At 70.9% G+C, this 56,879-nt stretch carries 47 protein-coding genes, 1 tRNA gene and 2 pseudogenes (2 of these 50 cut by a window edge); 29 read left to right on the top strand and 21 right to left on the bottom strand.

The genetic code is table 11. The features are described from left to right. From HW837_RS03455 to HW837_RS03435, 5 genes are all read right to left on the bottom strand, one after another. Positions 1-699, bottom strand: the 5' end (the start) of a protein-coding gene (locus HW837_RS03455; RefSeq protein ID WP_193379364.1) for a peptidoglycan D,D-transpeptidase FtsI family protein. 768 nt of this gene lie to the left of the window's left edge; the window shows 699 of its 1,467 coding nt (coding positions 1-699); the start codon lies at positions 697-699; the stop codon falls past the left edge of the window. Beyond that, positions 696-2,135 (bottom strand): FtsW/RodA/SpoVE family cell cycle protein, encoded by a 1,440-nt coding sequence (locus HW837_RS03450; protein ID WP_045558535.1) that lies wholly within the window; start codon positions 2,133-2,135, stop codon positions 696-698. The genes HW837_RS03455 and HW837_RS03450 overlap by 4 nt, the downstream gene beginning before the upstream one ends. A 27-nt stretch (positions 2,136-2,162) precedes the next feature. After that, positions 2,163-3,692 (bottom strand): Stp1/IreP family PP2C-type Ser/Thr phosphatase, encoded by a 1,530-nt coding sequence (locus HW837_RS03445; protein WP_225615366.1) that lies wholly within the window; start codon positions 3,690-3,692, stop codon positions 2,163-2,165. Positions 3,693-3,820: 128 nt separating this feature from the next. Continuing rightward, positions 3,821-4,351, bottom strand: coding sequence for an FHA domain-containing protein FhaB/FipA (locus HW837_RS03440; RefSeq protein ID WP_045558537.1), 531 nt, complete (start codon positions 4,349-4,351; stop codon positions 3,821-3,823). Positions 4,352-4,361: 10 nt separating this feature from the next. Then, positions 4,362-5,198, bottom strand: a complete 837-nt coding sequence (locus tag HW837_RS03435) for an FhaA domain-containing protein (RefSeq protein WP_045558538.1) — start codon at positions 5,196-5,198, stop codon at positions 4,362-4,364. Between the two features lie 485 nt (positions 5,199-5,683). Between HW837_RS03435 and HW837_RS03430 the strand changes: the two genes are divergently transcribed. Further along, positions 5,684-5,767 (top strand) — tRNA-Leu (locus tag HW837_RS03430). A 447-nt stretch (positions 5,768-6,214) separates the two neighbouring features. Then, positions 6,215-9,025, top strand: coding sequence for a beta-L-arabinofuranosidase domain-containing protein (locus tag HW837_RS03425; protein ID WP_193379365.1), 2,811 nt, complete (start codon positions 6,215-6,217; stop codon positions 9,023-9,025). Positions 9,026-9,104: 79 nt separating this feature from the next. On the opposite strand, the pseudogene HW837_RS03420 reads toward HW837_RS03425, so the two are convergent. Then, positions 9,105-9,416, bottom strand: a pseudogene (locus HW837_RS03420) (FMN-dependent NADH-azoreductase); the annotation flags it as partial. Position 9,417: 1 nt separating this feature from the next. Between HW837_RS03420 and HW837_RS03415 the strand changes: the two are divergent. The 4 genes and pseudogenes from HW837_RS03415 to HW837_RS03400 all read left to right on the top strand — a co-directional run. After that, positions 9,418-9,573 (top strand): annotated as a pseudogene (locus tag HW837_RS03415) (winged helix-turn-helix transcriptional regulator); the annotation flags it as partial. 147 nt (positions 9,574-9,720) lie between these two features. Continuing rightward, a complete protein-coding gene (locus HW837_RS03410; RefSeq protein WP_060883990.1) occupies positions 9,721-11,202 on the top strand; it encodes a DUF2252 domain-containing protein in 1,482 nt (493 codons plus the stop codon). A gap of 244 nt (positions 11,203-11,446) precedes the next feature. After that, complete coding sequence (locus tag HW837_RS03405) at positions 11,447-12,541, top strand: J domain-containing protein (protein WP_045558541.1); 1,095 nt, start codon at positions 11,447-11,449, stop codon at positions 12,539-12,541. A gap of 125 nt (positions 12,542-12,666) precedes the next feature. Further along, the gene (locus HW837_RS03400) at positions 12,667-12,996 is read left to right on the top strand and encodes a rhodanese-like domain-containing protein (protein WP_045558542.1); all 330 of its coding nucleotides are present in this window, start codon (positions 12,667-12,669) and stop codon (positions 12,994-12,996) included. Positions 12,997-13,008: 12 nt separating this feature from the next. Here HW837_RS03400 and HW837_RS03395 read toward each other — a convergent pair whose 3' ends face one another. Further along, a complete protein-coding gene (locus tag HW837_RS03395; protein WP_045558543.1) occupies positions 13,009-14,208 on the bottom strand; it encodes an acyl-CoA dehydrogenase family protein in 1,200 nt (399 codons plus the stop codon). A gap of 274 nt (positions 14,209-14,482) precedes the next feature. Between HW837_RS03395 and HW837_RS03390 the strand changes: the two genes are divergently transcribed. The 3 genes from HW837_RS03390 to HW837_RS03380 are packed head-to-tail and all read left to right on the top strand — an operon-like array spanning position 14,483 to position 17,633. Further along, the gene (locus HW837_RS03390) at positions 14,483-15,466 is read left to right on the top strand and encodes a DUF5819 family protein (protein WP_093790300.1); all 984 of its coding nucleotides are present in this window, start codon (positions 14,483-14,485) and stop codon (positions 15,464-15,466) included. Then, complete coding sequence (locus HW837_RS03385; RefSeq protein ID WP_193379368.1) at positions 15,463-16,776, top strand: HTTM domain-containing protein; 1,314 nt, start codon at positions 15,463-15,465, stop codon at positions 16,774-16,776. Before HW837_RS03390 ends, HW837_RS03385 begins: the two co-directional genes overlap by 4 nt. Continuing rightward, entirely contained in the window at positions 16,773-17,633 is an 861-nt protein-coding gene (locus tag HW837_RS03380) for a TrmH family RNA methyltransferase (protein WP_078853527.1), read from the top strand. Before HW837_RS03385 ends, HW837_RS03380 begins: the two co-directional genes overlap by 4 nt. A gap of 45 nt (positions 17,634-17,678) precedes the next feature. On the opposite strand, the gene paaN is transcribed toward HW837_RS03380, so the two are convergent. Continuing rightward, positions 17,679-19,385 carry a phenylacetic acid degradation protein PaaN gene (gene paaN / locus HW837_RS03375; protein WP_193379369.1) on the bottom strand — a complete coding sequence of 569 codons (1,707 nt, stop codon included), beginning with the start codon at positions 19,383-19,385 and terminating at the stop codon, positions 17,679-17,681. A 147-nt stretch (positions 19,386-19,532) separates the two neighbouring features. Between paaN and HW837_RS03370 the strand changes: the two genes are divergently transcribed. Together HW837_RS03370 and HW837_RS03365 are read left to right on the top strand one after the other, a co-directional pair. Further along, positions 19,533-21,050 carry a 3-hydroxyacyl-CoA dehydrogenase gene (locus HW837_RS03370; protein WP_045558547.1) on the top strand — a complete coding sequence of 506 codons (1,518 nt, stop codon included), beginning with the start codon at positions 19,533-19,535 and terminating at the stop codon, positions 21,048-21,050. Beyond that, entirely contained in the window at positions 21,047-21,637 is a 591-nt protein-coding gene (locus HW837_RS03365) for a TetR/AcrR family transcriptional regulator (RefSeq protein ID WP_045558548.1), read from the top strand. Before HW837_RS03370 ends, HW837_RS03365 begins: the two co-directional genes overlap by 4 nt. 84 nt (positions 21,638-21,721) lie before the next feature. Here the strand turns inward: HW837_RS03365 and HW837_RS03360 are convergent, their stop codons facing one another. Next, positions 21,722-22,207, bottom strand: coding sequence for an Lrp/AsnC family transcriptional regulator (locus HW837_RS03360; RefSeq protein ID WP_045558549.1), 486 nt, complete (start codon positions 22,205-22,207; stop codon positions 21,722-21,724). A 190-nt stretch (positions 22,208-22,397) separates the two neighbouring features. Here HW837_RS03360 and pdhA (HW837_RS03355) point away from each other — a divergent pair, with 190 nt between their 5' ends. The 6 genes from pdhA (HW837_RS03355) to HW837_RS03330 all read left to right on the top strand — a co-directional run bounded on the left by pdhA (HW837_RS03355) (position 22,398) and on the right by HW837_RS03330 (position 29,620). Continuing rightward, on the top strand, positions 22,398-23,534 hold the full coding sequence (gene pdhA, locus HW837_RS03355) for a pyruvate dehydrogenase (acetyl-transferring) E1 component subunit alpha (RefSeq protein ID WP_045558550.1): 1,137 nt from the start codon (positions 22,398-22,400) through the stop codon (positions 23,532-23,534). Next, positions 23,531-24,535, top strand: coding sequence for an alpha-ketoacid dehydrogenase subunit beta (locus tag HW837_RS03350; RefSeq protein ID WP_045558551.1), 1,005 nt, complete (start codon positions 23,531-23,533; stop codon positions 24,533-24,535). Before pdhA (HW837_RS03355) ends, HW837_RS03350 begins: the two co-directional genes overlap by 4 nt. Further along, positions 24,535-25,968, top strand: coding sequence for a dihydrolipoamide acetyltransferase family protein (locus tag HW837_RS03345; RefSeq protein ID WP_045558552.1), 1,434 nt, complete (start codon positions 24,535-24,537; stop codon positions 25,966-25,968). The genes HW837_RS03350 and HW837_RS03345 overlap by 1 nt, the downstream gene beginning before the upstream one ends. 115 nt (positions 25,969-26,083) lie before the next feature. Beyond that, entirely contained in the window at positions 26,084-27,061 is a 978-nt protein-coding gene (locus HW837_RS03340; protein ID WP_045558553.1) for an NTP transferase domain-containing protein, read from the top strand. Continuing rightward, positions 27,058-28,416 carry a molybdopterin molybdotransferase MoeA gene (locus HW837_RS03335; RefSeq protein WP_045558554.1) on the top strand — a complete coding sequence of 453 codons (1,359 nt, stop codon included), beginning with the start codon at positions 27,058-27,060 and terminating at the stop codon, positions 28,414-28,416. The genes HW837_RS03340 and HW837_RS03335 overlap by 4 nt, the downstream gene beginning before the upstream one ends. Before the next feature lie 112 nt (positions 28,417-28,528). Continuing rightward, a complete protein-coding gene (locus tag HW837_RS03330; protein WP_045558555.1) occupies positions 28,529-29,620 on the top strand; it encodes a potassium channel family protein in 1,092 nt (363 codons plus the stop codon). Positions 29,621-29,675: 55 nt separating this feature from the next. Here the strand turns inward: HW837_RS03330 and HW837_RS03325 are convergent, their stop codons facing one another. Continuing rightward, positions 29,676-30,524, bottom strand: coding sequence for an ABC transporter permease (locus tag HW837_RS03325; protein ID WP_045558556.1), 849 nt, complete (start codon positions 30,522-30,524; stop codon positions 29,676-29,678). Next, on the bottom strand, positions 30,521-31,552 hold the full coding sequence (locus HW837_RS03320; protein WP_045558557.1) for an ATP-binding cassette domain-containing protein: 1,032 nt from the start codon (positions 31,550-31,552) through the stop codon (positions 30,521-30,523). Before HW837_RS03320 ends, HW837_RS03325 begins: the two co-directional genes overlap by 4 nt. Before the next feature lie 431 nt (positions 31,553-31,983). Between HW837_RS03320 and HW837_RS03315 the strand changes: the two genes are divergently transcribed. Beyond that, a complete protein-coding gene (locus HW837_RS03315; RefSeq protein WP_045558558.1) occupies positions 31,984-32,964 on the top strand; it encodes an NAD(P)H-quinone oxidoreductase in 981 nt (326 codons plus the stop codon). Positions 32,965-33,068: 104 nt separating this feature from the next. Here HW837_RS03315 and HW837_RS03310 read toward each other — a convergent pair whose 3' ends face one another. Next, a complete protein-coding gene (locus tag HW837_RS03310) occupies positions 33,069-33,467 on the bottom strand; it encodes a hypothetical protein (RefSeq protein WP_193379370.1) in 399 nt (132 codons plus the stop codon). 167 nt (positions 33,468-33,634) lie between these two features. Here HW837_RS03310 and HW837_RS03305 point away from each other — a divergent pair, with 167 nt between their 5' ends. Further along, positions 33,635-34,180 (top strand): bacterial proteasome activator family protein, encoded by a 546-nt coding sequence (locus HW837_RS03305; RefSeq protein WP_045558560.1) that lies wholly within the window; start codon positions 33,635-33,637, stop codon positions 34,178-34,180. An 86-nt stretch (positions 34,181-34,266) separates the two neighbouring features. Here the strand turns inward: HW837_RS03305 and HW837_RS03300 are convergent, their stop codons facing one another. Continuing rightward, positions 34,267-35,910, bottom strand: coding sequence for a protein kinase domain-containing protein (locus tag HW837_RS03300; protein ID WP_093790295.1), 1,644 nt, complete (start codon positions 35,908-35,910; stop codon positions 34,267-34,269). A gap of 391 nt (positions 35,911-36,301) precedes the next feature. Here HW837_RS03300 and HW837_RS03295 point away from each other — a divergent pair, with 391 nt between their 5' ends. Then, complete coding sequence (locus HW837_RS03295) at positions 36,302-37,879, top strand: protein kinase domain-containing protein (RefSeq protein ID WP_045558562.1); 1,578 nt, start codon at positions 36,302-36,304, stop codon at positions 37,877-37,879. Between the two features lie 75 nt (positions 37,880-37,954). Here HW837_RS03295 and HW837_RS03290 read toward each other — a convergent pair whose 3' ends face one another. Beyond that, on the bottom strand, positions 37,955-39,085 hold the full coding sequence (locus HW837_RS03290) for a phosphotransferase (RefSeq protein WP_045558563.1): 1,131 nt from the start codon (positions 39,083-39,085) through the stop codon (positions 37,955-37,957). A 549-nt stretch (positions 39,086-39,634) separates the two neighbouring features. On the opposite strand from HW837_RS03290, the gene pdhA (HW837_RS03285) reads away from it, so the two are divergent. Genes pdhA (HW837_RS03285) through HW837_RS03275 form a run of 3 tightly spaced genes read left to right on the top strand, consistent with a single transcriptional unit; the run spans position 39,635 to position 43,391 of the window. Next, complete coding sequence (pdhA, locus tag HW837_RS03285; protein ID WP_045558564.1) at positions 39,635-40,852, top strand: pyruvate dehydrogenase (acetyl-transferring) E1 component subunit alpha; 1,218 nt, start codon at positions 39,635-39,637, stop codon at positions 40,850-40,852. A gap of 2 nt (positions 40,853-40,854) precedes the next feature. Next, the gene (locus tag HW837_RS03280) at positions 40,855-41,883 is read left to right on the top strand and encodes an alpha-ketoacid dehydrogenase subunit beta (protein ID WP_045558565.1); all 1,029 of its coding nucleotides are present in this window, start codon (positions 40,855-40,857) and stop codon (positions 41,881-41,883) included. Positions 41,884-41,894: 11 nt separating this feature from the next. Then, positions 41,895-43,391: a dihydrolipoamide acetyltransferase family protein gene (locus HW837_RS03275; RefSeq protein WP_193379371.1), complete on the top strand. Its 1,497-nt coding sequence runs from the start codon at positions 41,895-41,897 to the stop codon at positions 43,389-43,391. 87 nt (positions 43,392-43,478) lie between these two features. Here HW837_RS03275 and HW837_RS03270 read toward each other — a convergent pair whose 3' ends face one another. Together HW837_RS03270 and HW837_RS03265 are read right to left on the bottom strand one after the other, a co-directional pair. After that, complete coding sequence (locus HW837_RS03270) at positions 43,479-44,483, bottom strand: BRO-N domain-containing protein (RefSeq protein ID WP_093790294.1); 1,005 nt, start codon at positions 44,481-44,483, stop codon at positions 43,479-43,481. Between the two features lie 173 nt (positions 44,484-44,656). After that, entirely contained in the window at positions 44,657-45,490 is an 834-nt protein-coding gene (locus HW837_RS03265; protein ID WP_237280681.1) for a D-alanyl-D-alanine carboxypeptidase family protein, read from the bottom strand. Between the two features lie 336 nt (positions 45,491-45,826). On the opposite strand from HW837_RS03265, the gene HW837_RS03260 reads away from it, so the two are divergent. Both HW837_RS03260 and HW837_RS03255 read left to right on the top strand, forming a co-directional pair. Continuing rightward, positions 45,827-46,510, top strand: coding sequence for a GntR family transcriptional regulator (locus HW837_RS03260; protein ID WP_045558569.1), 684 nt, complete (start codon positions 45,827-45,829; stop codon positions 46,508-46,510). Next, entirely contained in the window at positions 46,507-47,823 is a 1,317-nt protein-coding gene (locus HW837_RS03255; RefSeq protein ID WP_093790292.1) for an MFS transporter, read from the top strand. The genes HW837_RS03260 and HW837_RS03255 overlap by 4 nt, the downstream gene beginning before the upstream one ends. 53 nt (positions 47,824-47,876) lie before the next feature. Here HW837_RS03255 and HW837_RS03250 read toward each other — a convergent pair whose 3' ends face one another. Further along, positions 47,877-48,701 carry a maleylpyruvate isomerase family mycothiol-dependent enzyme gene (locus HW837_RS03250; RefSeq protein WP_045558571.1) on the bottom strand — a complete coding sequence of 275 codons (825 nt, stop codon included), beginning with the start codon at positions 48,699-48,701 and terminating at the stop codon, positions 47,877-47,879. Between the two features lie 233 nt (positions 48,702-48,934). On the opposite strand from HW837_RS03250, the gene HW837_RS03245 reads away from it, so the two are divergent. Next, positions 48,935-49,729 carry a carbon-nitrogen family hydrolase gene (locus tag HW837_RS03245; protein WP_045558572.1) on the top strand — a complete coding sequence of 265 codons (795 nt, stop codon included), beginning with the start codon at positions 48,935-48,937 and terminating at the stop codon, positions 49,727-49,729. A 32-nt stretch (positions 49,730-49,761) separates the two neighbouring features. On the opposite strand, the gene HW837_RS03240 is transcribed toward HW837_RS03245, so the two are convergent. From HW837_RS03240 to HW837_RS03225, 4 genes are all read right to left on the bottom strand, one after another. Then, a complete protein-coding gene (locus tag HW837_RS03240) occupies positions 49,762-50,253 on the bottom strand; it encodes an LURP-one-related/scramblase family protein (protein WP_093790291.1) in 492 nt (163 codons plus the stop codon). A gap of 168 nt (positions 50,254-50,421) precedes the next feature. After that, positions 50,422-50,655, bottom strand: coding sequence for a DUF6458 family protein (locus tag HW837_RS03235; RefSeq protein WP_045558574.1), 234 nt, complete (start codon positions 50,653-50,655; stop codon positions 50,422-50,424). 131 nt (positions 50,656-50,786) lie between these two features. Further along, positions 50,787-52,085 (bottom strand): M18 family aminopeptidase, encoded by a 1,299-nt coding sequence (locus HW837_RS03230; RefSeq protein ID WP_093790290.1) that lies wholly within the window; start codon positions 52,083-52,085, stop codon positions 50,787-50,789. Between the two features lie 141 nt (positions 52,086-52,226). Further along, entirely contained in the window at positions 52,227-54,053 is a 1,827-nt protein-coding gene (locus HW837_RS03225) for an acyl-CoA dehydrogenase (protein WP_045558576.1), read from the bottom strand. Between the two features lie 149 nt (positions 54,054-54,202). On the opposite strand from HW837_RS03225, the gene HW837_RS03220 reads away from it, so the two are divergent. The 3 genes from HW837_RS03220 to HW837_RS03210 form a co-directional block, all read left to right on the top strand. After that, positions 54,203-54,697 carry an SseB family protein gene (locus tag HW837_RS03220; protein WP_045558577.1) on the top strand — a complete coding sequence of 165 codons (495 nt, stop codon included), beginning with the start codon at positions 54,203-54,205 and terminating at the stop codon, positions 54,695-54,697. A gap of 337 nt (positions 54,698-55,034) precedes the next feature. Continuing rightward, positions 55,035-56,012 (top strand): pirin family protein, encoded by a 978-nt coding sequence (locus tag HW837_RS03215; RefSeq protein ID WP_045558578.1) that lies wholly within the window; start codon positions 55,035-55,037, stop codon positions 56,010-56,012. Between the two features lie 424 nt (positions 56,013-56,436). Then, a protein-coding gene (locus HW837_RS03210; RefSeq protein WP_237314191.1) for a glycosyltransferase family 39 protein crosses the window boundary here: on the top strand, positions 56,437-56,879 show its 5' portion. Its footprint extends 994 nt past the window's final position; only the first 443 of its 1,437 coding nucleotides appear in the window; the start codon lies at positions 56,437-56,439; the stop codon falls past the right edge of the window.

Raw genomic sequence — 56,879 nt, 5'->3', positions numbered from 1 at the left:
GACGATGCCGTTCTCCAGCGCCGCGGCGGCCGTGACCACCTTGAACGTGGAGCCCGGCGGGTAGGTCTCGCGCAGCGCGCGGTTCAGCATCGGCTTGTCGGAGTCCTTCTCCAGCTTCGAGAAGGTCTTGCTGTCCTTGGTGCTGATCCCGGCGAACGTGGACGGGTCGTAGGACGGCGTGGAGGCCAGGGCGAGGATCGCGCCGGTCTTGGGGTCGAGCGCGGCGACGGCGCCCTTCTTGTCGCCGAGGCCCTTGAAGGCCGCCTTCTGCGCGGCGGCGTTGAGGGTGGTGACGACGCTGCCGCCCTCCTTCTTCTTGCCGGTGAGCATGTCCAGCGTGTTCCGGAAGAAGAGCCGGTCGTCGTTCCCGGTGAGGATGCCGTCCTCGAGGCTCTCCAGCTGGGTGGCGCCGATGATCTGGGAGGAGTAGCCGGTGACCGGCGCCCACATCTCGCCGTCCCTCCACGTGCGCTTGTACTTGTAGTCGAGCCCCTCGGAAGCGACGGACCCCGTGATGGCCTTGCCGTCGACGATGATGTCCCCACGAGGCGTGGCGTAACGCTCGATGGCCACGCGACGGTTGTTCTTGTCGGTGGCGAGAGTGTCCGCCTGGACGTACTGGAGCCAGTTGTTGCGGATGAGCAGGGCGAGAACCAGGAGCCCGCAGAAGATCGCGATGCGGCGCAGGGGCTTGTTCATGACGGGCGGACCACCTGGGTCATCTCGGCGTCGGGGTTCGGTGCGGGCGCGGGCGCGGGGCGGCGCGCGGTGTCGCTGATTCTGATCAGGATGCCGATGAGCGCCCAGTTGGCGATGACCGAGGAACCGCCGTAGGCCAGGAACGGCATCGTCATACCGGTCAGGGGGATGAGGCCCATCACACCGCCGGCGACGACGAAGACCTGGAGGGCGAAGGCACCGGACAGCCCGACGGCGAGCAGCTTGCCGAACGGGTCGCGGGCGGCGAGGGCGGTGCGGATGCCGCGCTCCACGATCAGACCGTAGATCAGCAGGATCGCCATCACGCCGGTCAGTCCCAGTTCCTCACCGAAGGTGGCGAGGATGAAGTCGGAGTTCGCGGCGAAGCGGATGAGCTCGGAGTGGCCCTGGCCCCAGCCGGTGCCGAGGGTGCCGCCGGAGCCGAAGGCCCACAGGGCCTCCATGGACTGCGCGGAGTGGCCGACCACGGTCTTGGAGAGCTCCCACTCGCCCATGGGGTCCAGCCAGGCCTGCACACGCTGCTGCACGTGGATCTCGAACGAGGCCACGCCGACCGCGCCGGCCGCGGACATCAGCAGACCGAAGACGATCCAGCTGGTCCGCTCGGTCGCGACGTACAGCATGATCACGAACATGCCGAAGAACAGCAGCGAGGTACCGAGGTCGGTCTCGAAGACCAGGATGAGGATCGAGATCGCCCAGACGACGATGATCGGGCCGAGGTCGCGGCCGCGCGGCAGGTACAGGCCCATGAAGCGGCGGCTGGCCAGTGCGAGCGCGTCGCGCTTCACCATCAGGTAGCCAGCGAAGAAGATCGCCAGCACGATCTTGGCGAACTCGCCGGGCTGGATGGTGAAGCTGCCGACCTGGATCCAGATCTTGGCGCCGTAGGTGAGTTCCGCGCCGAGGCCCGGCACCAGGGGGAGCAGCAGCAGGACCAGCGCGCCGGCCATGGAGATGTAGGTGTAGCGCTGGAGGGTGCGGTGGTCCTTGAGGAAGATCAGTACGGCGATGAGGAGCGCGATGCCCATCGCCGTGTAGACCAGCTGATTGGTCGCCTTGCCGCCGGCCTGTCCGATCTGCTGGAGCAGTTTCGACTGGTCCAGCCGCCAGATCGCCACCAGCCCCAGCCCGTTCAGCAGCGTGGCCAGCGGCAGCATCAGCGGGTCGGCGTAGGGCGCGAACTTGCGGATGACGAGGTGGCCGATGCCGGCCAGTACCCCGAGGCCGATGCCGTAGGCGGCCAGCCCGGCCGGTACCTCGTCGTTCAGTGCCAGACCCACGTTGACGTAGGCGAACACCGGGATGACGACCGCGAACGCCAGCAGCGCCAGCTCGGTGTTGCGTCGGCTCGGTGTGCCGATCGCGCCGATCGTGGACGTGTGCTGCGTCGACGTGTTGGTAGTACTGCTCATGGTGTGCGTGGGCCCCTCGCGGCTTGCCTACTGCTCACCGCACCGTGAGACCAGCTCCTGCTCCTCCTCCGAGAGGGTGGGGCCGGCCGACGGTGCGGGTGCGGTCTGGGTCGGGGTGGGGGACGTCGACGGCTTCGACGTCGGGGACGGTGTGGCCTTGGACGTGAGGGAGGTCTTCGTGGTTCCCGTGACTCCGCCGGCCTCGCCCTCGCCCGTCTTGGCGTTGCTGTCCGCCGCCTCGCGGCGCTCGGCGTTCTTCTTGCACGCCGACGCCTGGGTGGACAGCTCCTCGATCTTCTTCCGGGCGTCGCTCAGACCGCCCTCGGCGATCGTGGCCTCGACCAGCTTCTGCTGGTAGGGCGGCAGGTACTTGAGTTCGATCTCGGGATGGTCCTTCGCGACCTTCGAGAGTGAGATCCAGGCCAGGTCCTGGCTGATGCCGCGGTACAACGCCACGTGGTCGTCCTTGGAGCCGACGTAGTACTGCGTCTGCGTCCACCGGTAACCGCCGTAGAGACCCCCGCCGACGACGGCGAGGGTGAGGATGCCGAAGAAGGATCTCTTCAGCCACCTGCGCTTCTTGCGCGGCTTGACGAAGTCGTCGTCGGAGTAGTCCCCGAAGCTGCCCGCCGCGGGCATGTAGCCGGTGGTGTCGCCCGAGCCGGGCGGGCCGAACTCGCCGCCGCCCTGTCCGTGCCCCTGTCGGCCGAGACCGGAGGCCCGGCCGGCGGGGGTCTGCATGATGCCGTTGTCCTGGAGGTGCAGCTGGTTCTCGGCGACCGCGCCGACCACGACCGGGGTGTCGGAGAGCTGCCCGGCGAGGGTGTCTCCGGTGTCGAGGTCGAGCACGTCGGCCACGATGACCGTGATGTTGTCCGGGCCGCCGCCGCGCAGCGCGAGCTGGATCAGCTCCTGCACGGTCTCCTGCGGGCCCTGGTAGCTGGCGAGGGTGTCCTCCATCGTCTGGTGGGACACCACGCCGGACAGACCGTCGGAGCAGATCAGGTACCGGTCGCCGGCGCGGACCTCGCGGATGGAGAGGTCGGGCTCCACGTGGTCGCCGCTGCCCAGCGCGCGCATCAGCAGGGAGCGCTGCGGGTGGGTGGTGGCCTCCTCCTCGGTGATGCGGCCCTCGTCGACCAGACGCTGCACCCAGGTGTGGTCCTGGGTGATCTGGGTGAGGACGCCGTCCCTGAGGAGGTAGGCGCGGGAGTCGCCGACGTGGACGAGGCCGAGGCGCTGACCGGTCCACAGCAGGGCGGTGAGCGTGGTGCCCATGCCCTCCAGCTGCGGGTCCTCCTCGACCATCGAGCGCAGTTGGTCGTTGGCGCGCTGCACGGCGGTGCCGAGGGAGGTGAGGATGTCGGAGCCGGGGATGTCGTCGTCGAGCGTGACGAGGGTGGAGATCACCTCGGAGGAGGCGACCTCACCGGCCGCCTGGCCGCCCATGCCGTCGGCGATCGCGAGCAGCCGCGGACCGGCGTAGCCCGAGTCCTCGTTGCCCTCGCGGATCATGCCTTTGTGCGATCCGGCGGCGAAGCGCAGTGACAGACTCATGCGCACCTCGCCCGTCGGCTCCGGGTACATCCGCACGGTGCCCACCCTCCGGTCGGGAGCGCGCCGGGAGCCCTGGTGGGGGCCGCCCCTGCGTGCTCGCTCCGCTCGCGCCTATTCATGATGTAGCACTACTTCCGCAGCTCGATGACGGTCTTGCCGATGCGGATCGGCGCGCCCAGCGGAATCGGCGTGGGAGTCGTCAGTCGGTTCCGGTCGAGATATGTGCCGTTGGTGGACCCCAGGTCCTCGACGATCCACTGGCCGTCGCGGTCCGGGTAGATCCGGGCATGCCGGCTGGAGGCGTAGTCGTCGTCCAGCACGATCGTGGAGTCGTGCGCGCGGCCCAGGGTGATGGTCTGGCCCTGGAGAGCCACCGTCGTCCCCGTCAGGGTGCCCTCGCTCACGACGAGCTTGGTCGGGGCGTTGCGCCCACGACGGCCGCCACCGCCGGCGGGAGGCGCGGGCTGCTGGCCGCGCTGCTGCGGGGGCGCGGCCTGGCGGGCGGCCGCCTGAGGCCGCGCGCTCTCCCGGCGCGACCCCCGCTGGGTGACACGCGTACCGAACAGGTCGCTGCGGATGACCTGCACGGCCACGATCACGAACAGCCACAGTACGGCCAGGAAACCCAGCCGCATGACCGTGAGGGTCAGCTCTGACATTGCCCCCGCTTCACCCTTCGGCTTGCCGGTAAATGATGGTGCTGCTGCCCACGACGATCCGCGAGCCGTCGCGGAGCGTAGCGCGGGTGGTGTGCTGCCCGTCCACCACGATGCCGTTGGTGGATCCGAGATCCTGGATCGTCGAGGGCGTTCCGGTCCGGATCTCGCAGTGCCGGCGGGAGACGCCGGGGTCGTCGATCCGCACGTCGGCTTCGGTGCTGCGCCCCAGCACCAGCGTCGGGCGGGAGATCTGATGGCGGGTGCCGTTGATCTCGATCCAGTAGCGCGTGCGCCCACCGCCCGCCGGAGCGGCGGGCGGCCGCTGTCCGAGAGCGGCGGGACGGCCGCCGGGCGGCGGCGTGGCAGGCATGGGCGGGGCACCCGTGGGTGCCGCCGTGGGCGGGTAGCCGTAGCCGCCGGGGCGGCCCGCGGCGGGGCTCGCCGGGGCACCCGAAGGGGCCTGCTGGTCCGTGGAGCCGGCCAGCGTACGGCTGCGCACCCGGTACAGACCGGTGTCGAGGTCGTCGGCCTTCTCCAGATGGACCTTGATGGGTCCCATGAAGGTGTACCGCTGCTGCTTGGCGTAGTCGCGCACCATGCCGGCGAGCTCGTCGCCGAGCTGGCCGGAGTAGGGGCTGAGACGCTCGAAGTCGGGCGTGCTCAGCTCCACGATGAAGTCGTTGGGGACGACCGTACGGTCGCGGTTCCAGATGGTCGCGTTGTTGTCGCACTCCCGCTGGAGCGCTCCCGCGATCTCCACGGGCTGGACCTCGGACTTGAACACCTTGGCGAAGGTGCCGTTGACCAGACCTTCGAGGCGCTGCTCGAACTTCTTCAGGACTCCCATGGGGCACCTCCTCCGTCGTCACCGCTCTGCGTACCGCATCGGTACTGCTTACTGATCGTATCCACGCGCCGAGGAATCGGCTGGTTCCCCCTGTCGGCCCGTTCGACCGGTGTCACCCGGCCTCGGCGCCCACTGAGGTCCTCTCCCGGATTCCCATCGGAGCTCCTCTTCGAACTACCCCGGTCGAACTCTGCCAAGGATCGTAGAGGCGGCGCGAGACCAGTGTCCCGCACCGGACTGTGCGCCCCGCCCTTCTCCCATGGAGATGGCCGGGACCGGTACGAGGTTGAGACGTGAACCAGCACTCGTTGATACGTGACCGGAGGGGGCGTGTGTTCGGTCCGTCCTGGTCGGCCTGTCCCGGGCCTCGTCGGCGCGGCCCGGCCGCGGATAAGGGATGTGAATCCACCCTCTCCAGCGTGCTAATCTTCTGGATGTCGGAAGGCGCCACACCGCAAGGAACGGGGCCTGAGGACACACCCAATGCGCGGGTGGCGGAATAGGCAGACGCGCTGGATTCAGGTTCCAGTGCCCGCAAGGGCGTGGGGGTTCAACTCCCCCCTCGCGCACAGCGAAGCGGTCCCATCGTGATCACGATGGGACCGCTTCTTTTTTGTCGTCGGAGCTGCCTCCGGAGCGGCAGGCCGACTGGCCGTGCAGGACTCTGGAGTGTGAGGAGTCTCTCAGGAGATTCGGTAAGGACTTTCGGCTTCCGGTGGTGCGGGACGGCGTGGGGGCGTGCCGCGCGCGGTGTGCGCGGTCGGGGATGCCGGGGAGTCAGCCGCATGCGAATCGTCGTAGATACGGGCACGAATGATGTTTCACGTGAAACGGTGCCGAGGGCATGCAAGTGGCCGCGCAGTGTGGGGCATTGGCCTCGGGAAACCCGTCAGTACCGTTGACGCTCGCCTGTCACCTACCTATCTTCTGGTCGGAAATTCGCACAACGTTCGCAATTTCGAACATGATGCTTGCTTTGTCCTCCACCCCCCGCCCCTGCCAGAGACGAGGCGCACATGGCTCCGCCCCTCTCCAGACGTTTCCTCCTCCAGTCCGCGATGCTCGCCGCGGCCGTACCCGGGGTGTCCCTGGGGACCGGGGGCGGCCGTGCGGTCGCCGCCGCGGTCCCTACGCCGTCCACCTGGTCGGTGCGGCCCTTCGAGCTCAAGGACGTGACCCTCGGCCAGGGCCTCTTCGCCGACAAGCGTCGGTTGATGCTCGACCACGGCCGCGGCTACGACGTCGACCGGCTGTTGCAGGTCTTCCGCGCCAACGCGGGACTCTCCACCAAGGGCGCGGTCGCCCCCGGCGGCTGGGAAGGGCTGGACGGCGAGGCCAACGGCAATCTCCGCGGCCACTACACCGGGCACTTCCTGACGATGCTGGCGCAGGCGTACGCGAGCACCGGGGAGCAGGTGTACGCCGACAAGATCCGCACCATGGTCGATGCGCTCACCGAGGTGCGTGAGGCGCTGCGCAAAGATCCCCGCATGCTCGCCGTCACCGGGAAATGGGGTGGCGCGCACGAGAACGTCCGGGGCTCGTACCAGTACGTCGACCTGCCGGCCGCGGTGCTCGGCGGTGCCTCGGCGATCACTCTGTCGGTCTGGGTGAAGCCCACCCACAACGCCAACTGGCAGAGGATCTTCGACTTCGGCAACAACACGACCCGGTACATGTACCTCGCCTCCCGCAACGGCAGCGGGGTGCCGCGTTTCGCGATCACCAACAGCGGTGCGGGCGGGGAGCAGGCCCTCAACGGCACCGCCGCCCTGCCGCTCAATCAGTGGAGCCACCTGGCCGTCACGATCAGCGGCACCACGGGCACCCTGTATGTCAACGGCACCGCGGTGGCCCAGAACACCTCGATGACGCTCAACCCGTCCGTCCTGGGCACCCTGACGAACAACTGGCTGGGCCGCTCGAACTACGCCGACGACCCGGTCTTCGCGGGCGCCTTCGACGAGTTCAACGTCTGGTCGAGGGCGCTGACCACGGCCGAGATCACCTCGCTGCAGACCAACGAGGCCAAGAGGTCCTCCGCGGGGCTCGGCAACCTCGCGTCGTACTACTTCTTCGCGACCTCGGGCGGCACGTTCGACGATGCCTCCGGCCGCGGTCTGACCGCCACGCTGCGCCGCACCTGGGGCGGGCCGAGCCACCCCGGCTTCCTCGCGGCGTACCCGGAGACGCAGTTCATCGACCTGGAGACGCGGACCACCGCCGACTACACCAAGGTGTGGGCGCCGTACTACACCGCCCACAAGATCCTCAAGGGCCTGCTCGACGCCTACCTCGCCACGGACGACGCCCGCGCGCTCGACCTCGCCTCCGGCATGTGCGACTGGATGTACTCGCGGCTGTCCAAGTTGCCCGACGCCACGCTGCAGCGGATGTGGGGCATCTTCTCCAGCGGTGAGTTCGGCGGCATCGTCGAGGCGATCGTCGACCTGCACACGATCACCGGCAAGGCCGAACACCTCGCACTGGCCAAGTTGTTCGACCTCGACCGGCTCATCGACGCCTGCGCCGCCGACACCGACATCCTGGACGGCCTCCACGCCAACCAGCACATTCCGATCATGACCGGTTACGTCCGGCTGTACGACGCGACGGGCGAGACGCGCTATCTGACCGCCGCGAAGAACTTCTGGGGCATGGTGATCCCGCAGCGCATGTACGGGATCGGCGGTACCAGCACGGCCGAGTTCTGGAAGGCCCGCGGGGTGATCTCGGGAACGATCAGCGACACCAACGCCGAGACCTGCTGTGCGTACAACCTGCTCAAGCTGAGCCGGACCCTGTTCTTCCACGAGCAGGACCCGAAGTACATGGACTACTACGAGCGGGCCCTGTTCAACCAGGTCCTCGGCTCCAAGCAGGACAAGGCCGACGCCGAGAAGCCGCTGGTCACGTACTTCATCGGGCTGAAGCCCGGCCATGTGCGCGACTACACCCCCAAGCAGGGCACCACCTGCTGCGAGGGCACCGGCATGGAGAGCGCCACCAAGTACCAGGACTCGGTCTACTTCACCAAGGCCGACGGCAGCGCGCTGTACGTCAACCTCTACAGCGCGGCCACGCTGAACTGGTCCGCGAAGGGCGTGACGATCGCCCAGAGCACCGACTATCCACGGGAGCAGGGGACCACGATCACCGTCGGGGGCGGCAGCGCGGCCTTCGAACTGCGGCTCCGGGTGCCGTCCTGGGCCACCACAGGGTTCCGGGTCACCGTTAACGGCAGCGCGGTGAGCGGCACTCCGGCGGCGGGGAGCTACTTCACGATCCCCTCCCGCACCTGGCGCGCCGGGGACGTCGTCCGGGTGACGATCCCGTTCCGGCTGCGGGTGGAGAAGGCGCTCGACGACCCGTCGCTCCAGACGCTGTTCTACGGCCCGGTCAACCTGGTCGGCCGGAACAGTTCCACGAGCTATCTGTCGGTCGGGTTGTACCGCAACGCGGGGCTCTCCGGTGATCTGCTGCCCTCCCTCGCGCCGGTGAGCGGAAAGCCGTTGCACTACACGCTGGACGGCACCGAATTCGCTCCCTTCCACGAAGGGAGCGAGGACCCGACCCACGCCTACGTGCGGCGCTCCGAACCGAAGGTCGTCCTCGGCGGCACCGACTCGGGCGTCGCCAACCCGGCCAAGTCCGACGGGACGACCCTGTTGGACGAGATCTGGGCCGGGGCGCCGTTCGCGGACAAGGGTGCGCTGGTGGCGCGGGTGCAGTCGGCCGTCGGCTCCTGGGTGTCGGCCGGACTGCTGAGTCAGGCCGACAGCCAGAAGGTGGTGACCACGGCGCAGAACGCGTCCTACGCGGCCTGACGGCGCGGGTTCCGGGCGACAAGGGCGGCCGCTCCCCCTGGCGGGGCGGCCGCCTCGCGCGTTCCGCGGGAGGGCCCTGCTAGGCGGCGAGGCGGGCGGCCAGGCTCTTGGCCTTGACGACCGCGTCGTCGAGGGCCTTGGCGCGGGAGGCCTCCGAGAGCGGGATCAGCTCGCTCATCGCGGGGTTGTGCGGGGCCATGGTGAGCTCCGGGACGATGAAGTCGACCTCCAGCCCGAGCATTTCGGAGAGGATCGCCGTCAGGTAGTTCTGCACATACTCCAGGGGTTCGCGAGGCGTGCCCGGAGCGTAGGAACCGCCGCGGCTGGCGACGACGGTGACCGGGGTGCCCTTCGTCCTCGAGTCCTCGTTCAGGGCGGTGCGGCCGATGAGTCTGGTGGTCCGCGAGGTCGACGAGGGGCCGCCGCTGCGCGTCACCTACCGGCTGACGGCGGCCGGGGAGGCGCTGGGACCCGCGCTCACGGAGTTGAAGGACCGGGCGCTGGTCCATCTGCCGCAGGACTGGCCGTGCGCGGGGTCGGCACGCTAGCGGGGTGGCGGACCGGCCCGGTTTTCCACAGGCGTGGACGGGTGCGGCGCGGAGTTGTCCACAGGGTCTGACGCGTTTCGGCCACCGGCTGTACCGTCGTCACGAGTTGATGTTCGTGCGTGGACGGGTGCGGGGGAGGCGGTCGCTGTGGCCGAGGTCGGTGTGACGACGACGGGGGCGGGAGCCGAGTCGGAGTCGGCGGGATCCAGGCAGGTCGGCGTGGGGGCCGTGGCAGGGGCGGCCGCGGCGCGGGTGCCGGCGGTGACGGGATTCGCCCGGTGGCCCGCCGTGGGGTCGCCCAAGGACGAGGGCAAGGCGCTGCGCACACGGGTGCCCCGCAGCGCGCACGCGGACCTGACGCTCACCACCGACCGGCCGGACGCGGTGTCCGCGGTCGAGGAGTCCAACCGCGGCCGGATCCCCGAGCTCACCCCGATAAGGGTCGGCAGGATGGCGGCCACCCCCTTCGCGTTCCTGCGCGGCTCGGCGGGCCTCATGGCCCATGACCTGGCCCGTACGCCCATCACCGGCATCGGCGCGCAGATCTGCGGCGACGCCCACGCGGCCAACTTCGGCCTGTACGGGGACGCCCGCGGGGAACTCGTCATCGACCTCAACGACTTCGACGAGACCGTGCACGGTCCCTGGGAGTGGGACCTCAAGCGGCTCGCCACGTCGCTGGTGCTCGCCGGCCGTGAGGCGGGCGCCGACGAGGACGTCTGCCGCAAGGCGGCCTACGACGCGACGGGTGCCTACCGGCGCACGATGAAGCTCCTCGCCAAGCTCTCGGCGCTCGACGCGTGGAACGCCATCGCGGACGAGGAGCTGGTCTCCTACACCGACGCCCACGACCTGCTGGGCACGCTGGAGCGGGTGTCGGAGAAGGCGCGCGCCAACACCAGCGGGCGTTTCGCGGCCAAGGCGACCCGGGAGGTGGAGGGCGGCGGCCGCCACTTCGTGGACGCCCCGCCGGTGCTGCGCCGTGTGGACGACAGGGAGGCGGCCCTGGTGGCCACCTCCCTGACGCAGTACCTGACCACGCTCTCGGAGGACCGCCACCCGCTGCTCGCCCGGTATGCCGTGCAGGACGTGGCGTTCCGCGTGGTCGGAACGGGCAGCGTGGGCACCCGCTCGTATGTCGTCCTGCTCCTGGACCACCGTGGGGAAGCGCTTGTCCTCCAGGTGAAGGAGGCCCGCCCGTCGGCGCTGGAGCCGCACCTCGCGACCGCCGGCTTCGAGGTGCCGGAGGTGGATCACGAGGGGCGCCGGGTGGTCCTCGGACAGAAGCGTATGCAGGTCGTCAGCGACATACTGCTGGGCTGGACCACGGTCGACGGACTCCCCTTCCAGGTACGCCAGTTCCGTAACCGCAAGGGCAGTGTCGACCCCGCCGCCCTGGCCGCCGACCAGATCGACGACTACGGCCGCATGACCGGCGCCCTCCTCGCCCGTGCCCACGCCCACAGCGCCGACCCCCGCCTCCTCGCCGGCTACTGCGGCAAGAACGACGAACTCGACGAGGCGACGGCCACGTTCGCCGTCACCTACGCGGACCGCACGGAGGCGGATCACGCGGACCTGGTGGCGGCGGTGCGGGCGGGGCGGATCGCGGCGGAGACGGGGGTCTGAGGGCTGAGGGCGAGCGGCGGGGACGGTGCGGGGGTCTGAGGGCTCACGGGGGGCGCGGCGGAGGCGAGGGCGTGAGGGCTGAGGGGATCGCAGAGGGGACGGGGCGCTGGGGCGGGCGTAACAGGCGGACGGAGGGCGCTGTCAGGGCGCGGCCGAGGGGCGTGAGGTGGTCGCACGGATGCGCGGGGGCCAGGTGTCCGGTGGCTTTCGGTTCGGCCGGGAGCCGTGGCCTAGGCTGGGTCGGGTGACGACCCCGGAAGCCGACCAGACACCGTCCGAGCGCTCCACCGAGCCTGTGGAGACCGCGGAGCCCGACGCGGGCACCGAGCGCGGCGAATCGACGCCGTCCGTCGTGGACGCGGCGCCTGCTGAGACGCCGTCCGGTGAGGCGGCGGGGTCCGACGGGACGCCGGGGCCTGCTCAGGGCTCGGGGTCTGCGCAAGGCTCGGCGTCCGCCGACGGTCAGGGCGAGGGTGCGGGGGACGTCGGGGGCGGGGGCTCCGGGCGGCCCGAGGAGCGGCTGGAGCGGGCCGTGCGGGCGGCCGAGCAGGCGTTGATCGAGTACGAGATCGCCGTGGAGACCTTCCGGGTCGAGGTCGAGAACTTCTCCCGGTTGCATCACCAGAAGCTCGGCCCCATGTACGCGCGGCTGGACGAGCTGGACGCCCAGATCGCCGAGGCGAAGGCCGCGCGCACCGGTGACCCCGAGGACGTGCGCAAGGCGCAGGAAGCGCGAGCGCGGGTCATGCCGATGCCGGGCGTGGAGGAGTTGTTCCACGGCTGGATGGACTCGGAGGGACTGTTCCCCGAGGCGGCGGCCATGCTCACCGACCAGCCCGTCCGGTCCCCGGAGCGGGTGCGCCCGAGCGACGAGGCCCGCAGGCTCTACCGCGAACTGGTCCGCAAGGCGCACCCCGATCTGGCGCGGGACGACAAGGAGCGGGAGCGGCGGGACGAGTTCATCGCTCGGGTGAACGCCGCGTACGGCCGTGGTGACGAGGTGCTGCTGCGGGAGCTGTCAGAGGAGTGGGCGGCCGGGCCGGTGCCGGAGGAGCGCAGGCCGAGTCGGGCCGAGGAGCTGTACGCCCGGCTGGAATGGCTCGCCCAGCGCAAGGAGCTGCTCGCACTCCTCGCCCGTGAGCTGGAGGAGGGCGCCATCGGTTCGATGCTGCGCATCGCGCCGGACGACCCCGACCGTCTCCTCGACGAGATCGCCGACCAGCTGCTGGCGGAGGTCGCACAGCGGGAGGCGGAGCTGGCGGGGCTGGTCGGCCGGGACGGTCCGGATGGGCAGGGTGGGCAGGAGAGTCAGGGTGGCCAGGACGGTCAGGGCGGCTGACGTGGTGCGCCACTGCGGCTGAGGTGGTGCGCCGCTGTGGCTGATGGGACTGCTCGGGTTGCCGAGGGCTTCGGACGGTGGGCGTTCGGTCGGGTAGCGTCGGACGCATGCATTTCGGAGCGGGTGTGCCCACGGTCGAGGTCGGAGACCTCAAGGACGACGACTTTCTGCTGGACGTGCGGGAGGACGACGAGTGGCAGGCGGGTCATGCCGAAGGGGCGCTGCACATCCCCATCAGTGAGTTCGTGGCGCGCTACGGCGAGCTCACCGAGGCGGCGCCGCAGGACGGCAGGGTCCATGTGATCTGCCGCTCGGGCGGACGTTCGGCGCAGGTCACGAACTATCTGGTCCAGCAGGGCGTGGACGCGGTGAACGTCGACGGCGGCATGCAGGTCTGGGCGGCCGTCGGCCGCCCGGTGGTGGACGACAAGGGCGGGGCGGGCTTCGTTCTCTAGGGAACGAGGGGTTCAGCCCAGGGGGTGTGCCGCCAGGAGGTCCCCGAGGGCCTCCTCGTGGGCCGCCGCGGGGCCCAGCGACAGTTCGAGGTGCTTGGCCCAGGCGTGATAGCGGTGCAGGGGGTAGTCGACGTCGGCGCCGAAGCCCCCGTGCAGATGCTGTGCGGTCTGCACGACCCGTCGTACCCCCTCCGAGGCCCAGATCTTGGCCACGGCGACATCTCCGGAGACGGGCAGCGCACCTCCCGCGCCGGAGGTGATGCGCCAGGCGGCCTGCCACAGCGTCGCCTCCATCGCACGCAGGTCGATGAAGCGGTCGGCGGCCTGGACGGCGACGGCCTGGAACGAGGCGATCGGGAAGCCGAACTGTTCGCGTTTGCCGGCGTAGTCGCCGGTCATGCCGAGGACCTGCTCACCCAGGCCGAGCGCCAGCGCGCAGGTGCCGGTGGCCAGCAGCTCCCGTAGCCGTTCCCACGCGCCCTCCGCGTCGAGGACGTCCCGGTCGGCGATCCGTACGGCGTCCAGGCGCAGTTCCGCGAGCCGTTCACCGGCGGTGGAGATCTGCTCGGCGAGCGTCACCCCCTCGTGGAGGCAGGGGACGAGGGCGAGCACGGTCCCGCCGTCGGTGGCCGCGACCGCGTTCCGCTCGGCTCCGTAGGGGGCGTCGGAGGTGTTCACCGACTCCGGTGCGACGGTCGCGGGGATGACGATGTAGTCCGCGTTGTGGGCCCAGGGCACCGCCGTCTGTACGCCGTCCAGGATCCAGACGCCGCCCGCGTCGCGGCGGGCGGTCACGGCGAGTTCGGCCGGATCATGGCCGGTGCGGCCGTGCGCGGCGACGGTCAGGACGACCTCGCCCCTGCCGACGCGCGCGAGCAGCTCCGCCTTCAGCTCCTCGTTCCCGTGGGCCTGCACGGCCACGGCGGCCGCGCTGCTCTCCAGCAGGGGGACCCTGGCCAGCACCTTCGCCGACTCGCGCAGTACCAGGCACAGGGCGATCGGGTCGAGCCCCGACCCTCCGTACGCGGGGTCGAGCAACAGGCTGAGCAGGTCCGCGTCGGCCAGCTTCGCCCACAGGGCCCGGTCGAAGTCGTCGGCCACCGCCCCCGGCACGAGCGACGGGCTCGGCACGCCGTCCGGCGCGACCCCGGCGAACACCGCCCTCGCCGCCTCGGCCGCCGCCTGCTGCTCCTCGGTGAAGGTGAAGTCCACGGTCCCGACCCTTCCGTGTCGCCGATGACGGGGCGTCAAGATAGAACAGGTTCTAGAAGAAGGGAATGGTGTGGCGGGCCGGGCCGGCCATCGGAGGAGAGGCGGACCACACCGCGCCGTAAGGTGTCCCCCGCTGTGGATAACCTCATGGGTGCCGTGTGAGCGGTGTGACGATGTGACTGCTGTGGCCATCGGGGCTGTGCCGGAGGAACGCGGCTGAGTAAGTTCCGGTGGGGAAGTCGACCGCGTAGTGGAAATCGGGGAGCTGGGCGCAATGGACGCGAACGACGAGGTCTCGAACGCCCGGCCAGGGCCGGACGAGCCCGAGAGCGACGCGGCCTCCGCGAGTGACCCGGCCTCCGCGAGTGATACGTCCTCGAAGGGGCGGCCTTCCCGCGAGACTCCGGTCCCGGGCGACCTGCCTCCGAGTGGACGCCCCCTGCTTCCGTCATCAGCGGATTCGGCCTCGGGGACACCGGTGCCGGCGCCGACCGGACCGCCCCCCGCCTCTCGGCCGGAGGGGATAGCCGGGCCGGCGCGGCCGGTTTCCGGTATCGCCGCGCTGACCCTGCCGTACCAGATCGCCGTGGCGCTGGTGCTCGCGATCGTGGCGGTGGCGGCCTGCGCCCATCTCGGGCTGGTGTTTCTGCATATAGCGCCTTCGAACACGTTGACGAAGCAACATGGGCAGGCGGTGGACGAGTGGGTCTATCCGGAGTTCGAGCAGAACTGGAAGCTGTTCGCGCCGAACCCGCTGCAGCAGAACATCGCGGTGCAGGCGCGCGCCGAGGTCCGCACCGCCGACGGTGAGGTGCGCACGACCGGCTGGTACGACCTGTCGGCGCTGGACGGCGCCGCGATCGACCGCAATCCGGTGCCGAGTCACACGCAGCAGAACGAGCTGCGCCGGGCCTGGGACTTCTACACCGCCACGCATGACGGCGAGCACCGCGCCACCACGCCGCGCGGCGATCTGTCCGAGCGCTATGTGCGCCGCATCGTCGTGATGCGCCTCGACCGCGAGCGGGCCGCCGGCCCCGGCGGCGAGATCGAGCGGATCCAGCTCCGGTCCCGTACCACCAATGTGCAGCCGCCCGAGTGGAGCGAGGAAAAGGTGCCCGACAAGCCCGTCGTCCGTGAGCTGCCCTGGTGGTCGGTGACCGACGACGACCGTGCGGACGCCGCCGGCGCGACCGGGGCCGAGGGGGCCGACGCCGGCGGGGTCGCCACCCGTCGTACGGAGGCGAGCGCCCGATGAGTTCCCTGAACCGGCACACAGGGCGCCTCGTCGCGGCGGCGGGCAACGGCATCACCCGGGTCACCGATCGTGCGCTGGGCCCCTACCAGAGCGCGATCATCCGCATCGGCTTCTGCGCGACCTGGCTGCTGTTCCTGCTGCGCGAGTTCCCGCACCGGCGCGAGCTGTACGGCCCCGACGGGCCCTGGAGCTGGGAGCTGGCCCAGCGGCTGATCACGGACAACGACGCCTTCACGGTGCTGATGTGGTCCGACAGCATGGTGTGGTTCGAGATCGTCTACGCCGTCGCCATCCTGTCGACCGTTCTGCTGCTGCTCGGCTGGCGCACCCGTGCCATGAGCGTCCTGTTCATGGTGGGTGTCCTCTCGCTCCAGAACCGCAGCGTCTTCATGGGGGACGGCGGCGACAACGTCATCCACCTCATGGCGATCTATCTCGTCTTCGTCCGCTGCGCCCAGGTCTGGTCGCTGGACGCACGGCGTGCACGGCGCGTGCGCGAGCGCCTGGAGCGGGACGGCGGGGCGCGGGAGGACGTGGTCGGCCCGGTTCTGTGGTGTGTGCTCGGCTTCGCGCTGCTGGTGTCGACGTTCGGCGGTCTGATCCCCGGGGGCCTTTTCGGCGGCTGGCTCACGTTCTTCTGGGGGCTGTGGGCGGTGCACGGCCTGTGGTGGGCCGCCGGACGCGTCGAGTCGGACACCAAGCCGCGTGCGCTGCTCGACATCGTCGGCAATCTCGCGCACAACGCCGCCCTGGTGGTGATCATGGCCGAGGCTTGTCTGATCTACGCTGCGGCCGGCTGGTACAAGATCCAGGGCTCGCGCTGGCAGGACGGCACGGCCGCCTACTACCCGTTCCACCTGGACTACTTCTCGCCCTGGGGCACGCTCTCCGACCTGATGTCGTCCAGCGGCACGATGATCATGCTGGTGACCTACGGAACGGTGATCGTGCAGGTCGCCTTCCCGTTCACGCTCTTCAACCGGCGGGTCAAGAACGTCCTGCTCGCGGTCATGATGACCGAGCACGCCGTGATCGCCGTCGTCCTGGGGCTGCCGTTCTTCTCGCTCGCGATGATCGCCGCCGACGCCGTCTTCCTGCCGACGCCCTTCCTGAAGCGCCTGGGCGGCCTGGTGGCCCGCGCCCGTGACCGCGTCGTACGTCGTGTGCCGCCGGGGAACGGCCGTACGATCCCGGGCCCGCGAGCCCCGGAACAGCCTCCGCTCTCCCTGGAGAAGCAGGAGAAGCAGGAGAAGGGAGAGAAGCCGGAGAAGGGGGCCGCCGATCAGCCCCACGTAGGCTTCACCGCATGAACGATCCGGTGAGCGCACCCGCGGACGAACCGGCAGACAGGGCGGAAGGTGGGCCGTCAGTCGGACCGGCGGACGAGCCGGCGGTCGACACGGTGAGCGGGGCGCGCGCCCGGCCGGCCGGTGACCCCGTGCGGACCTGGCATCGCCTCGCCGACGCCGCTGTCCTGCTCGACGGTTTCCACGCCCTCAAGCACGCCGTGCGCTTCGGCGCCGACGTGCGGGTGGCCGTCACCGTGGACCGCGCGGCGGCACTCTCGCTCGCCGACGACCTGGCCCCGGACGTACGGGACCGGCTGGCGAGCCTCCTCCAGGAGGTACCGGAGGAGGCGTACCGGAGCCTCGTGGTCCGCCCGCATCCCACCGCCGTCGCCGCGCTGGCCGTGCGCCCGTCGCGCGAGGCCCAGCTGGCGGCGCTCGCCCGTACACCGCGCACGGCCCCGGTCGTCGTCCTCGACAACCCGCGCAACCTGGGCAACGCGGGGGCCGTGATCCGGCTGGCGGCCGGGTTCGGCGCGACCGGGGTGGTCACCACGGGCACCATGGATCCCTGGCACCCCACCGTCGTGCGCGGTGGCGCGGGCCTGCACTTCGCGACCGCCGTCGAGCGCCTGGGCGTGAGCGAGCTGCCCGCGGGCCCCCTCTTCGCGCTCGACCCCGAGGGCGACGACATCCGGGGGCTGAAGCTCCCGGACGACGCCGTCCTGGCCTTCGGATCCGAACGCAGCGGTCTCTCCGGCGAACTGCGCGCCCGCGCCGACCACTTGCTGGCGCTCCCGATGCGCCCGCAGGTCTCCAGCTACAACCTGGCGACGAGCGTGGCGATGACGCTGTACCACTGGAGCGCGGGCTCCTTCTGAACGACTGGTGAGAAGGCGGGGCGCTCCAGAGGTGTGCGCCGGTCGCTACGCCTCGCGCCGGACCTCCACCACCCGGAACCGGTTGGCGACGAACGCCCCGTCGCACAGCGCCGCGTTGGCCGCCGGATTCCCGCCGGAGCCGTGGAAGTCCGAGAACGCAGCGGTCTGGTTCACATAGACGCCGCCCGTGAGGTTCAGCGACAGTTGCGCGCACTCCTCCAGGCAGACCTCCTCGACGGCCTCGGCCACCTCGTCCGAGGTGGTGTACGCGCCGACGGTCATCGCGCCCTTCTCGGCGATGGTCCGGCGCAGCAGGTCCAGCCCGTCCGCCGCCGAGTCGACCGCGACGGCGAACGACACCGGCCCGAAGCACTCGCTCATGAACGCGGCTTCGTCGTCGGTCCGCTCCCAGTACTTCCGGGCGCCGTCGAGCTTCACGATCACCGGCGTGCGCACGACCGCGTCCGGGAACTCGGGGTGGGCGATCTCCCGTGAGGGGAGCGCGACTTCGCCGAGCGAGGCGGCCGCTTCGAGGCGGGACCTGACGTCCGGGTTCACGATCGCGCCGAGCAGCGCGTTCGCGCGGGCGTCGTCGCCCAGCAGGCCGCCGACCGACCTGGCGAGATCGGTGACGACCTCGTCGTAGGACTTGGCGCCCTCGTCGGTGGTGATGCCGTCGCGGGGGATGAGCAGGTTCTGCGGGGTGGTGCACATCTGGCCGCTGTACAGGGACAGGGAGAAGGCCAGGTTGGAGAGCATGCCCTTGTAGTCGTCGGTGGAGTCGACGAGCACCGTGTTGACGCCGGCCTTCTCCGTGTAGACCTCCGCCTGGCGGGCGTTGGCCTCCAGCCAGTCGCCGAAGGACGTGGAGCCGGTGTAGTCGATGATGCGGATCTCGGGGCGGGTGGCGAGGTCCTTGGCGATGCCCTCACCGGGGCGCTCGGCGGCCAGCGCGACCAGGTTGGGGTCGAAGCCGGCCTCGGCGAGGACGTCGCGGGCGACCTGGACGGTGAGGGCGAGCGGCAGCACCGCGCGCGGGTGGGGCTTCACGAGGACCGCGTTGCCGGTGGCGAGGGAGGCGAACAGGCCCGGGTAGCCGTTCCACGTCGGGAAGGTGTTGCAGCCGATGACCAGGGCGATCCCGCGCGGTACGGGCTTGAAGCGCTTCGTGAGCGTGAGCGGGTCGCGCTTGCCCTGGGGCTTGCTCCACGCCGCCTCGTCGGGGGTGCGGACCTGCTCGGCGTACGCGTAGGCCACGGCCTCCAGGCCACGGTCCTGGGCGTGCGGGCCGCCGGCCTGGAACGCCATCATGAAGGCCTGGCCGCTGGTGTGCATGACGGCGTGGGCGAACTCGTGGGTGCGGTCGCTGATGCGCTTGAGGATCTCCAGGCACACCGCCGCGCGCGCCTCCGCGCCCGCGTCGCGCCACGCGCGCTGGCCGGCCTTCATGGCGGGCAGCAGCGTGTCCACGTCCGCGTGCGGGTAGGTCACGCCCAGCTCGACGCCGTACGGGGAGACCTCGCCGCCCACCCAGTCGTCGGTGCCGGGCTGGCCGAGGTCGAGACGGGTGCCGAGGAGGGCCTCGAAGGCGGCCTTGCCCTCGGGCATGCCCAGGCTGCCGTCCTCGCCGTAGGCCTTGGGGTGCTCGGGGTGGGGCGACCAGTACGCGCGGGTGCGGATCGCTTCCAGGGCCTGGTCGAGGGTGGGCCGGTGCTTGGCGATCAGGGCGTGCGCGGACGGTTCGGCGGCCATGCTTGACCAACTCCTCACGTCAGGGACTCGTCATCGGGCCCTGACCTGGGCAGGAACAGGCGGACAGAGTTAGAGTAACCGAACGATCGGTCGGGACAAGGGGGTCCGCCGCATCTGTGGACAACCCCGTGCGGGAGGATCGCGCACATGACAGCACTCGACCTCAGCAGCCCCGTGGCCGTCGTCGGCAGCGGCACCATGGGCCAGGGCATCGCCCAGGTCGCGTTGACCGCCGGCCATCCCGTACGGCTGTTCGATTCCGTTCCCGGTCGTGCCCGGGAGGCCGCCGAGGCCATCGGCGCCCGGCTCGACCGGCTCGTGGCGAAGGAACGCCTGACCGGCGCGGACCGCGACTCCGCGCGCGCCCGGCTGCACGCCGCCGAGAGCCTCGCCGACCTCGCGGACTGCGGCCTCGTCGTCGAGGCGGTCCTGGAGCGGCTGGACGTCAAGCAGGAGCTGTTCCGCGCGCTGGAGGACATCGTCGCCGAGGACTGCCTGCTCGCCACCAACACCTCCTCCCTGTCCGTCACGGCCATCGGCGGTGCCCTGCGCAACCCGGGCCGCTTCGTGGGCCTGCACTTCTTCAACCCCGCGCCGCTGCTGCCCCTCGTCGAGGTCGTCTCCGGGTTCGCCACCGACGTCACGTCGGCCACGCGCGCGTACGAGCTGGCGCGGGTCTGGGGCAAGACGCCCGTCGCCTGCGCGGACACCCCCGGCTTCATCGTCAACCGCATCGCACGGCCGTTCTACGCGGAGGCCTTCGCGGTGTACGAGTCGCAGGCCGCCGAGCCCGTCACCATCGACGCGATCCTGCGGGAGTGCGGCGGCTTCAGGATGGGCGCCTTCGAACTGACCGATCTCATCGGGCAGGACGTCAACGAGTCCGTCACCCACTCCGTCTGGCAGGCCTTCTTTCAGGACGTGCGCTTCACGCCCTCGCTGGCCCAGCGGCGGCTCGTCGAGTCCGGCCGGCTCGGCCGCAAGACCGGTCGGGGCTGGTACGACCACGGTGAGGACGCCGACAGCCCCGAACCGCACACCGCCGAACCGGTACCGGCACCCGCGTACGTCGTCGTCGAGGGCGACCTCGGCCCCGCCTCCGACCTGCTCGCCCTGATCCGGGAGGCGGGCATCCCCGTCCGCGAGGACGAGGAGGACCACGGAACCCGGCTCGTCCTGCCCAGCGGCGGCCAGCTGGCCCTCGCCGACGGACAGACCTCCGTGGAGTTCCGGGACGTCGTCTACTTCGACCTGGCGCTCGACTACCGCAGGGCCACCCGGATCGCGCTCTCCGCCTCCCAGGACACCTCCCCGCAGACCCTCGCCGAGGCCACCGGCCTCTTCCAGGCGCTCGGCAAGGACGTCAGCGTCATCGGGGACGCCCCCGGCATGATCGTGGCCCGCACGGTGGCGCGCATCATCGACCTCGCGCACGACGCCGTCGCCAAGGGGGTGGCCACCAAGGAGGACATCGACACGGCGATGCGTCTGGGCGTCAACTACCCGCTGGGACCCTTCGAATGGAGCCGCAGGCTGGGCCGGAACTGGGCGTACGCCCTCCTGGACGATCTGCACCTGCGAGACCCGTCCGGGCGCTACGCGCCGTCCCTGGCTCTCTACCGCCACGCCTACGCCTCCGACAAGCGGGAGGGCACCTCCTCATGACCACCGCCAAGCGCGACACGTACACCCCGGAGACGCTGCTGTCCGTCGCCGTGCGGGTCTTCAACGAGCGCGGCTACGACGGCACGTCCATGGAGCACCTGTCCAAGGCGGCCGGTATCTCCAAGTCGTCGATATACCACCACGTCACCGGCAAGGAGGAGTTGCTGCGCCGGGCCGTCAGCCGGGCGCTGGACGGTCTCTTCGCGATCCTCGACGAGGAACCCGTGTGCACGGGGCGGGCGGTGGAGCGCCTGGAGCACGTCGTCCGGCGCATGGTCGAGGTGCTCCTGGGCGAGCTCCCCTACGTGACCCTGCTGCTGCGGGTGCGCGGCAACACGGACACCGAGCGCTGGGCGCTGGAGCGGCGCCGCGACTTCGATCACCGCGTCGCCGAACTGCTGAAGGCGGCGGCGGCCGACGGGGACGTCCGCGGGGACGTGGAGGTACGCCTCGCGACCCGGCTGGTCTTCGGCATGATCAACTCGATCGTGGAGTGGTACCGGCCGGACGGGCGGGGCATGGGCGAGCGGGAAGTGTCCGAAGCCGTGGCCCATCTGGTCTTCACAGGGCTGCGCGCCCAGGGCTGAGCGCTTCGTCGGGAGGGGGCGTGCGCCCCGTCGGGAGAGGCGAGTGCTCCGTCTGGAGGGGGCGTGCGCCCGGCGCGGCGCGGGTCATCCCTCCGGTTCCACGTCCTCCTCCTCGAACACCAGCAGTGTCCGGGTGCTGAGCACCTCCGGGATGGCCTGGAGCTTGGTCAGGACGACCTCACGCAGGGCTCTGTTGTCCGAGGTGTGCACCAGGAGCAGGACGTCGTAGTCGCCGCCCACCAGGGCGATGTGGGCGGCGCCGGACAGCTGGCGCAGCTGCTCGCGGACCGTGCGCCAGGAGTTCTGCACGATCTTGAGGGTGATGTAGGCCGAGGTGCCCTTGCCGGCGCGCTCGTGGTTCACGCGCGCCCCGAAACCCCGGATGACGCCGTCCTCGACGAGGCGGTTGATGCGCGCGTAGGCGTTGGCGCGGGAGACGTGGACCCGTTCGGCGACCGACCGTATGGAGGCGCGCCCGTCGGCCTGGAGCATGCGCAGGATGTCCTGGTCTATGGCGTCCAGCGGTCGCGGGGGTGGCAGGACCGGGCCGTGCTCCGGCGGCTCGGCCATTTGTTCAGGTGCCATGTGCCCCCGCCTCCCTGCCATGGACGTCCTGCGTTCATTTGAGGCTGTGCAGAACCGTTTGTCCACAGCCTCGGGGTGCCTGTAGCCAAAATGCGCCAACGACCGAACAATCGGTAGGTGAGACGCGTCACAACCCGTGCCGCGTCCCTGAGCCACTCCCACGAGGAGGTGCCGTATGACGGTCATGGAGCAGCGGGGCGCGTACCGCCCGACACCGCCGCCCGCCTGGCAGCCCCGCACGGACCCCGCGCCGCTGCTGCCCGACGCCCTGCCCTACCGCGTGCTCGGCACGGACGCGGCCGCCGAAGCCGACCCCGCGCTGCTGCGCCGGCTCTACGCCGAGCTGGTGCGCGGCCGCCGCTACAACACGCAGGCCACGGCCCTGACCAAGCAGGGCAGGCTCGCCGTCTACCCCTCCAGCACCGGACAGGAGGCCTGCGAGGTCGCCGCCGCGCTCGTCCTGGAGGAGCGGGACTGGCTCTTCCCGAGCTACCGCGACACGCTCGCCGCCGTCGCCCGCGGCCTCGACCCCGTACAGGCGCTCACCCTGCTGCGCGGCGACTGGCACACCGGCTACGACCCGCACGAGCACCGCGTCGCGCCCCTGTGCACCCCCCTCGCCACCCAGCTCCCGCACGCCGTCGGCCTCGCGCACGCCGCCCGCCTCAAGGGCGACGACGTGGTGGCGCTCGCCCTGGTCGGCGACGGCGGCACCAGCGAGGGCGACTTCCACGAGGCGCTCAACTTCGCCGCCGTCTGGCAGGCCCCGGTCGTCTTCCTCGTCCAGAACAACGGCTTCGCGATCTCCGTGCCGCTCGCCAAGCAGACCGCCGCCCCGTCGCTGGCCCACAAGGCCGTCGGCTACGGGATGCCGGGCCGCCTGGTCGACGGCAACGACGCGGCCGCCGTGCACCAGGTGCTCGCCGAGGCCATGGCCCACGCGCGCGCGGGCGGCGGGCCGACGCTGGTCGAGGCGGTGACCTACCGCATCGACGCCCACACCAACGCCGACGACGCCACCCGCTACCGGGGCGACGCCGAGGTCGAGACCTGGCGCGCGCACGACCCGATCGCGCTCCTGGAGCACGAGCTGACCGAGCGCGGCCTCCTCGACGAGGACGGCATCCGGGCCGCCCGGGACGCCGCCGAGACGATGGCCGCCGATCTGCGCGAGCGCATGAACCAGGACCCGGTGCTCGACCCCATGGACCTCTTCGCCCACGTCTACGCCGAGCCCACCCCGCAGCTGCGCGAACAGGAAGCCCTGCTGCGGGCCGAGCTGGCGGCGGAGCACGAAGGGGCCCACCGATGACCACCGTCGCGCTCAAGCCCGCCACCATGGCGCAGGCGCTCACCCGCGCCCTGCGCGACGCCATGACCGCCGACCCCACCGTGCACGTCATGGGAGAGGACGTCGGCACCCTCGGCGGCGTCTTCCGGGTCACCGACGGCCTCGCGAAGGAGTTCGGCGAGGACCGGGTCACCGACACCCCGCTCGCCGAGGCGGGCATCCTCGGCACGGCCGTCGGCATGGCCATGTACGGGCTGCGGCCGGTCGTGGAGATGCAGTTCGACGCGTTCGCCTACCCGGCGTTCGAGCAGCTCATCAGCCATGTCGCCCGCATGCGCAACCGCACGCGCGGCGCGATGCCGCTGCCGATCACCATCCGCGTCCCCTACGGCGGCGGCATCGGCGGCGTCGAGCACCACAGCGACTCCTCCGAGGCGTACTACATCGCGACCCCGGGACTCCACGTCGTCACGCCCGCCACCGTCGCCGACGCCTACGGGCTGCTGCGTGCATCCATCGCCTCCGACGACCCGGTCGTCTTCCTGGAGCCCAAGCGCCTCTACTGGTCGAAGGACACCTGGAACCCCGAGGAACCGCAGAGCGTCGAGCCGATCGGCCGCGCGGTCGTCCGCCGCGCCGGCCGTAGCGCCACCCTCATCACCTACGGCCCGTCCGTGCCCGTCTGTCTGGAGGCGGCCGAGGCGGCCACCGCCGAGGGCTGGGACCTCGAGGTCGTGGACCTGCGCTCCCTGGTGCCCTTCGACGACGAGACGGTCGCCGCCTCGGTACGGCGGACCGGCCGCGCGGTGGTCGTGCACGAGTCCGGCTCCTACGGCGGCCCGGGCGGCGAGATCGCGGCCCGCGTCACCGAGCGCTGCTTCCACCACCTGGAGGCGCCCGTGCTGCGCGTCGCCGGGTTCGACATCCCCTACCCGCCGCCGATGCTGGAGCGGCACCATCTGCCCGGCGTCGACCGGATCCTGGACGCCGTGGGGCGCCTGCAGTGGGAGGCGGAGAACTGATGGCCCAGGTGCTGGAGTTCAAGCTGCCCGACCTCGGTGAGGGGCTGACCGAGGCCGAGATCGTCCGCTGGCTCGTCCAGGTCGGGGACGTCGTCGCGATCGACCAGCCCGTCGTCGAGGTCGAGACGGCCAAGGCCATGGTCGAGGTCCCCTGCCCCTACGGCGGCGTCGTCACCGCCCGCTTCGGCGAGGAGGGCACGGAACTGCCCGTCGGGGCACCGCTGCTGACGGTGGCGGTGGGAGCGCCGGTCGCCGACGGTTCCGCCGGGACGGCGGGCGCGGGCGCCCTCGACGCGAACGAGGGCTCCGGCAACGTCCTGGTGGGCTACGGCACCGGGGCGCCCCCGGCGCGCCGCAGGAGGGTGCGGCCGGGGGAGCCGGTCAGGTCCGCGGCCCCGGCGGCGCTCGGTTCCGTCGGGACGCCGGCGGCCCCGGTCACCGCTCCCGAGCGCCCGGACGGGCATGGGGCGACCACCGCCGCCGAGCGCCCGGACGGGCCCGTGCCGGTGATCTCACCGCTCGTCCGCCGTCTCGCCCGCGAGAACGGGCTCGACCTGCGGAAGCTGCGGGGATCGGGGCCCGACGGCCTGATCCTGCGGGCCGACGTCGAGCACGCGCTGCGGGCCGCCACAGCCCCGGCCCAGGCGTCCGGGACCGTGACCGCGCCGCCGGCCGCCGCCCAGGCCGCGCGCTCCGCGCCCGCCGTCCCGGCCGGGCAGTCCGCGCCCGCCGTCGGCGTCGCCTCCGGCACCCGTGTCCCCCTCCGCGGCGTCCGTGGCGCCGTCGCCGACAAGCTCTCCCGCAGCCGGCGGGAGATCCCGGACGCGACCTGCTGGGTGGACGCCGACGCGACGGAGCTGATGAACGCCCGCACGGCCATGAACGCCGCCGGAGGCCCGAAGATCTCCCTCCTGGCGCTGCTCGCCCGGATCTGCACCGCCGCGCTGGCCCGTTTCCCCGAGCTCAACTCCACCGTCGACATGGAGGCCCGCGAGGTCGTACGGCTGGAGCAGGTGCACCTCGGGTTCGCCGCGCAGACGGAACGAGGGCTGGTCGTCCCCGTCGTGCGGGACGCGCACACCAGGAACGCGGAGTCGCTCGCCTCCGAGTTCGCCCGGCTGACCGAGGCGGCGCGCACCGGCACCCTGACGCCCGCCCAGCTGACCGGCGGCACCTTCACGCTGAACAACTACGGCGTGTTCGGCGTCGACGGCTCCACGCCGATCATCAACCACCCCGAGGCCGCCATGCTCGGCGTCGGCCGCATCGTCCCCAAGCCCTGGGTGCACGGGGGCGAGTTGGCGGTACGGCAGGTCGTGCAGCTCTCGCTCACCTTCGACCACCGGGTGTGCGACGGCGGCACGGCGGGCGGCTTCCTGCGGTACGTGGCGGACTGCGTCGAACAGCCGGCGGTGCTGTTGCGCACGCTCTGATCACCGGCTTCGTCCGCCGGGTCCGGCCGTCGGCGCGTCGTCGGACCCGACCGGGGCCGCAACGCGCGGGCTCCCCCGCGTTCCCAGTGATCGCGCAGGCACGCATACTCGGAGGGTGACCGCGTACGAGCCCCCGGGCGGCCCCGGTACCGACGTGTTCGACGCCGTCGTGCTCGCCGGGGGCGCCGCCCGGCGGCTCGGCGGCACGGACAAGCCCGCCGTGCGCGTCGGCGGACGGCCCCTGCTCGACCGCGTGCTGGGCGCCTGCGCCGGAGCCGGGACGACCGTGGTCGTCGCCGACCCCCGGCCCACCGCGCGGCCCGTGCTGTGGGCCCGCGAGGAACCCCCCGGCGGCGGTCCCCTCGCCGCGCTGGGCGCCGGACTCCGGCACACCACCGCGCCGTACGTCGTCGTCCTCTCCGCCGATCTGCCGTTCCTGGACGGGGAGACGGTACGGCGGCTCCTCGACGCCCTCCTGGCCGACGAGGGAGCCGCCGACGGCGTCCTGGTCACCGACCCCGACGGCCGTGACCAGCCGCTCGTGGCCGCCTACCGGGCCGAGAGCCTGCGCCGTGAACTCGCGGGGCTCGCCGCCGGGCGCGACGGCCTGACGGGGCTCCCCCTGCGGCGGCTGACCTCCGCACTGCGCCTCACCCGTATCACCGACCCTCTCGCGTCCTTCGACTGCGACACCTGGGACGACATCGCCGCCGCCCGCGCACGGATCAGGGAGCATGGCCACGTGTTGGATGAATGGATTTCCGCAGTCAAGGACGAGCTGGGGATCGACCTCGACGTCGACATCACCGAGCTGCTCGACCTCGCCCGTGACGCCGCCCACAGCGTGGCCCGGCCCGCCGCCCCGCTGACCACCTTCCTCATCGGCTACGCCGCCGCCAAGGCAGGGGGAGGCCCCGAGGCGGTCACCGAGGCCGCCCGCAAGGCCTCCGCCCTGGCCCTGCGCTGGGCCGACGAGGCCGCTCCCGAGGCCGGGACGGACGCCGGGACGGACGCCGGGACCGAAGCCACCCCGGACGCCGAGCCCCACTCCGGGCCAGGCGCCGGCCAGGACACCGGCCCGGCAGCCGGATGACCGCCCAGGACGCCGAGGAACTCGACGTGGAGGAGGCGCTGGCCGTGGCCAACGACAGGCCCGTCCGGGGACCGGCCGAGCCCCGCTCCCCCCGCGAGACCCCCACGACCGGTCGGACCGGCGCCGCCCACGGGGCCAAGGACGACTCCCACCACCGGGCCACCTCCTGGCCCGAGGCCCGGGCCGTCGCCGAACGCGCCGCACGCTCCGCCGGGCGCCGGGCCCCCGTCTCGGTCACCGTCGACAAGGCCCTCGGCCTGGTGCTCGCCGCCCCACTCACCGCCCTCACCGACCTCCCCTCCTTCGACACCTCCGCGATGGACGGCTGGGCGGTCGCGGGCCCCGGCCCCTGGGCGGTGCGGGAGGACGGTGTACTGGCGGGCCACGCCGAGCCCGTACGGCTCACGGACGGGGAGGCGGCCCGGATCGCCACCGGCGCCCGTATCCCGCCCGACACGACCGCCGTCCTGCGCAGCGAGCACGGCCGCACCGACGACAAGGGGCGGCTGCACCCGACCCGGGACCTCGCGCACGGGCAGGACATCCGCCCGCGGGGCCAGGAGTGCCGCAACGGCGACCAACTGCTGCCGCTCGGTACGCAGATCACCCCGGCCGCGCTCGGGCTCGCCTCGGCCGCCGGGTACGACACGTTGAGCGTGCTGCCCCGTCCGCGCGTCGAACTGCTCGTCCTGGGCGACGAACTGCTCACCGAGGGGCTGCCGCGCGAGGGCTCGATCCGGGACGCCCTCGGGCCGATGCTGCCGTCCTGGCTCCGGGCGCTGGGCGCCGAGGTCACCGCCGTACGCCGCCTCGGTGACGACGCGGACGCCCTGCACCGGGCGGTGAAGAAGTCCTCCGCCGACCTCATCGTCACCACGGGCGGCACAGCGTCCGGACCCGTCGACCATGTCCACCCCACCCTGCGCCGCGTCGGGGCCGAACTCCTCGTCGACGGGGTGAAGGTGCGCCCGGGGCACCCCATGCTGCTGGCCCGGATCACCCCGGATCAGCACCTCGTGGGGCTGCCCGGCAATCCGCTGGCCGCCGTCTCCGGTCTGTTCACGCTCGCCGAGCCGCTGCTGCGGACCCTCGCAGGCCGCGCCGCCCCGGAGCCGTACACGATGCCGATGCGGGAGGCGGTGCACGGGCACCCCTACGACACCCGGCTCGTCCCCGTCAGCCTGCGGGGCGATGACGCCCTGCCGCTGCACTACAACGGCCCCGCTATGCTCCGCGGCATCGCCACCGCCGATGCCCTTGCCGTCGTACCGCCGGGCGGCGCTCGTTCCGGCCAGGAGTTGGAACTGCTCGATCTGCCCTGGGCGACGGCGGGCATCCAGGTGTGTTTCACGTGAAACGTCGATATGGGCCACCGGCCTTGCGACCAACGATGTTTCACGTGAAACCACGAGCAGCCGGTGGCGGAGTGCAGCCAGGGGATGTACGCCGAAACGGGGAGTGTTTCACGTGAAACTTCCGGGCCAGGACGCGATCGCCCGCAACGCGGACGAGCGTCACGTGACCCACCAGGTGAGACTGCCGAAAAGAGAGGTCGAGCGGCCGATCCGTCAGGTCGGCAAGCGACTGGCGATGGCCATGTTCGTGCTCGTCGCCACCGCCTTCATCGTCTACGCCGACAGTGAGGGGTACAACGACAACTCCGACGGTTCCGTGGATCTGCTCGACGCGTTCTACTACGCCACCGTCACTCTCTCCACCACCGGCTACGGCGACATCACCCCGGTCAGCGATGCTGCCCGCTTCACCAACATCTTTGTGATCACGCCGTTGCGTGTGCTGTTCCTGATCATCCTGGTCGGCACCACGCTGGAGGTGCTCACGGAGCGCACGCGCGAGGAATGGCGACTGAACCGCTGGAGGGCGGCCTTGAGGGAGCACACCGTTGTCGTCGGCTGGGGGACGAAGGGGCGATCGGCGATTCAGACCGTCTGTGCGACGGGCCTGAAGAAGGAGCAGATCGTCGTCGTGGACCCCAGCTCGAAGGCCATCGAGGCGGCGACCTCCGAGGGATACACGGGGGTCATAGGGGACGCGACCCGCAGTGATGTGCTGCTGCGGGCGGAGCTCCAGAAGGCGCGGCAGATCATCATCTCCACCGCGCGGGACGACACCGCCGTGCTGGTCGCGCTGACCGCCCGCCAGCTCAACCGCGGAGCGAAGATCGTGGCCGCCGTCCGGGAGGAGGAGAACGCGCCGCTGCTGAAGCAGTCCGGGGCCGATGTCGTCATCACCAGCGCCAGTGCGGCCGGACGGCTCCTCGGGCTCTCCGTGCTCAGCCCCGCCGCCGGCATGGTGATGGAGGACCTCATCCAGCAGGGCAGCGGGCTCGACATCGCCGAACGGCCGGTCATAAAGGCCGAGGTGGGGCGCGGTGTGCGGGAGACGGATGACCTGGTGGTCAGCGTGCTGCGCGGACACCGGGTGCTCGGCTACGACGATCCGTCCATCGGGGAGCTCCAGTTGACGGACCGGCTGATCACCATCGTCCGGGCCACCCCGAGCACGAAGATCACCCCCGAGACCAAGCATCTGCCGTAGCGGAAGCGACAACGGGGCCCGGGGTCCGCACCCCGGGCCCCCTTTCTGTGCTCGCCTACTTGCGGTTGTACAGCCGCATCGTGATCGGCCCGAAGACCAGCACGAACAGGGTGGACCAGCCCAGCGTCCAGGCGATCTCGGCCGCCGGCCACTCGCCCGCCATCAACTCGCGGACCGCCGACGCCAGATGCGTGACCGGGCTGTTGTTGACGAACGCCTGGAGCCAGCCCGGCATGGTGCTCGGATCGACGAAGACGTTGGACAGGAAGGTCAGCGGGAAGATCACCATCATGCTGACGCCCATCACGGACTTCTCCGTGCGCAGCATCAGGCCGAACATCGTCCAGATCCACGAGAACGCGAACGAGAAGACGATGAGCAGCGCGACCCCGGCGACCACACCGACCACCCCGCCGTCCGGGCGGTAGCCGAGGATCATGCCGACGGTGAGCATCACCACGGACGCGATCGCGTAGCGCAGGGCGTCGCCCAGCAGATAGCCGACCATCGTCGACGGCCGCCAGATCGGCAGCGAACGGAACCGGTCGAAGACACCCTTCTCGATGTCCGTGTTGACCGAGACCCCGGTGTACATCGTGATCATCACGACCGACATCACCAGGATGCCCGGCAGCAGGAACTGGATGTACTGCTCCGGGGAGCCGGCCAGCGCCCCGCCGAAGAGGTACGTGTACATCAGCACCATCATGATCGGGAAGGCGGTGACGTCGAAGAGCTGCTCCGGCACATGTTTGATCTTGAGCATGGCCCGCCAGCCGAACGTGAGCGAAGCCGACAGGGCGCTGGGCCGCGGCGGGCGGTCCTTGGCGATGAGCAGCGCGGCGAGCGTCTCGGCGCTGACGGGGGCGAGTTCCCTGTTCTCGGTGGTGGTCGCGGTGCTCATGCCGCTGCCTCGTCCTTCGTCTCGGGGGCGTCGTCGGTCTGCGGGCCCGTCGCCCTGGTGTCGTGTCCGGTGAGGGCGAGGAACACCTCGTCCAGGCTGGGCTGGCCCAGCGAGAAGTTGTCGACGGTGATGCCGGTGCGGGCCAGCTCGGCGAGCGCCCGGGCGGCGGCCTCGGCGGCCCCCTGCCCGTTCGCGGATCCCGCGCCGACGCGCGCCGTCAGGGCCACCGGGTCCGGCTCGCGCTGCACATCGGCGTCGAGGGCGATGCGCAGCACCTCCTCGGCCTGCGGCCGCTGGGCCGCGTCGCGCAGCCGCAGATGGACGGAACCGGCACCCACGGAGGCCTTCAACTCGCCCTTGGTGCCCTCCGCGATCACCTTGCCCTGGTCGATGACCGCGATCCGGGACGCCAGCTGGTCCGCCTCGTCCAGATACTGCGTGGTCAGCAGCACGGTCGTGCCCTGCGCGACCACCGCCCGCACGATGTCCCACACCTGGTTGCGGCTGCGCGGGTCGAGGCCGGTCGTCGGTTCGTCCAGGAACAGCAGATCGGGCGTGTTGAGGATGGAAGCGGCGATGTCGATACGGCGCCGCATACCGCCCGAGTAGTGCTTGACCTGCTTTCCGGCCGCCTCGCTCAGCCCGAAGGCCTCCAACAGCTGCCCGGAGCGCTGCCGGGCCGTGCGTTTGTCGTGGCCGAGGAGCCGGGCGAGCAGTACCAGGTTCTCGGTGCCGGTGAGATCCTCGTCCACGGAGGCGTACTGCCCGGTCAGGCTGACCCGGCCGCGCACCTCGTCGGCCTCCCGGACGACGTCGTGTCCGAAGACGTGTGCCTGACCGCCGTCGGGGCGCAGCAGGGTGGCGAGCATCTTCACGGTGGTGGTCTTGCCGGCGCCGTTCGGGCCGAGGACGCCGTAGACCGTGCCGGCGGGCACGGCCAGGTCGACGCCGTCGACGGCCCGGGTCTCGCCGAACGTCTTCACCAGACCCGCGGTCTCGATCGCGAGGCCGGACGTCTGTGCGTTCATGGTTGAGATCCTTCCGCGTACGGGGCCCGTGTCCGGGGCTACGCAAGGGGAGACCGCGGCGACCGCCGGAACTCATCGGTCACCGCGCGGGAAACTCGACTGCGTCTGTTGCTTCTGCGTCGGACGAAGAGCTCGGCGAGAATCCGTCCGGTCACAGGGACTCCACGGTCTCTCCGATGCGCGGTGAGCGCACCCCGATTACGTCCGGCAGACCGAGGGACCGGACGAGACGGCGAGGTGGGATGGAGGGTGGCATGGAAGGGTGAGGTGTGTCCGCAGAACCAGGCTAGGGGGCGGCCGGGGTGGTGATGCAGGTCGGAGGCCCGGGGCGCGCGAGGGTGGTGCGGGGCGTGCGGGGGCAGTGCGGGATCGGCGAAGCCAGGGGGACCGGGCCGGGATCGGACAGGGAGGGCGGGGGTAGCGTCCCTCTCATGCATGCGATCACGATTCCCGAACCCGGCGGACCCGAGGCCCTGGTGTGGGACGAGGTCCCCGACCCGGTGCCCGGCGAGGGCGAAGTGCTCATCGAGGTGGCGGCGAGCGCCGTGAACCGCGCCGACCTGCTGCAGCGGCAGGGCTTCTACGACCCACCGCCCGGCGCCTCCCCCTATCCCGGCCTGGAGTGCTCCGGCCGTGTCGCGGAGATCGGGCCCGGCGTGGCCGGGTGGAACGTCGGCGACGAGGTGTGCGCGCTGCTCTCGGGCGGCGGCTACGCGGAGAAGGTCGTCGTCCCGGCCGGCCAGCTGCTGCCGGTCCCCGCCGGCCTCGATCTCCGACAGGCCGCCGCGCTGCCCGAGGTCACCTGCACGGTCTGGTCGAACGTCTTCATGATCTCCCACCTGCGTCCCGGTGAGACGCTCCTCGTGCACGGTGGCTCCAGCGGCATCGGCACGATGGCCATCCAGCTCGCCAAGGCCGTCGGCGCGAAGGTCGCCGTCACGGCGGGCACCAAGGAGAAGCTGGAGCAGTGCGCCGCCCTGGGCGCGGACGTCCTGATCAACTACCGCGAGCAGGACTTCGTCGAGGAGGTCCGGGCGGCCACGGACGGCAAGGGCGCGGACGTCGTCCTCGACAACATGGGCGCCAAGTACCTGGACCGCAATGTCCGGGTCCTGGCCGTCAACGGGCGGCTCGCGATCATCGGCATGCAGGGCGGCATCAAGGGCGAGCTGAACATCGGCGCGCTGCTCGCCAAGCGGGCCGTGATCAGCGCGGCCTCGCTGCGGGCCCGGCCCCGCGAGGAGAAGACGGCCGTCGTCGCCGCCGTACGCGAACATGTCTGGCCCCTGATCGCCGGTGGCCATGTGCGCCCGGTCGTCGACCGCGAGATCCCCATGGACGACGCGGCGACGGCGCACCGGGTGCTGGAGGAGAGCGGGCACGTGGGCAAGGTGCTGCTGGTGGTGCCGTAGGAGGGGACGGTCGGCCGTGCGGGAACGGTGACGCGGCCGCGCCCGGTCGGTACGGCTCGGGTCCAGTCCCGCACGGCTCCGGTTCAGCTCCGCACGGCTCGGGCTCAGCTCCGCCGTATGCGGAGCCCCACGAAGGCCAGTCCGAGGCCCACGCCTATCAGGATGAGGCCGCTGCCGAGGGCGAAGACCTGCAGCACGGGCTCCTCGACGGACGAGGAGTCGCCGCCGGGCGGCACGCCGGGAACGGGCAGGGCGGCGTTCTGGGACGGGTCGGGGGCGGGCTCCTCGGGGGGCGGGGAGGCGTCGTCCCCGGGTTCCACGGGGCCGACGTCCGCCCGGCCCGGCCGTTCCCGGCCCTCGCCCGCGCGGCTGCCGGCCCAGGAGGTCGCGGGGTCGGGCTCGGCCCCGTACACGGCCGGCACGGGCCCCGCCGCCAGGACGACCAGCAGCCCCGCGACGAGAGCCGGTCCCGTCACGCGCACCGAACGAAGCCAGGTAGCCACGCCCTCAGCGTCACACGCCCCCGGCCCACCGGCATCCCGGCGCCCCGGGCCCGCCCGACGGCGCGCGACCGCCGCTCAGGACAAGAACCCGGGCAACGTAAACGGTGGATCACCCTGCGTGGGGGGCACCAGGGTGGTGAGGTAGGCGCGTGCGAGAGAATGGCGGCATGGAGATGCCGAGGAACGAACGGTCGCCCGAACAGCCCCACATCCTGGTCGTGGGCCAGGACGGCATGGCCGTGGGCGGCGGTGGAGGCGACGAGGACTCCCGCGAGGTCCCGGTGACGGAGATGGTGGAACAGCCGGCCAAGGTCATGCGCATCGGCAGCATGATCAAGCAGCTGCTCGAAGAGGTACGGGTCGCCCCCCTCGACGAGGCCAGCAGGGCACGGCTGAAGGAGATCCACGCCAGCTCGGTCAAGGAACTGGAGGACGGCCTGGCGCCCGAGCTGGTGGAGGAGCTGGAGCGGCTCTCCCTGCCCTTCACCGACGAGGCGATCCCGAGCGACGCGGAACTACGGGTCGCGCAGGCCCAGTTGGTGGGCTGGCTGGAAGGCCTCTTCCACGGGATCCAGACGACGCTGTTCGCCCAGCAGATGGCGGCCCGGGCCCAGCTGGAGCAGATGCGCCGCGCACTGCCGCCGGGCGTCGGCGGCCACGAGGGCGACGACGACCCGCGCACGCTCGGCCGCTCCGGCGGCCCGTACCTCTAGCCCCCGGCAGTCTTCGACGAACCCCCCACCCCGTACGCGAAAGGGCCCGGCACACCGAGTGCCGGGCCCTTCCCACGTCCGCGGCGTCAGGCCGGGTCGCCCGTCGAGACCTTGAGGATGATCGACGGCATGTCCTTGGGGTCGACGTCCTCGGAGGCCGTCGGGTACTGCTCCATGACCGTGCCCTCGCCGTACGTGTTCTCGTCGACCTTCTGGACGTCGTACTGCCATCCCGCCGCCTGGAAGCACTTCTTCACCGAGTCGATGTTCTTGAAGGTGAAGTCCGGCAGCTCGATCTTGTCGGGGTCGTTGTACGACTCCACGGGCTCCGTGCACGCGGTCGTCTCGATGACCTTCGAGGTGTCCGGACCCTTGTGCCCCTCGACGACGGTCGGCGACGCCTTCGTGCCGTCGTCGCCGCCCTCGGCGTCGGTGCCCGAGCTGAGGGAGAGCGCCGTGATCAGACCGCCGACCGCGAGGACGGACACGGCGATCGCGCCCACGATGACGCCCTTGTTGCTCTTCCCGCCGCCGGAACGCCCCGCCGACATGGAGGACTGCTGGGGTGTGATGTTGTACGGCGGCGGCGTGGCCGAGCCCTGCTGCGGCGAGTACGCGGCGGTCTGCGGCGGCGTCTGGTAGCCGCCCTGCTGCGGGTAGCCGTAGGACGGGGCGGGCGTCGGAGCCGGTGTCGGCGGACCGTAACCACCCGTCGCCGGCGGCTGGTACGGCGTCTGGACGCTGCCCGACTGCGGGGCGCCCGTGTGGTCGATCGGCGGGAAGACCGCGGAGGAGACACCCGCGCCGCTGGCCGTCTGCACACCCGGCACGATGCTCGGCGCGACGGGCTGGAGGGAGGCGGCGACCCGCAGGCACTCGTCCCGCATGGCCTCCGCGCTCGGGAACCGCTCGTTCGGGTTCTTCTTCAGCGCGCGGGCGATGATCGCGTCGACGGCCGGCGGCAGGGAACGGTTGATCGAGGAGGGAGCGACCGGCTCCTCCTGGACGTGCGCGTACGCGATGGCCAGCGGCGAGTCCGCCTCGAACGGCAGCCGCCCGGTGGTCAGCTGGAAGAGCATGATGCCGACCGAGTACAGGTCGGAGCGGGCGTCCACGCCGCGGCCGAGGGCCTGCTCGGGCGAGAGGTACTGCGGGGTGCCGACGACCATGCCGGTCTGCGTCATCGACGTGACACCGGACTGCATGGCGCGGGCGATGCCGAAGTCCATGACCTTCACGACGTTGCGCTTGGTCATCATCACGTTGCCCGGCTTGATGTCCCGGTGGACCAGGCCCATCTCGTGGCTGATCTCCAGCGCCGCCAGCACGTCCGCGGTGATCTTCAGCGCCTTGTCGGAGGGCATGGCGCCGAGCTGGGCGACATCCGCGTCGAGCACCGAACCGAGCGGCTTGCCCTCGACGTACTCCATGACGATGTAGGGCATCGTCGCGCCGTCGAGATCGTCCTCGCCGGTGTCGAAGACCGACACGATGTTGGTGTGGGTGAGCTTCGCCACGGCCTGCGCCTCACGGCGGAAGCGCTCACGGAAGGCCTGCTCGCGGCCGAGGTCGGTGTGAAGTGTCTTGATCGCGACCTGTCGGTCGAGCACGGAGTCGTACGCGAGATGGACGGAGGCCATGCCGCCCTCGCCGAGCAGGTCACGCAGTTGGTACCGGCCACCGGCTAGCGACCGCCCCGCGTACCGGCCCTGTGCGGCGTCCTGGCTCATCTTCCTGCGTCCCCCATCGGCGCGCGCGAAAGCTGTTGGGCTGGCTCCCGCGATCGGTGATCCCCTGATGATGCTGGTGATCCTTTGTGCTATTCCCGGCCAAGTCTGCCCCAGGGCACTGACACGTCAAGCGCGGTGCCCGATCCGTGACCGTACGCGAAAGAAGCGTCGCGGAAGCGTTACAGGGGGCGTACGCCCGGTACACAGAACTTGCACGAGTGCGCGCGCTGCGGGTTTCATGGCCGATCAACCTTTGAATCCACCTTGAATCCGTCGTGAACCCGTCGCGCATCCAACCCGGACCGGCCTCTTGCGTGAAGGCTGTAGCGTGGCCGACGGAGACCGTAACAAGTACCGCGCGGACCGCGGGCAGAAACGACGGCGAGGACTGATGGCACAGCAGCAGCGCTCTCAGGGCCCGTCCGACCCCGAGGCGTCTGGCGGCGGCATGTCGGACGCGCCGGAGTTGTGGGGCAACGGCGGGCTCGTCGGCGACGGCCGGTACCGGATGACCCACAGACTGGGCCGGGGCGGCATGGCCGAGGTGTTCGCGGCCGAGGACGTACGGCTCGGCCGGACGGTCGCGGTCAAACTGCTCCGTTCCGACCTGGCCGAGGACCCCATCTCCAAGGCCCGCTTCACGCGTGAGGCCCAGGCGGTGGCCGGTCTCAACCACCACTCGATCGTGGCGGTCTACGACTCCGGTGAGGACATGGTGAACGGCACCCCCGTGCCGTACATCGTCATGGAGCTGGTCGAGGGCCGCACCATCCGTGACCTCCTGATCAACGCCGAGGCGCCCGGCCCCGAGCAGGCGCTGATCATCGTCTCCGGTGTGCTGGAGGCCCTCGCCTACTCGCACCAGCACGGCATCGTGCACCGCGACATCAAGCCGGCGAACGTCATCATCACCACCAACGGCGCGGTGAAGGTGATGGACTTCGGCATCGCCCGCGCCCTGCACGGGGCGTCGACGACGATGACGCAGACCGGCATGGTCATGGGCACGCCCCAGTACCTCTCCCCGGAGCAGGCGCTAGGCAAGGCCGTCGACCACCGCTCCGACCTGTACGCCACCGGCTGTCTGCTCTACGAACTCCTCGCGCTCAGGCCGCCGTTCATCGGCGAGACCCCGCTGTCGGTGGTCTACCAGCACGTCCAGGACATCCCGGTGCCGCCCTCCGAGACCTCGGAGGGATCGGCGCCCCCGGAGCTCGACGGCCTGGTCATGCGCTCCCTCGCCAAGGAGCCGGACGACCGGTTCCAGACGGCCGAGGAGATGCGCGGCCTCGTCCAGTACGGCCTGCAGATGCTCTACGACCAGGGGGGCCACACCGGCACCTGGAACACCGGGCCCGTCACCATGCACGAGGGCCGGCACACGCCGCCGGGCGGTATGTCCGGTACGTCGGTCATGCCGCACCCCGGGGAGTCGGGCACCTCGCAGATTCCGCAGCCGATCCTGCCGGGGTACGGCGGGGGCGGCCGGGACGACGGCGGCTTCGAGGGGAACGGCAACCGGGGCAGCGGCCGCGGCAAGCTGTGGATCCTCGCCGTCCTCGCGGTGATCGCCATCGCCGCGGGTGTCGCGCTGGCGCTGAACAACAACGGCGACAAGGGCGGCGGCGGCACCGAGACCACCAAGTCCCCGACGGCCACGAAATCCGAGCAGGACAAGGACGCCACCGAGTCGCCCAGCGAGGAGGCGACCGAGGAGACCACGGACGACAGCACGGACCCGGACAACGGCGGCGGCTTCACACCGTCGTACACGCAGACGCCGAGCTTCACCCAGTCGCCGACGCAGAGTGAGCCGTCGGAGGAGCCGACGACCGACGAGCCCACGACAGACGAGCCCACGACCGACGAGCCCACGGAGGAACCGACCGAGGAGCCGACCGACGACAGCAGCGGCGGCGGCGGGGACGCGGGCGGCCTGCCTGGCGGCATCGGCGGCGAAGAGGGATGACCCCGGTGCAGGGGGCGATCCGGGCGGACCCCGCCCGGATCGCCCCCTTCGCTGTGCGGCGTGCCCCGCCTGGGCTCACCCCACGAACGCCTCACGCACCGCGTCGTACTCCCGTGTCCACCACACCACCAGCGCCGAGGCCGCGGGGAACTGCGGGTCGGCGCGGGTGTCGCCGCGTTCGTAGCGCCAGCGCAGCATCCAGAAGTCGTTGAGCCGCTCCCACCACACGCGGTGCACGGCCGCCGCGAGCTCGGCCGGGGCGGCGCCCGCGGAACGCCGGTACGCGCGCGCGTAGGAGCGCACCTTCGCCAGGTCCAGCGCGCCGACGGGACGCACGAAGAAGATCACCGCCGCCCGGACCGCCTCCTCGGCGCGCGGCCGCACGCCGAGCCGGTCCCAGTCGAGGATCGCGGCCGGCACCTCGGGGACGTCGTCCCGGTAGAGCACGTTGTAGGGGTGGAAGTCGCCGTGCACCCACCCCACCGAGCCGCCCCTGGGCGGTCGCCGGTCCGCGTGCCGTTCCAGCAGTCGCCGCCGCTCCAGCAGCCGGTGCCGGGCGAGCGCGTCGAAGGGGCCGGCCGGGCGGTGGCGGCGTACCCGGTCGAGCAGGTCGTCGATGAGGGCGAAGGTACGGAAGGGGTCGGCGCTCTCGGTCCCGGCAGCCTCGGAAGCCCCGACGGCCTCGTCGGCCGCCGGATGACCTCGCGTCTCCCGGGTCCCGCGTTGCGCCGGGATCAGCCGCCTCCGTGCGGGCGCGACCGGCTCCTGGGGCGGCATCACGCGCTCCAGCAAGGCGTGCACGACACCCAGCAGGTTCCCGAGGCGGGCGCACTGCCCGGTGGTGAGCTGGCCGCCGTGCCGGTGGCGCCCCTCGATCCAGGGGTGCAGGGCGTAGGCGTGGCCGGCGACGACCGCCACGGTGCCGCCGTCCCGTCCGGTCAGCGGCGGGGCGACGGGAACGCCCAGGTCGGCGAGGCGCCGGGTGGCCCGGTGCTGGCGCGCGATCGCGGCCGGGTCGGCGGTCTCGGGGTCGAAGTGGTGCTTGAGGAAGTACCGGCCGCGGGTGGTGCGGAGCCGGTAGCCGCGATTGAGGAGCCCCTCGTCGACGGGTTCACAGGCCAGCACGGACCCGGCGGCGTACTGCTCCAGCAGGGGGCCCAGAGGGGGCGTGTGGAGCACAGGGGGTGGTACAGATGAGCGCGGCACGCGCCAGATGCTAGGGCACGCGCCGCGCCGCTGACCTCCCGCTTGTCACACACAGTCGTTACCGATCACAGAGTGCATGGATCCGAACTGTGGCTCGACGCGCAGACATGCGGGCCGGGCGACCGCCGCGCCGGAGCGGAACCGGGCGGTCCTGCGGCGCGCACGGATGGAGCAACTTGAGCCACCGATCTCACGCCCCGGCTTCGGCGAACTCTTCCCGTGGCCGGGGTGGCCGGGATAACGTGCCGGTGTTCCGGCCCCCTGCCAGGCTGTTTCCAGTGCTGTGACCAGCAGCTGTTCCCGACGGACGCGAACTACTTGGACCCCCTAGTACCGAATTACTTGGAAATCCAAGGAAAATCGCAGGTCAGTAGGGGTTTCACAGGAATGTGGAGCACTGGGTAACGTGCCTCGTGCAGGGCGCTCGCCGGGGCACCTGTCACGTCTGTTCCCGGCCAAGGGCACCCACCCCGTGCACGGGCACCGGGATCAGGCGAGCCGCACTGGTCACCCGGCAACCCCGGGGGCCGGACCGACGGAGGAGCACACGTGACCGTGGAGAGCACTGCCGCGCGCAAGCCGCGACGCAGCGCCGCAGGCAAGACCGGCACCACCGGCAGCAAGGCGGCCGGCACCACCGGCACCAGGCGCGCCGCTGCCAGGAAGCCGACCGACGCCCAGCCCGAACTCGTTCAGCTGCTGACGCCCGAGGGCAAGCGCGTCAAGAACGCCGAGTACGACCCGTTCGTCGCGGACATCACCGCCGACGAGCTGCGCGGTCTGTACCGCGACATGGTGCTGACCCGTCGCTTCGACGCCGAGGCCACCTCCCTGCAGCGCCAGGGCGAGCTCGGCCTGTGGGCCTCGCTGCTCGGCCAGGAGGCCGCCCAGATCGGCTCCGGGCGGGCCACCCGCGAGGACGACTACGTCTTCCCGACCTACCGCGAGCACGGCGTCGCCTGGTGCCGCGGCGTCGACCCGACCAATCTGCTCGGCATGTTCCGCGGCGTGAACAACGGCGGCTGGGACCCGAACAGCAACAACTTCCACCTCTACACGATCGTCATCGGCTCCCAGACGCTGCACGCCACCGGCTACGCCATGGGCATCGCCAAGGACGGCGCCGACTCGGCGGTCATCGCCTACTTCGGCGACGGCGCCTCCAGCCAGGGCGACGTCGCCGAGGCCTTCACCTTCTCCGCGGTCTACAACGCGCCGGTCGTGTTCTTCTGCCAGAACAACCAGTGGGCCATCTCCGAGCCCACGGAGAAGCAGACCCGCGTTCCGCTGTACCAGCGCGCCCAGGGCTTCGGCTTCCCGGGCGTCCGCGTCGACGGCAACGACGTGCTGGCCTGCCTCGCGGTCACCAAGTGGGCGCTGGAGCGCGCCCGCCGGGGCGAGGGCCCGACCCTCGTCGAGGCGTACACCTACCGCATGGGCGCCCACACCACCTCCGACGACCCCACCCGCTACCGCCACGACGACGAGCGGGTGGCCTGGGAGGCCAAGGACCCGATCGCGCGTCTGCGCGGCTACCTCGAGGCCGAAACGGACACGAACGAGGGATTCTTCGCGGAACTCGAAGCGGAGAGCGAGGCGTTGGGAAGGCGAGTGCGCGAAGTGGTGCGTGCCATGCCCGACCCGGACCACTTCGCCATCTTCGAGAACGCGTACGCGGACGGACACGCCCTCGTGGACGAGGAGCGCGCCCAGTTCGCCGCGTACCAGGCGTCGTTCGCCGATGTGGACGAAGAGGAGGGCAAGTAGCGATGACCACGCAGACAGCCGCGCAGACGGCAGGACAGAGCGCCGGGCAACCCGCCGTGAAGAACATGGCGATCGCCAAGGCGATCAACGAATCGCTGCGCACGGCCCTCGAAGCCGACCCCAAGGTCCTCGTCATGGGCGAGGACGTCGGCAAGCTCGGCGGTGTGTTCCGGGTGACCGACGGCCTCCAGAAGGACTTCGGCGAGGACCGGGTCATCGACACCCCGCTCGCCGAGTCCGGCATCGTCGGCACCGCCATCGGCCTCGCCCTGCGGGGCTACCGCCCTGTGGTCGAAATCCAGTTCGATGGCTTCGTCTTCCCCGCGTACGACCAGATCGTCACCCAGCTCGCCAAGATGCACGCGCGCTCGCTGGGCAAGGTCAAGCTCCCCGTCGTCGTCCGCATCCCCTACGGCGGCGGCATCGGCGCGGTCGAGCACCACTCCGAGTCCCCGGAGGCGCTGTTCGCGCACGTGGCGGGCCTGAAGGTGGTCAGCCCCTCCAACGCCTCGGACGCCTACTGGATGATGCAGCAGGCCATCCAGAGCGACGACCCGGTGATCTTCTTCGAGCCCAAGCGGCGCTACTGGGACAAGGGCGAGGTCAACCCCGAGGCGATCCCCGGCCCGCTGCACAAGGCCAAGGTGGTCCGCGAGGGCACCGACCTCACGCTCGCCGCGTACGGCCCGATGGTGAAGCTCTGCCAGGAGGTCGCCGACGCCGCCGCCGAGGAGGGCAGGGCCCTGGAGGTCCTGGACCTGCGGTCGGTCTCCCCGCTGGACTTCGACTCCGTCCAGGCGTCCGTGGAGCGGACGCGCCGCCTGATCGTGGTCCACGAGGCCCCGGTCTTCTTCGGCTCGGGCGCGGAGATCGCCGCCCGCATCACTGAGCGGTGCTTCTACCACCTGGAGGCCCCGGTCCTCCGCGTCGGCGGGTACCACGCCCCCTATCCGCCGGCCCGGCTGGAGGAGGAGTACCTGCCGAATCTGGACCGGGTGCTCGACGCCGTCGACCGCTCGCTGGCGTACTGAGGGAGAGGTCCGTGACGACGATGACAGACACGTCTCCGCGCGAGTTCAAGATGCCCGACGTGGGCGAGGGACTCACCGAGGCCGAGATCCTCAAGTGGTACGTCCAGCCCGGTGACACCGTCACCGACGGCCAGATCGTCTGCGAGGTCGAGACGGCCAAGGCCGCCGTCGAACTGCCCATCCCCTACGACGGCGTGGTCCGCGCCCTGCACTTCCCCGAGGGCACCACGGTCGACGTCGGCACGTCGATCATCGCGGTGGACGTGGCGGGCGGGGCGGCCCCGGCCGAGCCGGAGTCCCCCGCGGCGAAGCCGGAGCCCGCCGCGAAGCCGGCGGCGGCACCGAGGCCCGCCGCGGCCCCGGCCGCCAAGAAGTCCGAGGGCCGCAAGCCGGTCCTCGTCGGCTACGGCGTCGCCGAGTCCTCCACGAAGCGCCGCCCCCGCAAGGGCGTCCCGGCCGCCGCCGCGCCGGCCGAGGACACGCTGTACGGCGCGGCGGCCCTCCAGGGCATCCAGGGCGTCCAGGGCGAGCTGAACGGGCACGGGCAGCACGGGATCACCGTCGCGCGTCCGCTGGCGAAGCCGCCGGTCCGCAAGCTGGCCAAGGACCTCGGGGTGGACCTGGCGACGATCACCCCGTCCGGCCCGGACGGCATCATCACCCGCGAGGACGTCCACGCTGCCGCGGCCCCGCCGGCGGCTCCCGAGCCGGTGACGCAGGCGCCCACGGCACCGGCGGCCCCCGCCGCCCCTGCCGCGACCGCCGCGTCCGTTCCGGCCCCGGCGCCGGTGGCCTCGTACGACGGCGCGCGCGAGACCCGTGTACCGATCAAGGGTGTCCGGAAGGCGACGGCCGCGGCGATGGTCGGCTCGGCCTTCACCGCGCCGCACGTCACGGAGTTCGTGACCGTCGACGTGACCCGCACGATGAAGCTGGTCGAAGAGCTGAAGCAGGACAAGGAGTTGGCGGGGCTGCGGGTCAATCCGCTGCTGTTGATCGCCAAGGCCCTGCTGGTGGCCATCAGGCGCAATCCGGAGATCAACGCGTCCTGGGACGAGGCCGCACAAGAGATCGTGGTCAAGCACTACGTGAACCTGGGCATCGCCGCGGCCACCCCGCGCGGTCTGATCGTCCCGAACATCAAGGACGCCCACGCGAAGACGCTGCCGCAGCTGGCGGAGTCGCTGGGCGAGCTGGTCGGGACGGCCAAGGAGGGCCGGACCTCCCCGGCCGCCATGCAGGGCGGCACGGTCACCATCACCAATGTGGGTGTCTTCGGCATCGACACCGGCACGCCGATCCTCAACCCCGGCGAGTCCGCGATCCTCGCGGTCGGCTCGATCAAGCTCCAGCCGTGGGTCCACAAGGGGAAGGTGAAGCCCCGCCAGGTCACCACCCTGGCGCTCTCCTTCGACCACCGGTTGGTGGACGGGGAGCTGGGCTCGAAGGTGCTGGCGGACGTGGCGGCGATCCTGGAACAGCCGAAGAGGCTGATCACTTGGGCGTGAGACCCCCCGCTGGGTAGGCTCAGCACACAGGGGCGCCGCAACTTCGGATTGCGACGCCCCTGTCCTGTTCCCGCTCGCGGGGAGAGGTCAGCGCTGGTGCAGCACGTACACCGGTGCCCCGTCCTCCGCCGCACCCACGGGATGGATGCAGGCATGCTTGCGCAGCAGCCGGAGGCACTCGTTGACGCGGTGCACCGACAGACCCGTACGGGCCGCGATCGCCTCCAGCGGCTGCCGCAGCTCACCCTCCTCGACGAGCACCGGCGCGATCACCACGGCCACCGTCCACACGTCCGTTGTCACGGACAATCGCTCGCGCCAGTCGGCCAGCACGGACTCGGTGGTGGGGTGCGTCTCGAAGGCGGTGGCGGCGGGGGCCGGGTGCGCGACGGCGAGGGTGTCGAGCCGGTTGGCGATGCGCTCCATCGCCAGGGCCATGGCCTGCTGAGCGGCGAGGCCGGCCCGCTGCATCTCGAGCATTTGCTGCTGGGTTGCCAGCATTTGCTGTTGTGCGTCCAGCATCTGCTCCTGCAGAGCGAGTGACTTCTGCTGGGCGACCGCCAGTTGCTCGTCCGCCTGGAGGTTGCGCTCCTCCAGCCGGACGATGGCGTCGGCGATCTGCTCGGGCATGGCGTACGCGATGGGCGCGCCGGGGCCGACGGGCTGGACCTCGGCCTCGTCCAGGGCGTAGGAGCCCTCTCGCTGAATGGTCTCGATCACCTCGGCGACCCACTGTTTGAAGGGTGCGCACTCTGGCTTGGTGCAGGCGCCGACGAGCAGGACGAGACCCTGCAGAGAGATGACGTTCAAGTCTCGGCGCCACTCTCTACCTGCGGGAATGCTGAGACCGTAACCCCCAGTTAGGGTCTCGAGAATGTCTCGATGGCGCCCCGGAACGTGATCCGAGAGTGCCTTCTGAGGGTTGGTGTGCCCCAACTGCTTGCAGACATCCACCGCCGGGAACCAATGCGTTCCGTCCGGCATGGTGAGTCGGCGGACGCGGGCTCCGGTGGCCGCGTACACGAAGTCGCCGGCGTCGATGGCGTCGTGCTGCGTCTTGGGGCCGGGTTGGTGCTTGCTGGGTTCGATCATCTGAACCACCTCCGCTGCGGAACGTACGGCGGCGGAAATCGAATATGCCAGCTGGGTTAGCCATGTTCACTATTGCGAGGTAAAGAAGGCCGATCGGCTTGCGCCGAGATGCGAGTAGGGGGCCCACCGCGGTGAGCGGTGGGCCCCCTACTCGTGTGTCCGGCCGGGCGAGACTAGAGCGCCGCGAAGCCGTAGTTCAGGAGCTTCTTCGCGTCCGCCAGACGGGTGTCGGCGTTGGACGCGGTGAGGACCGTGCCGTAGATCGTCTTGCCGTTGCGCGTGGCGGCGAAGACCAGGCAGTACTTCGCCTGGGTCCCGGAGCCCGTCTTGATGCCGATCGCGCCGTTGTACGTGGTCAGCAGCGGCTTGTTGGTGTTCGCCCAGGTGTAGTAGCGGTAGCCGCCGCTCTTGGTCGTCACCTTCTGCTTGGTGCTCACCGTCTTCACGACCGACTTGAACGTCGAGTTCTTCATGACGTTGCGGGCGAGCGTGGTGAGGTCCTTCGGCGACGACTGGTTGGTGCCGTTGCTGATGCCGTCGAACGAGTCGAACTTCGTGTTCGTCATGCCGAGGCTCTTGGCGGTGGAGTTCATCTTGCCGATGAACGACTTCACCCGGGCCGCGCGGGTCGAGCCCGTGCCGAACTTGTCGGCGAGCGCGTACGCGGCGTCGCAGCCCGACGGCAGCATCAGCCCGTAGAGCAGCTGACGGACCGTGACCTTGTCGCCGACGAACAGGCCGGCCGAGGAGGCGCCGTTCTTGACGATGTAGTCGCTGTACGCCTTCTGGACCGTGACCTTGGCGTCCAGGTTCAGGTTCTTCTGCGACAGCACGACCTTGGCGGTCATGATCTTGGTGGTGGAGCCGGTGGCGCGCGCGGTCGTCGCGGTCTTGCCGAAGCTCTTGCCGGTGGCCGGGTTGATCACGAACGCGCCCTTGGCGTTCAGCGTCGGCTTGGCGACGGCGGCCTGCGCGGGAGCGGAGGTGGCTACTCCGGTCGCGATCATCGCACCGGTGGTCACGACTACTGCAGCGGCTCTGCGGACACGTGCGCCCTTTATGGCGGTAATCAAGTCAAGTACCCCGATTGCGTCAAATGTCTGTGGAGCGCGGCCACTTGGGCTCCGTTTGCGGGCAAGCAGGGCCGCTTCTCGTGTGACAAGTGAGTAGCACAAAAGGTTGTGCTCTGGGTGAGGCGGGGGTCAATTCGAGTCCATCTCACAGTCTTTTGACGGGTTCACCATGGGTGTGAGAGGCGTTCGGGGTCGTCTTCGGGGCGGGCGCGCCGTTCCGGATCGTGGACGCGGAACGCAATGCGTACGTGTTGTATCTATGCTGTGGGCATGCCCTCCGCCCCAGCTCCTGCCACCACCACCCCCGTCCCCGCCGTCAAGCAGCCGCCCGCCGCCGACCGTGTCTACGCCCACGTCAAACAGGGCGTGCTGGAGCGCCGCTACGAGGGCGGCACGTTGCTCACCGAGGGCGAGCTGGCCGAGGCGGTCGGCGTGTCCCGGACGCCCGTGCGGGAGGCCCTGCTGCGGCTGGAGGTCGAAGGGCTGATCAAGCTCTACCCGAAGAAGGGCGCCCTGGTGCTGCCCGTCTCCGCGCAGGAGATCGCGGATGTCGTGGAGACCCGGCAGCTGGTCGAGGAGCACGCGGTCCGCAAGACGGCCCCGGCATCGCCGCAGCTGATCGAGCGGCTGGAGAGCCTGCTGGAGCAGCAGAAGGCGCAGGCCGCCGCCGGGGACCTGGCGGGCGCCGCGGTGACGGACCGCTGTTTCCACGCCGAGATCGTCCGCAGCGGGGGCAACGAGATCCTCTCCCGCCTCTACGACCAACTCCGCGACCGGCAGCTGCGGATGGGCGTCGCCGTGATGCACGCCCACCCCGACCGCATCACCAAGACGCTCACCGAGCACGAGGAGATCCTCCGGGCGCTGCGCGCGGGCGACGCGGAGGCGGCCGTGGAGATCGTGCACCGGCACGTCAGCTGGTTCTCCAACCTGGCACGGGGAGAGGTCCGTTGAGCCGCCCCGCCATCACGTCGTCCGCCGGGTCACTGCCCGGAGACCCGCCCGGCGGCCGTCTCGCCCTCGCCGTCTGGGGTGTGGGTGTCTCCGTCTACTTCGTCGCCGTCATCTTCCGTACGTCGCTGGGCGTGGCCGGCCTCGACGCCGCCGAGCGCTTCCATGTGGGCGCCTCCGCCCTGTCGACCTTCTCGATCCTCCAGCTGCTGGTCTACGCCGGCATGCAGATACCCGTCGGCCTGCTGGTCGACCGGCTCGGCACCAAGAAGGTGCTGACGCTGGGCATCCTGCTGTTCACGGCCGGCCAGATCGGCTTCGCGCTGTCGCCGTCGTACGGCATGGCGCTGGCGTCGCGGGCGCTGCTGGGCTGCGGCGACGCGATGACGTTCATCAGTGTGCTGCGGCTGGGCAGCCGGTGGTTCCCGGCCCGGCGCGGACCGATGATCGCGCAGATGGCGGGCCTGGTCGGCATGGCGGGCAACCTGGTCTCGACGCTGCTGCTGGCCCGGCTGCTGCACGGGGTGGGCTGGACGGCGGCGTTCGCGGGCAGTTCGGTCGCCGGTGCGGTCGTGCTGGTCCTCACCCTGCTGTTCCTGAAGGACCACCCGGACGGGCACGAGCCGGAGCCGTTCCCGCACCACGGGGCGGCGTACGTGCGGCGGCAGATCGTGGCGTCCTGGCGGGAGCCCGGCACCCGGCTCGGGATGTGGGTGCACTTCACCACCCAGTTCCCGGCGATGGTGTTCCTGCTGCTGTGGGGGCTGCCGTTCCTGGTCCAGGCGCAGGGGCTCAGCCGGGGCACCGCCGGTGAACTGCTCACCCTCGTCGTCCTGTCCAACATGGTGGTCGGACTGGTGTACGGGCAGATCGTCGCCCGGCACCACGCCGCGCGGCTGCCGCTGGCCCTCGGCACGGTCCTCACGACGGCGGCCGTGTGGGCGACCACGCTCCTGTACCCCGGTGAGCACGCCCCGATGTGGCTCCTGATCGTGCTCTGCGCGGTGCTCGGCGCCTGCGGCCCGGCCTCGATGCTCGGCTTCGACTTCGCCCGCCCGGCGAACCCGCCGGAGCGTCAGGGCACCGCGTCCGGAATCACCAACATGGGTGGTTTCGTCGCCTCCATGACGACCCTCCTCGCGGTCGGCGTCCTCCTGGACCTGACCGACGACGACTACGGCATCGCCTTCTCCGCCGTCTTCGTGCTCCAGGCGCTGGGCCTGAGCCAGATCCTCCGCCTGCGCGGTCGCGCGGCCCGCCGGGAACGGGAACGTCTGGTGGCGAGCCGCGTGGAGACGGTGCACGTACCGGCGTAGGGGCCGGGACACCGCCGGCGTACGGGGCGTGCGGTGCGGTGCGGAAGCTGCCGCTACACGGTCACCGCGAACGCGTGCAGGATCGCCGCGATCAGGTGGGGGTCGCCCTCGGCCTTGATGCGATCGGCGACGAGGTCGGCGGTGACGCGGCCGCAGGCGAGGCGGACGTAGGTCTCCCAGTCGAGGGTGAGGGTGGCGGCGGGGCCGAGCGCGGGAGCGGTCTCCAGCGTCCCGCGGCCCTGGATGTCCACGCGGACGGTACGGATGAACTCCACCGGGCCGTGCACGTCGAAGACGACGGCGGAACTGCGCGGCGCCTGCGCGTCCTCCGCGACCACCTTCGGCAGCACGGACAGCAGTTCGTCACGGACGACGTACGCGCCCGGCGAGTCCAGGTTCCCCGGCTGTCCCAGCGCGGCGCGCAGGTCCTGCTCGTGGACCCAGACGTCGAACGCGCGGTTGCGCATGGCCTGTTCGAGGGTCTGCTCCGTGCCGAGCGGGCCCCGCACCTTGTGCCCCGGATCCCGTGACTCGTTCCGCAGCTGGCGGTTGCGCCGGATGATCGTGTACTCCAGCTCGGAGGTCATCTCCGGCGCGGTGTGATGCCGGCGGGCGTCGACCTGCATCTCCATGTACCGCTGGTGCTCGGTCCGTACGTGGTACAGGTCGCGCGGCAGGGTGTGGATCGGCCGGGGGTCGCCGAGCATCTCGCAGTCCAGGCCGATGACATGGGAGACCACATCGCGCACCGACCAGCCCGGGCAGGGCGTCCGGCGGTTCCACTCGCCCTCCACGAGCGGCGTCACCAGCTCGGATATCGCGTCCACGGAGTGGGTCCAGGCGTCGGCGTAGGGCTGAAGAGTGGGATGCAGACTCACGGAACGGGACCCCTCGGGCGGTCGGTACGTGTCAGTACGGTCGGTACGTGTCGGCTACGTGGATGGCGGTCTTCAGTGGGGGCGTCGGCGTTGACGGCGTGGAGTAGGTCGTCGGCGGCTGTCAGTGGGTGCTGTGAAACGTTAAGTTACGCTGCTCTGAGGCACCCCGGCAGTGCTTTCGTGTGACGATCGTAGGCCGGTGTGGACGTCTCGAATGCCAGGACGGTGGTAGTGTGCGCGCCTCGCTCATCCAGATCGGTGTAGACGAGGATGAATCGGTCGATTCGCGCAGGCGCCGGGTGGCCGCGCTGGTACGGGAGCAGGCCGGCGCCGATCTTGTCGTCCTCCCGGAGCTCTGGACCACCGGCGCGTTCGCGTTCGAATCCTTCGCCGCGGCGGCCGAGCCGCTGGAAGGGCCGACGTACGAGGCGATGGCCAAGGCGGCGAGCGACACGGGCGTCTGGCTGCACGCGGGCTCGATCCCGGAGCGGGACCCCGAGGGAACCCTCTACAACACCTCCCTCGTCTTCTCACCGTCCGGCGACCTCGCCGCGGCCTACCGCAAGATCCACCGCTTCGGCTTCGACAAGGGCGAGGCCGTGCTGATGGGCGCCGGCGCGGAGCTGGTGACGGTCCGGCTGCCGGACACGACCGTCGGCATCGCCACCTGCTACGACCTGCGCTTCCCCGAGCTGTTCCGGGGCCTCGTCGACGCGGGCGCCGAGATGTTCGTCCTCTCGGCGGGCTGGCCGGAGCGCCGGCGCTCCCACTGGACGCTGCTGACGCGGGCCCGGGCCGTGGAGAACCAGGCGTACGTCCTCGCCTGCGGAACGGCCGGCACGCACGCGGGCATCCCGCAGGCCGGCCACTCGATCGTGGTCGATCCCTGGGGCGAGGTCCTGGCGGAGGCGGGCTCGGACGAGGAGGTCCTCACGGTCGACCTCGACCCGACGAAGGTGGCCGCGACCCGGGAGCAGTTCCCCGCGCTGAAGGACAGGCTGCTGGGGCTGGAGCCGCCGCGCCGCTGAGCCTTCGCGGCGGTGCTCCGGCCCCCGTCCCCTCAGTCGTCCCGCTCCCGCTCCGCCAGGTTGATCACGCAGACCGTCACGGCGATGAGCAGAGCCGGGTCGGCGTCGTCGCGGACGACGTCGAGGCCGTAGGTCTCGCGGACGCGCAGCCATCTGCGGGAGATGTGCGCGAGGAGTTCGCCGTCGTACTCGATGACGAACTCACGGTCGAGGATCTTGCCGCTGACGTCGAGTTCGGTGCCGTCCGTCAGGGAGACCCGGAAGTGGTTGCGCAGGAGGGAGAGGCGCTTGCGGCGGACGGTGGCGAGGGGCTCGCCACCGCGTTCGACGACCATGGTGTCGCGCAGCGCGAACATCTTGCGGCGGATGTCGATCAGCACCTGCCCCCGGGTGTCCTTCAGCTCGAAGGTGTCCCGCAGCCGCATGGCCTTGCCGTCGACGAGGAAGGCCTGGTGGCCGTGCTCGTCCTCGATCCAGTAGTCGTCACCGATGCCGAGAAGCCGGTCGCGCACGAGGTATTTCATGCCTGCAGACGTTCCCCGGCGCCCGGTCCGAAACGTCGTCCGTAGGCCGAAGGGCGGAGCGGCTGCCGCTGGTTCCGTTTCGGGGCCGGACGAGGGGTCACCGGGCCCGGGGCCCCGCACGACCCGGGCCGCGTGCGCCCCAGTGGGGCTCGGTCCAGTGGGGCTGGCCTAGTAGCCCTGGTAGCCGCCCCGCTGGTGGTCGTCGTCGATGACCGGGGCCGTGGGGGGCACCACGACCCGCTTCCGCTTGGCGATGCTGCTGAACGTCGCGACCCCGATGAGTCCGACGATCATGAAGATGACGCCGACCAGGTCGAGGTTGACCCCTTGCATGTCCCAGTCGGTGGCGAACGTGAGGATGGCCCCCACCGCGATCAGAATGATGCACCCGCCCAGGCCCATGAGTGTTCCTCCCTGTGTCCGGTTGGGTCGGCCGGTCGTTCCGGTCGTTCGGTCCTACCGGTGGACACCGGGTACCCGGACAGGCCGGTCAGTAACAGCCGTTGGGGACGAGAGGGGGCCCGGGCCGGGCGTCAGCCCTCCAGGAACGCCGCCAGGGCGTTCGCCAGGAGGTAGGGGTCCTTCGCGCCGCACAGCTCGCGGACGCTGTGCATCGAGAGGATGGCCACCCCGATGTCGACCGTGCGGATGCCGTGCCGGGCGGCGGTGATGGGGCCGATGGTGGTGCCGCAGGGCATGGAGTTGTTGGAGACGAACGTCTGGAACGGCACCCCGGCCTTCTCGCAGGCCGCGGCGAAGACGGCGCGGCCCGAACCGTCCGTGGCGTAGCGGTTGTTGACGTTGACCTTCAGGATCGGGCCGCCGTCCGCGCGGGGGTGGTGCGTCGGGTCGTGGCGCTCCGCGTAGTTGGGGTGGACGGCGTGGCCGGTGTCGGAGGAGAGACAGACCGTGCCCGCGAAGGCCCGTGCCCGGTCCTCCAAGGAGCCGCCGCGCGAGAACACCGAGCGCTCCAGGACACCGCCGAGCAGCGGGCCGTCCGCGCCGGTGTCGGACTGAGAGCCGTTCTCCTCGTGGTCGAAGGCGGCGAGGACGGGGATGTGGGGGAGGTCGCCACCGGAGGCGGCGACGGCGGTGAGCGCGGCCGTACCGGCGTGCACGGAGAGGAGGTTGTCCATGCGGGGGCCGGCGAGCAGTTCGTTGTCGCGGCCCAGGTACGCGGGGGGCTCGACGGAGTGGGTCATCAGGTCCCAGCCGGTGACCTCGCCGGCGGGGATGCCCGACTCCTGCTCCAGGAAGGCGATCAGGTCGCCGTCGCGGACGTCGTCGCCGAGGCCCCAGACGGGCTGGAGGTGCCGCTGCTTGTCGAGCTTGAGGCCCTCGGAGGAGACCGTCCGGTCGAGGTGGATGGCGAGTTGGGGGACGCGCAGGAGCGGTCTGTCGACGTTGACGAGGCGGCTGGAGCCGTCGCGCAGGGAGAGCCGGCCGGCGATGCCGAGGTCGCGGTCGAGCCAGGAGTTCATCAGCGGGCCGCCGTAGATCTCGACGGCGACCTGGCGCCAGCCGTGGGCACCGCTGTCGGGACGGGGCTTGACCCGCAGGTTGGGGGAGTCGGTGTGGGCGCCGACGATCCGGAAGGGGGTGTGGGGGTCGGCGCCCTTCGGGACGTACCAGGCGATGATCGCGCCCCCGCGCAGCACATACCGGCCGCCCAGCGAGCCGTCCCACGCGTCGGTCTCCGAGACCTGCCGGAAGCCTGCCTTCTCCAGCCGTTCCGCGGCGCTCGCCACCGCGTGGTACGGGGTCGGGCTGCTCGCCAGGAAGGTCATGAGGTCGTCGGTGTGGCCGCGATCGAAGCGTGGGGGTGTGCGCATGGGGTTCACCTTAACGACGTACGAGGGCCCGCTCCCTGGGGACGGGAGCGGGCCCTCGAGGCGGGCGTGCGCGGGAGTGGGCGCCGGACGGACGGGCAGGGTCCGTCCGGCGCCACGACCTGGTCGGCCGGGGGCGGTCGGCTAGAACGCCGCCTCGTCCAGCTCCATCAGGTCCAGGTCGACACCCTCGGAGATCTTGCGCGCGAGGGTGACGCCCGGGAGGACGTTGGCCGCGAAGAACTTCGCCGCCGCGATCTTGCCGGTGTAGAAGGCCTTGTCCTTGGCGGAGGCGGTCGGGAGCTTCTCGGCGGCGACGACGGCGCCCTTGAGGAGCAGGTAGCCGACGACGACGTCACCGGAGGCCATGAGCAGGCGGGTGGTGTTGAGGCCCACCTTGTAGATGTTCTTGACGTCCTGCTCGGTGGCGGCGAGGTCGGTGAGCAGCAGGCCGACGATGGCCTCCAGCTCGACGGCGGCCTTGGCGAGGTGCTCGCGGGCCCCCTCCAGCTGCTCGCCGCCCTCTGAGAGGGCCAGGAACTTCTTGATCTCCTCGGCGAGGGAGTTGAGCGCGGCGCCCTGGTTGCGGACGATCTTCCGGAAGAAGAAGTCCTGGCCCTGGATCGCGGTGGTGCCCTCGTAGAGGGTGTCGATCTTGGCGTCGCGGATGTACTGCTCGATCGGGTACTCCTGGAGGAACCCGGAGCCGCCGAAGGTCTGCAGGGACTGGGCGAGCTGCTCGTAGCCCTTCTCGGAGCCGTAGCCCTTGACGATGGGCAGGAGCAGGTCGTTGAGGGCCTCCAGGGCGGAGAAGTCCTCGCCGGCCGCCTCCTTGACCTGGATCTCGTCCTGGACGGAGGCCGTGTAGAGGACGAGGGCGCGCATGCCCTCCGCGTACGCCTTCTGCGTCATCAGCGAGCGGCGGACGTCGGGGTGGTGGGTGATGGTGACCTTGGGCGCGGTCTTGTCCATGAAGTTCGCGAGGTCGGGGCCCTGGACGCGCTCCTTGGCGTACTCCAGCGCGTTCAGGTAGCCCGTGGAGAGCGTGGAGATCGCCTTCGTGCCGACCATCATGCGGGCGAACTCGATGATGCGGAACATCTGGCGGATGCCGTCGTGCTTGTCGCCGATCAGCCAGCCCTTGGCGGGGTGGCGGTCGCCGAAGGTCATCTCGCAGGTGTTGGAGGCCTTCAGGCCCATCTTGTGCTCGACGTTCGTCGCGTACACGCCGTTGCGCTCGCCCAGCTCGCCGGTCTCGAAGTCGAAGAGGTACTTCGGGACGAGGAAGAGGGACAGGCCCTTGGTGCCGGGGCCGTGGCCCTCGGGGCGGGCGAGGACGTAGTGGAGGATGTTCTCCTCCATGTCGTGCTCACCGGAGGTGATGAAGCGCTTGACGCCCTCGATGTGCCAGGAGCCGTCCTCCTGCTGGACGGCCTTGGTGCGGCCGGCGCCGACGTCCGAGCCGGCGTCCGGCTCGGTGAGGACCATGGTGGAGCCCCAGGTCTTCTCGACCGCGATCTGGGCGATCTTCTTCTGGACGTCGTTGCCCTCGTCGTAGAGGATGCCGGCGAACGCCGGGCCGGAGGCGTACATCCACACGGCCGGGTTGGCGCCGAGCAGCAGCTCCGCGTAGGACCAGATCAGGGAGCGCGGCGCGGTGGTGCCGCCGATCTCCTCGGGGAGGCCGAGCCGCCAGTACTCGGAGTCCATGAAGGCCTTGTAGCTCTTCTTGAAGGACGCCGGTACCGGGGCGGTGTTGGTCTCCGGGTCGAAGACCGGGGGGTTGCGGTCGGCATCCACGAAGGACTCCGCCAGCTCGTTCTCCGCGAGACGGGCCAGCTCCTCCAGGATGCTCCTGGCGGTGTCCGTGTCCATCTCCGCGAACGGGCCGGTGCCGTACAGCTTGTCGCGCCCGAGGACCTCGAAGAGGTTGAACTCGATGTCGCGGAGATTCGACTTGTAGTGCCCCATGGCGACGGCTCCGTAAGAGAGATCGGCGAGGCACTGGATCCTCGCGCTAGTTCACATACCAACGAGTAGCTTCTCTGTCGATGATGCTACCCATCGGTAATAAGAAGCAACCCCGAGCCGTCCATCTGTGACTCGTTACGCTTTGCCGCATGTACGGCTACGACCAGAGCGCCGGTTCCCAGCAGCAGTACGCCCCGCCGCCGCAGCAGCAGATGCCCGGGCAGATGCCCGGCGGCCAGATGGGGGGCGGGTACGGGCAGCAGCCACCGCTGTACCCGGAGCCGTCCCCGCCCTCCCTCGCGGACGCGGTGCGGGCCTTCACCACCGGGCAGCTGGCGGCGGAGGACTTCCAGCAGGTCTTCGCGTCCTCCAAGGTGTACTGCCCGCGCGGGGACAACCCCGGGTTCCTGGCGCTGCACAACACCCAGCAGCCGGTGATCCCGATGTTCACCTCGCTCAAGGAACTCCGTCGGTACGCCGGCAAGGAGTCCAAGTACTTCGTGATCACCGGTGCGGAGGTGATCGATCTGCTGCCGACCGGGTACGGCTTCGTCCTCGACATGGAGGGGGAGCACCGGATGGTGTTCGACGCGAAGGCCGTGGAGCAGATGGTGGAGTTCGCGATGCGGCGGATGTATGGCTAGACGCGGGTGCGCTCCGCTGGTTGGGCCGGGTCCGGGTTCGGGGTGGTGGGTTCGGTTCGTCGCGGGGTGCGGGGCTGTGGGGGTTGATCGCGCAGTTCCCCGCGCCCCTGGGGTGGGCTGCCGCTGGCCGTAGTGGTTTGCTGAACCGTTTCTTCCGGGCTCTCGGCTCCTCTACTGTTCGCCGGTGACCCGGATCGTCGTCTCGCCGTTGGTCCTCTGGGGCCGGCGGCGTTCTTGCTGTGCGGGGCCGCGTGGGAATGCGACGGGGTCCGTGTGCTGTTGGGCCTGGCAGGAAGTTCAATAGTCAACTAAACTGAGCGCACAAGGAGGTACCGACATGCCCGCAGTGACCGTCGAGAACCCGCTGATCCTGCCCCGTGTCGCCGCGCCGACCGACGCGGTGGCCCGCCCGGTGCTCGCCGTGACGACCGCGCCCAGTGGTTTCGAGGGCGAGGGCTTCCCGGTCCGCCGCGCCTTCGCCGGGATCAACTACCAGCACCTCGACCCGTTCATCATGATGGACCAGATGGGCGAGGTGGACTACGCGCCGGGAGAGCCGAAGGGCACCCCCTGGCACCCGCACCGCGGCTTCGAGACCGTCACCTACATCATCGACGGGATCTTCGACCACCAGGACAGCCACGGCGGTGGCGGCACCATCACCAACGGCGACACCCAGTGGATGACGGCCGGCTCCGGCCTCCTCCACATCGAGGCGCCGCCGGAGTCCCTCGTCATGTCCGGCGGCCTGTTCCACGGCATCCAGCTGTGGGTGAACCTCCCGGCCCGCGACAAGATGATGGCCCCCAAGTACCAGGACATCCGCGGTGGTCAGGTCCAGCTGCTCACCACCCCCGACGGCGGCGCGCTCCTGCGCGTCATCGCCGGCGAGCTGGACGGTCACCAGGGGCCGGGCATCACCCACACCCCGATCACCCTGCTCCACGCGACCGTGGCGCCGGGCGCGGAGATCACCCTGCCGTGGCGCGAGGACTTCAACGCCCTCGCCTACGTCCTCGCCGGGCGCGGCAGCGTCGGCGCGGACCGGCGGCCGATCCACCTCGGTCAGACGGCCGTGTTCGGATCGGGCTCCTCGATCACCTTCCGCGCGGACGAGCAGCAGGACTCGGGCGCCCCCGACCTGGAGATCGTGCTCCTCGGCGGACAGCCGATCCGAGAGCCGATGGCCCACTACGGCCCGTTCGTCATGAACACCCGCGAGGAGCTCCAGCAGGCGTTCGAGGACTTCCAGAAGGGCCGGCTGGGGACGATCCCGGCGGTGCACGGGATGACCTCCGAGGGGCCGCAGGGCTGAGTGCACGAAGGCCGTCCCGCCGGGCAAATGCGGGCTGTCCTCACCAATCGGGCCACCGGGTGTCGTCCGGGTTCACTGTGCGTGGGGTGATCATGCACACCCGGTCGACGCCTGGATGAGCGCCGCCTCCACCGCGTAGGTTTTGGCATGTCCACCCCTTCGGCTGACCTCCGGAGCGGGTGGCTCTCACGGGGGAGAGCGCACCACTCGGATCCCGCCCCGGCCATCGGCCGGGGCGGGCTCAGTCCTGCCCGCTTCCCCGCCGCACACGCAGGGAAACGGGGAGAGACACCATGCGCAGACTGTTCCACGACGATGGATCCCGACGTCCGTCCGGCACTGCTCCGCTCGCTTGAGCACGTCCGCGCTGTCGTTCCTGCGAGGGTGCGCGACCGTCACGGCGGCCCGTTCCGGGGCCGCGGCGGTGGTGGCGGCGCTGCGGCGGCTGCCGGTCTGGTCGGTTCCGGTGCTCTGGACGCTCGCGCTCGGTCTGTGGGGGCTGTCCCGGCAGCACAGCGTGTGGCGGGACGAGGCGGCGACCTGGCAGGTGGCGCGGCGGTCGACCGCCGACATCTGGCACATGCTGGCGCAGGTCGACGTCGTCCACGGGGCCTACTACCTGCTGATGCACGGCCTCTTCAGCTGCTTCGGACCCGGCACGACGACCTTGCGGCTGCCCTCGGTGCTGGCCATGGCGGGAGCGGCGGCCTGTGTCACGGTCGTCGGCCGCCGGCTGGCCGGGCGCTGGGCCGGCCTCGGCGGCGGACTGGTGTTCGGGCTGCTGCCGGCCGTGCAGTTCCACCTCCAGGAGGGCCGCCCGTACGCGCTGACAACGGCCGGCGCCGGACTCTCCACGCTGCTGCTGGT

Origin of the sequence: Streptomyces caniscabiei (assembly GCF_014930365.1) — a bacterium.
GTDB classification, from domain to species: Bacteria; Actinomycetota; Actinomycetes; order Streptomycetales; family Streptomycetaceae; genus Streptomyces; species Streptomyces caniscabiei.
Note: the sequence above shows the minus strand (reverse complement) of the source record. Positions and strands in the feature narration are given on the sequence as shown.

What these genes read in the sequence shown, in the direction of transcription:
- HW837_RS03260 (WP_045558569.1), top strand. Translation starts at nt 45,827, where the DNA reads ATGCCCTCCGCCCCAGCTCCTGCCACCACCACCCCCGTCCCCGCCGTC.
- HW837_RS03335 (WP_045558554.1), top strand. Translation starts at nt 27,058, where the DNA reads ATGACCGCCCAGGACGCCGAGGAACTCGACGTGGAGGAGGCGCTGGCC.
- HW837_RS03440 (WP_045558537.1), bottom strand. Translation starts at nt 4,351, where the DNA reads ATGTCAGAGCTGACCCTCACGGTCATGCGGCTGGGTTTCCTGGCCGTA.
- HW837_RS03370 (WP_045558547.1), top strand. Translation starts at nt 19,533, where the DNA reads ATGACAGCACTCGACCTCAGCAGCCCCGTGGCCGTCGTCGGCAGCGGC.
- HW837_RS03380 (WP_078853527.1), top strand. Translation starts at nt 16,773, where the DNA reads ATGAACGATCCGGTGAGCGCACCCGCGGACGAACCGGCAGACAGGGCG.
- HW837_RS03325 (WP_045558556.1), bottom strand. Translation starts at nt 30,524, where the DNA reads ATGAGCACCGCGACCACCACCGAGAACAGGGAACTCGCCCCCGTCAGC.
- pdhA (WP_045558550.1), top strand. Translation starts at nt 22,398, where the DNA reads ATGACGGTCATGGAGCAGCGGGGCGCGTACCGCCCGACACCGCCGCCC.
- HW837_RS03295 (WP_045558562.1), top strand. Translation starts at nt 36,302, where the DNA reads ATGGCACAGCAGCAGCGCTCTCAGGGCCCGTCCGACCCCGAGGCGTCT.
- HW837_RS03435 (WP_045558538.1), bottom strand. Translation starts at nt 5,198, where the DNA reads ATGGGAGTCCTGAAGAAGTTCGAGCAGCGCCTCGAAGGTCTGGTCAAC.
- HW837_RS03320 (WP_045558557.1), bottom strand. Translation starts at nt 31,552, where the DNA reads ATGAACGCACAGACGTCCGGCCTCGCGATCGAGACCGCGGGTCTGGTG.
- HW837_RS03305 (WP_045558560.1), top strand. Translation starts at nt 33,635, where the DNA reads ATGGAGATGCCGAGGAACGAACGGTCGCCCGAACAGCCCCACATCCTG.
- paaN (WP_193379369.1), bottom strand. Translation starts at nt 19,385, where the DNA reads ATGGCCGCCGAACCGTCCGCGCACGCCCTGATCGCCAAGCACCGGCCC.
- HW837_RS03300 (WP_093790295.1), bottom strand. Translation starts at nt 35,910, where the DNA reads ATGAGCCAGGACGCCGCACAGGGCCGGTACGCGGGGCGGTCGCTAGCC.
- HW837_RS03240 (WP_093790291.1), bottom strand. Translation starts at nt 50,253, where the DNA reads ATGAAATACCTCGTGCGCGACCGGCTTCTCGGCATCGGTGACGACTAC.
- HW837_RS03445 (WP_225615366.1), bottom strand. Translation starts at nt 3,692, where the DNA reads ATGAGTCTGTCACTGCGCTTCGCCGCCGGATCGCACAAAGGCATGATC.
- HW837_RS03365 (WP_045558548.1), top strand. Translation starts at nt 21,047, where the DNA reads ATGACCACCGCCAAGCGCGACACGTACACCCCGGAGACGCTGCTGTCC.
- HW837_RS03270 (WP_093790294.1), bottom strand. Translation starts at nt 44,483, where the DNA reads ATGATCGAACCCAGCAAGCACCAACCCGGCCCCAAGACGCAGCACGAC.
- HW837_RS03220 (WP_045558577.1), top strand. Translation starts at nt 54,203, where the DNA reads ATGTACGGCTACGACCAGAGCGCCGGTTCCCAGCAGCAGTACGCCCCG.
- HW837_RS03280 (WP_045558565.1), top strand. Translation starts at nt 40,855, where the DNA reads ATGACCACGCAGACAGCCGCGCAGACGGCAGGACAGAGCGCCGGGCAA.
- HW837_RS03215 (WP_045558578.1), top strand. Translation starts at nt 55,035, where the DNA reads ATGCCCGCAGTGACCGTCGAGAACCCGCTGATCCTGCCCCGTGTCGCC.
- HW837_RS03345 (WP_045558552.1), top strand. Translation starts at nt 24,535, where the DNA reads ATGGCCCAGGTGCTGGAGTTCAAGCTGCCCGACCTCGGTGAGGGGCTG.
- HW837_RS03235 (WP_045558574.1), bottom strand. Translation starts at nt 50,655, where the DNA reads ATGGGCCTGGGCGGGTGCATCATTCTGATCGCGGTGGGGGCCATCCTC.
- HW837_RS03390 (WP_093790300.1), top strand. Translation starts at nt 14,483, where the DNA reads ATGGACGCGAACGACGAGGTCTCGAACGCCCGGCCAGGGCCGGACGAG.
- HW837_RS03230 (WP_093790290.1), bottom strand. Translation starts at nt 52,085, where the DNA reads ATGCGCACACCCCCACGCTTCGATCGCGGCCACACCGACGACCTCATG.
- HW837_RS03360 (WP_045558549.1), bottom strand. Translation starts at nt 22,207, where the DNA reads ATGGCCGAGCCGCCGGAGCACGGCCCGGTCCTGCCACCCCCGCGACCG.
- HW837_RS03450 (WP_045558535.1), bottom strand. Translation starts at nt 2,135, where the DNA reads ATGAGCAGTACTACCAACACGTCGACGCAGCACACGTCCACGATCGGC.
- HW837_RS03225 (WP_045558576.1), bottom strand. Translation starts at nt 54,053, where the DNA reads ATGGGGCACTACAAGTCGAATCTCCGCGACATCGAGTTCAACCTCTTC.
- HW837_RS03425 (WP_193379365.1), top strand. Translation starts at nt 6,215, where the DNA reads ATGGCTCCGCCCCTCTCCAGACGTTTCCTCCTCCAGTCCGCGATGCTC.
- HW837_RS03315 (WP_045558558.1), top strand. Translation starts at nt 31,984, where the DNA reads ATGCATGCGATCACGATTCCCGAACCCGGCGGACCCGAGGCCCTGGTG.
- HW837_RS03265 (WP_237280681.1), bottom strand. Translation starts at nt 45,490, where the DNA reads ATGATCGCGACCGGAGTAGCCACCTCCGCTCCCGCGCAGGCCGCCGTC.
- HW837_RS03385 (WP_193379368.1), top strand. Translation starts at nt 15,463, where the DNA reads ATGAGTTCCCTGAACCGGCACACAGGGCGCCTCGTCGCGGCGGCGGGC.
- HW837_RS03350 (WP_045558551.1), top strand. Translation starts at nt 23,531, where the DNA reads ATGACCACCGTCGCGCTCAAGCCCGCCACCATGGCGCAGGCGCTCACC.